Here is a 57671-nt window from a genome sequence, read left to right as displayed (position 1 = left end):
CAATTTGCGCAAAAAAACGCGCAAAAATCACGAACCCCGGAGCCTGTCGTTTCGGGTCCGTTTTCATACTGCTTTGATTTTATTGTGATTTTTGGTGCCCCCAGAGAGACTCGAACTCCCGACCTACTGATTACAAATCAGCCGCTCTACCAACTGAGCTATAAGGGCACTTTCCGCGCTGGGAGTTATCATATTCTGATTCCGTGTAAAGCAAAAATGCGACTTCTCCGAATTTTTCGGATGCGTTCACGGCAAGGCCGTGCCAGAAAATGGGTTCAGCAAGCCAATCGCCCTGCCCTCTCACGACGAACGGACTGAGTTTCATGGCCCGCAAGTTCAACTCACTCGCCTTCCTCGCCTCCTCGGCCGAAGAGGCGCAAAAAGCGGCGAAAGACCTCAGGGCCATCTATGGCGACCACGAAGCGGACGAGGCCGATGTGATCGTCGCGCTCGGCGGTGACGGTTTCATGTTGCACACACTGCACAAGACTATGAATACCGGCAAACTCGTCTATGGCATGAACCGCGGTTCGGTCGGCTTTCTGATGAACCGCTACAGCACGGAAAACCTGCATCAGCGCATCGAGAAGGCGGTCGAGAACGCCTTCCATCCACTGGAGATGCGGACAACAGACGTCAACGGCAACATATTTACGGCGCTGGCGATCAACGAAGTCTATCTGTTCCGCCAATCCTATCAGGCCGCCAAGCTCAAGGTCATCATCGATGGCAAGACGAGGCTCGAGGAACTGACCTGCGACGGACTTCTGCTGGCGACACCGGCGGGCTCGACGGCATACAATCTTTCCGCGCACGGCCCGATTCTGCCGCTGGAAGCGCCGCTGCTGGCGCTCACGCCCGTCAGCCCGTTCCGCCCGCGGCGCTGGCGCGGCGCGCTGTTGCCCAACCACGTGACCGTGGAGATAGAAATCCTTGAAGCGGACAAGCGGCCGGTCAACGCAGTCGCCGATCACCAGGAAGTCAAGTCGGTCGTCAAGGTGCGCATCGCCGAATCCGAAAAACTGACCGCCCGCATCCTCTCCGACCCGGACCACTCCTGGTCCGACCGCATTCTTGCCGAGCAATTCTCCAATTGAAATCACGCGTTGCACGGATGTGATATAGTTCAAAACGATAGGCGCTGGCCGTCAATCACGCATATCAGGAGGATGCGCCGACCGATGTACAAAGTGCTGTTTCTTGCGCTGTGCCTCTCCCTGCCACCGAGCAAATTGCTGGCGCAGGAATCCACCATCCTTCCTTCAAACGTCATCTTCGTGACAAGCACCGGTTTCTGGGAGGAGAGCGGTGCGCTGTCGCAGGGTCATGCGGAGGAAAAGGCGGGCGGCGCAACGCCCGGCTCGCAAGGGGCGCCGGAAAGTTCGCCTGACGGGAAGCGCGGCTACTACAAGCTCATTGCCCTCCGCCAGAGCGATGGCACCGCGCAGGTGCACCTTCAGCAGATTGCGTCGGCACCGACCGGCCCTGAAGTGGTTTCCTCGGCCGAACTGGAAGAATTCACCGCATTGAAGCCGTATATCACGGACATTCGTCCCGAAACGTCGACCGGCATCACCACGCAGCCGGGCATGTTCGCGACCGTCTATCTGAAGACCGATCCGTCTGCCAAGGAACCGGAATCCTGGACCGTGCTGATCGACGATCTCGGTGACATCAAGATCGAGCGCGCAACGAACTGAGATCAGTCAATATAAAAGGCCGGGCGCGAGACCCGGCCTTCGATAATCCTACGCAGTTCCGGACGAAAACCGTTACCTGTGCTCTAGCTTAGATCTTCGACAAGGGCATCCGCGCCACCCTGTACACGATGGGCAAGGGCAGCTTCCATGAAGTCGTTCAACTCGCCGTCGAGCACATCGCCGGGGCTCGTGCTTTCGACGCCCGTCCGCAAGTCCTTCACCAGCTGGTAGGGCTGGAGAACATAGGACCGGATCTGGTGACCCCATCCGATATCGGTCTTGGAAGCCGCCTCGGCGTTCGCTGCTTCCTCGCGCTTCTTGAGCTCGGCTTCATAAAGCCGCGCGCGCAACATGTCCCAGGCCTTGGCCCGGTTCTTGTGCTGTGAGCGCTCCTGCTGGCACTGCACGACGATGCCGCTCGGCATGTGCGTGATACGCACGGCGGAATCGGTCGTGTTGACGTGCTGGCCACCTGCACCCGAGGAACGGTAGGTATCGATGCGGCAGTCGCTCTCGTTGATATCGATCTGGATCGAATCGTCGACGACCGGATAGACCCAGATGGAGGAGAACGACGTATGCCGCCGGGCATTGCTGTCATAGGGCGAAATACGGACAAGCCGGTGCACGCCCGACTCCGTCTTCAGCCAGCCATAGGCATTATGACCCTTGACGAGAAGTGTGGCGGACTTGATGCCCGCTTCTTCGCCGTCCTGGATTTCCATGAGCTCCACCTTGTAGCCCTGGCGCTCGGCCCAGCGGGTATACATGCGCAGCAGCATGTTCGCCCAGTCCTGGCTTTCCGTGCCGCCGGCACCCGAATGGACTTCGAGATAGGTGTCGTTCTGATCCGCCTCGCCGGAAAGCATAGCCTCAACCTGCTTCTTCGCGGCCTCGTTGCGCAGCTGTTTCAGGGCTTCCTCGGCGTCCGCAACGATTGCTGCGTCGCCTTCTTCCTCGCCGAGTTCGATAAGCTCGATATTGTCACTGAGCTGCTGCTCGAACCGGCGCAGACCGTTTATGCCGTCGTCGAGCTGTTGGCGCTCGCGCATCAGCTTCTGCGCCTCAGCGGCATCGTTCCAGAGCGACGGGTCCTCCGCCTTGTTGTTCAACCAGTCCAGTCGTCTTACCGCCTGGTCCCAGTCAAAGATGCCTCCTCAGCAGGCTTATGGCCTGCTTGATTTCGTCGACAATGTTCTCGATTTCGCTACGCATGATCCTGCTTCTTGTGAACCCGTAAAAAACGTGAGGCTCAAATAACGACGCCCGCCGCCGATGTAAAGGCGACGCGCGGCGCATCGGACATAAAGGGTTAGAACAGGCCGTTCGAGCCGGAGGTTACCGCCTGGTTGGCCTGCGGGGAGTTCCGCAGGATCTCCTCCGGCGGCACATATTGGTCGAGGCCACCGATGACGGAGAAGCTATCGGCAGGGCCTGTGCCCGGCTTGAAGGCCTCGATGATCGTGTCCGGCTCGCCTTCGACAGCCGCCATGCCTGTCTTTCGGTTGACCGGAATGAGGCTCATGCCTTCCGGCACCACGAACTTGCCGGGACGCGTGCCCTTGACCGCCTCCTGGATAAAGGCGTTGAAGATCGGTGCCGAAAGACTGCCGCCGGTCGCCCCACGGCCGAGCGGCGCCGGATCGTCGAAGCCGAGATAGAGGCCTGCCACGAGATCGGGCGTATAGCCGACGAACCAGGCGTCCTTCTCGTCGTTGGTCGTCCCGGTTTTTCCGGCAATCGGACGATCGAGTTGGATCTTGCCGGCCGCCGTGCCACGCGCGATGACGCCTTCCATCATGGAAGTGATCTGATAGGAGGTCATCGGATCGAGGACCTGTTCGCGATTGTCCGTCAGTACAGGCTCTTCCTGCTTTTCCCAGTCGCCGGCATTGCAGTTGTCGCAGGTGCGATCCTCATGCCGGAAAATCGTCTTGCCGTAGCGGTCCTGAATCCGGTCGATCAGCGACGGCTTGATCTGCTTGCCGCCATTGGCGATGACGGCATAAGCCGAGACCATGCGCAGCACCGTGGTTTCGCCCGAGCCGAGCGACATCGAAAGCAGCGGCGGCATCTTGTCGTAGATTCCGAAACGCTCGGCATATTCGGCAACGATGTTCATGCCCATGTCGTTCGCAAGGCGCACCGTCATCAGGTTGCGCGACTTCTCGATGCCAAGACGCAGGGTGGAAGGACCGGCCGAACCGCCCCCGTAATTTTCCGGACGCCAGACCTGGCCGCCGGCAACGATCTCGATCGGCGCGTCGAGGATGACCGAGGCCGGCGTGTAGCCGTTGTCGAGCGCCGCCGCGTAGACGAACGGCTTGAACGACGAGCCGGGCTGGCGCATCGCCTGCGTCGCGCGGTTGAATTCAGACTGGGCATAAGAGAAACCGCCGACCATGGCCAGCACGCGGCCGGTATGCGGATCCATCGCAACCAGCCCGCCCTGCACCTTCGGTGGCTGACGCAGCCGATATTCGCCCTCTTCGCCGGTCGGTTCGACATAGACGACATCACCCGGGCCGAGCACGCCTTCCGGCGACTTGGCGGTCTTGCGCTGGCCACCGGCGGAACGGTAGGCCCACTGCATGTTCTTTGCCGAAATGTACCCTGTCAAACGTTCCGGCACGATCTTGCCGGAGGCTTCCTTCTCCGGCTGGATGCCGATCTCCGCGCCTTCCGCATCGACGGACAGCACGACCGCCAGCTTCCATTCAGGCACATCGCTCAGGGACGCAATCTTGCCGAGCGGTTCGCCCCAGTCGCCACCGATCTCGATCGTCTTGATCGGACCGTGAAACCCACGGCGCTCGTCATAGCTCAAAAGGCCGTCCTGCAGCGCCTTGCGCGCTACGATCTGCAGCTGCGGATCAAGCGACGTACGCACCGAAAGGCCGCCTTCGTAGAGAGCGTTGTCGCCATATTTCTGGATGATCTGCCGACGCACTTCCTCGGCGAAGAAGTCCGACGCGAAAAGATGGGCGCCGCCGCGGCGCGGCGTCACACCTAGCGGCTGCTTCTTCGCATCTTCACCGTCCGCCTTGGTCACGTAGCCATTTTCCACCATCCGGTCGATCACCCAGTTGCGGCGCTCGATCGCGGCCTCCGTCTTGCGGAAGGGATGATAGTTGGCCGGTCCCTTCGGCAGCGCGGCGAGATAGGCGGTTTCGGCAACAGTCAGTTCGGTCACCGACTTGTCGAAATAGGTCAGCGCCGCGCCGGCAATCCCGTAGGAGTTCAGGCCGAAAAAGATCTCGTTGAGATAAAGTTCGAGGATGCGGTCCTTGCTGTAGGCCTGCTCGATGCGGAAAGAAAGGATTGCTTCCTTGATCTTGCGATCAATCGTCTGGTCGGAGGTCAGCAGGAAGTTTTTCGCGACCTGCTGGGTGATCGTCGAAGCGCCGACCGGGCGACGGCCGGAGCCGAAGTTCTGCAGGTTGACGGCGATCGCGCGCACAAGACCGGTGATGTCGACGCCGGGATGCTGGTAGAAATTCTTGTCTTCGGCGGAAATGAAAGCCGCCTTGACGCGGTCGGGGATCGCCTGGATCGGCAGATAGAGGCGCCGCTCGCGGGCATATTCGGCCATCAGGGCGCCATTGCCGGCATGGAAGCGCGTGGTTACCGGCGGCGCATAGTTGGCCAGCACCTCATAATCCGGCAGGTCCTTGGTGATGGCACCAAGGTAGATCGCGACGGCTGCAGCGACGCCAAGCAGCAGAAACGCACCAACGCCGAAAAAATATCCAATCAGTCTGATCATCAGTCAGATACCGGTACCTAATTATCGTCCCATTGCCAGGTCGCCGCCGCATAACGCGAAAGCTCGAAGGCTCCGTGTTCTCGCCAACGAAATCGACCTCGCCAAACTATTCCGTCAGAAATCGTCTGGTATTACAGCTGCACGTTTCTGCCGCTCCCTCTTATGGCGAGGGAGCCCACGCATCAACATTGTTTCCCAACAAATCCGGGCGCCTTGTTCCTAAAGTGCCCGGATTGTGAGTAAAATAGGGCTTGTCGCTGATTATCCCGTGCGCATCCTGTTGAAAAGCATATCGCTGTTACCCGAGCGACACAAATCACTTCCCACACACCGCGGTGCCCCGTCGGACCTGGGTTTGACTAACCGCCGTTTGCAACGGCCGTCTCGCGATAGCGTCGAACGGCCACAGCGAGCAGACCCGACACCTTCTTGCGCCATTCCGGGTCGAGCAACTGCTTCTCGTCGTCCTTGTTCGAAAGAAAGCCGAGTTCGAGCAGGATCGAGGGCACATCCGGCGCCTGCAGGACGCGGAAACCGGCATGGCGATGGGGATTGTTGATCAGTTTGATCTGCCCCTCAAAGGAGGAAACGACCGTACGCGCGAGATTGACCGAGAAGGCCTGGGTTTCGCGCCGCGTGAGATCGATGAGGATGTCCGCCACCTCTGCCGGTTCGCTTTCCAAGGGCACGCCGGCGATCTCGTCGGACAGGTTTTCGCGCTCGGCCAGATTGGCTGCGAGGTGATCGGATGCCTTGTCGGAAATGGTGTAGACCGTGGCCCCGCGAATATCCTTCTGTTTCAGCGTGTCGGCGTGAACCGAGATGAACAGGTTGGCGCCTTTCTGCCGTGCGATCTGCACACGCTGCGGCAGCGACAGGAACTCGTCCCGATCGCGGGTCAGAAACGCCTCGACGCCGGCTTCGCGCTTGAGCGTCGCGACCAGTTCCTCGGCGAAAGCGAGGGTCACATGCTTTTCCTCGGTCTTGGTGACGGTGCCGATCGCGCCTGTATCGATGCCGCCATGGCCGGCGTCGACAGCAATCACGAAGGCGCTAGGGTTTTTCACTGCAGCGGCGACCGGCCGATCGGTCTTTGCCGCACGTACCGTTCCCGTCCACCGCTGGTCGCCGAGAAGCTCGTCGAAGCGGGCCTGGTCGATCTTTTCGGCATCAAGGACAAGCCGGAAGCTCTTGCCGTCCTCTTCGGCCTTCACTTCCGCATGGCTGACCTCCACCGGTCCCTTGGCGGACAGGACGAGGCGCGAGGTACCGACCCCCATCCCGCCGTAGCGGATGGCGTCGAACAGCCCGCGCGGCTCCAGGCTCTCCGGCTTCAGGCCGAAGGAGGTCTGCGGCAAATCGACGATGATGCGGACGGGATTTCCCACGTAATGGATGGAAAATTCCGGCTTTCGGTCGAATTCGACAACGATCCGCGTGCGGGCATCGTCGCCGGCGATGCGAGCACCGAAGGCAAGCAAGGGGGCCGGCTCCGCGGCCTGCACATCGACCATGTCCTGCACCACGGTCATCGCAGCAAATGCAAAGGCGATCACTCTCAGAGAACGACACCACGACGTCACCGATCGCAAAGGACGCAAACGTTTCGCCGAAGGCATCACCCTGGGCTCCCCACAAAATCCGTCGGATATCGGCGGCCGCCCTCCGGCGAGACCACTATCCCCTCAACCAATGAACCCTCATGGTTAACCAAACCTTGATAAACCTCATTATGGCGGCATGGCAACGCGACACGCTGGCGCGAACGGCTTCCTTACCGATCAATTTCACCGGGGCAAGCGAATCGATCAATATTGTGGCGTCAAAGGCTTTTCCCTTGCCAATGTGACATAGAAACCATAAAAGCGTCACAAGGAGAAAGTGTTGACGGGATAGAATCGTCGGCCGGGCAGCCGGAGCTTTTCCAGAGCTTGGCGCCAGGAATGATCGAGCCGGAAATGCCGGTTACAACCGTATCATGCCTTACGCGGCCGCAGGTGTTCATCCGCCGTCGCTGCATTTCCTCCCCGTATACTGGATCGCAAATTTCCGGCGGTGGCCGGAGTTCTTGATGGTGATTTTCACCAGATGCCCGCAAGCGGGCGCATTCATCGGGCCTCGCCTTCGAGGTCCAGGACATTGGCATTCTTGTTTGGTCTTTGATGTGACTCAGCAGTATCGGTCAGAAGTAAAGAGGCCCCGGGACGTGAACGTTCCGGCTGCCGTCTGGCTGCTGCACCTTCACCTGCACCAAACAGGACCTTTCACATCCGGCGCAGTTTTCGACGTGTCTGACGGCCTTCCCAAGGAAGCAGGTCTGTCTGCCGTTGCACCCTCGCGCCGAGGAGCACAACTTAGATGGCAGAGAAAATGCTTATCGATGCGTCTCACGCAGAGGAGACGCGCGTCGTTGTCGTACGCGGGAACCGCATAGAAGAATTCGACTTCGAATCGGAACACAAGAAGCAGATCCGCGGCAATATTTACCTGGCCAAGGTGACCAGGGTGGAGCCTTCGCTCCAGGCCGCTTTCGTTGACTATGGCGGCAATCGCCACGGGTTCCTGGCTTTCGCCGAAATCCATCCGGACTATTACCAGATCCCCCTCGCCGATCGTCAGGCGCTTTTGAAAGCGGAGGCCGAAGAGGCCCGCCGCGACGACGATGTCGAACCGGTCGAGACGGCGAGCGAGCAGAAGCCCGCCCCGGTCGAAGCCGAAGCGGAAACGGTGGCCGAGCTCGCCGAAGCCGTCGAAGCGGCCGCCGAGGAGCCCGCGGAAGTCGAAGCCGTCGCGGAGAAGCCGAAGACAAAGGCAAAGCCGAAGCGCACCCGCCGGACGAAGGCGAAGGTCGCCGAAGAAGCTTCCGAGACGACGGAGAGCCAGGACGGCGGCGAAGAGACTGGCAGCGGCGAGATGGCCGCCATCGTCGAAACCGATTCGATTTCCGAGGACGTCGATACGCGGCGGCGCCGCGACGACGATGATGACGACGACGACGCCCATGACGGCGAGAAGGAAATCATCGAATCCGTCGGCGCCGAAGATGCGATGGAAGAAGTTCCGGACCGTCAGGTGCGCAGACCCCGCAAGCAGTACCGCATTCAGGAAGTGATCAAGCGCCGGCAGATCCTGCTGGTCCAGGTTGCCAAGGAAGAGCGCGGCAACAAGGGTGCCGCACTCACCACCTATCTCTCGCTCGCGGGTCGCTACTCGGTTCTGATGCCGAACACTGCGCGCGGCGGCGGCATTTCCCGCAAGATCACCAACCTCCAAGACCGCAAGCGGCTGAAGGAAATCGCTCGCGGACTCGAAGTGCCGCAGGGCATGGGCGTGATCCTGCGCACGGCCGGCGCCAACCGTACCAAAGTCGAGGTCAAGCGCGACTTCGAATACCTGATGCGCCTCTGGGAAAACGTCCGTACGCTGACGTTGAACTCGACCGCGCCTTGCCTCGTCTACGAGGAAGGCAGCCTGATCAAGCGCTCGATCCGGGATCTCTACAACAAGGACATCAGCGAGATCATCGTCTCCGGCGAGGAAGGCTACAAGGAAGCCAAGGGCTTCATGAAGATGCTGATGCCGAGCCACGCGAAGGTCGTGCAGCCCTATCGCGACGTGCATCCGATCTTCTCGCGCTCCGGCATCGAGGCACAGCTTGATCGCATGCTGCAGCCGCAGGTAACGCTCAAGTCGGGCGGCTATATCATCATCAACCAGACGGAAGCGCTCGTTTCGATCGACGTCAACTCCGGCCGGTCGACCCGCGAGCACTCGATCGAGGACACCGCCCTCCAGACCAACCTGGAGGCGGCCGAGGAAGTGGCGCGGCAATTGCGCCTGCGCGACCTTGCCGGCCTCGTGGTGATCGACTTCATCGACATGGAGGAGAAGCGCAACAACCGCGCGGTCGAGAAGAAGCTCAAAGACTGCCTGAAGAACGACAGAGCACGCATTCAGGTCGGCCGTATCTCGCATTTCGGCCTGCTTGAAATGTCGCGCCAGCGCATCCGTGCCTCGGTTCTTGAAAGCACGATGCAGACTTGCCCGCACTGCAACGGCACGGGTCATGTGCGTTCGCAGTCCTCGGTCGCGCTGCATGTGCTGCGCGGCATCGAGGAGTATCTGCTCAAGAACACGACGCACGACATCACCGTACGCACGATCCCCGAAATCGCGCTTTACCTGCTCAACCAGAAGCGCGGTACGATCATGGATTACGAACAGCGCTTCGGAGTCTCGATCATCATTGAGGCCGACGCCCATGTCGGCGCGCAGCATTTCGCAATAGATCGCGGAGAGCCGGTCGAGAACCCGGTCAAGATCGAACAGCTTCTGCACTTCGAGCCGGAACCGGAAGAAGACGACGTCGTGATCGAGGAAGATCTGGACGAGGAAGAAGCCGCAGAAGCCGCGGCCGAGCGTCCGGAGCCAGCAAAGGCACAGCAGGCCGACGAACAGGGTGGCCGCAAGCGCAAGCGCCGTCGTCGTCGGCGCGGCAAGGGCGGCGGTCCGGCGACGGAAGCAGTGGCCGCTGAAGCTGACGAGACGCTGGAAAGTGTGGCCGACGAAGCTGAAGAGGCCGAGGACGAAGAAGACGCTCAGGAGGCTGGAGCAGCAGCGGAGGACGATGCCGAGCAGAAGCGCAAGCGTCGACGCCGCGGCAAGCGTGGCGGCCGCCGCAACAAGCTGGAATCGGCAGAAGGCGAGACCACTGGCGATGTTGCTGCTGAAGCCGCCGACGAAGATGCTGCAGCCGACGATGCCGTAGCCGAAGAGGCGGAAGCGGTGGAGCCCGTAGCCGAAGCGCCTGTTTTGGCCGAGGCCGCATCCGTGGAAACGGTGTCGGAAGAAACGAAGCCGGCCAAGCCGAAGCGTACTCGCAAGAAGGCGGTGAAAGTCGACGCCGACGTTGACGAGGCAGCCCAGACGGCAGTCGAAGCGCAGTCGGAGACTGTAGATCCGGCGGCGGAAGCCGTCGAGGAAGCCGGCGCCGATCTCGAAGGGGCAAAGCCCACGAGGGCTAATCGCGACCTCGCGACGATCGCGTCCGAACCCGTCATCACCTCGAATGTCTCAAACAAGAAGGAGACCAACGACGAGGAGCCTCCGAAGCCGAAAAAGGGCGGCTGGTGGCAACGCCGCGGTTTCTTCTGAGCCAGAGATAGAATGACTGAACAAAAAGCCCGGATTCGCTCCGGGCTTTTTTTTGGTTCCTGCCCGCTACGGTTGCCGCAGGCGGTGTATCGTAGCCGAGTGGTCGCGACCGAGGGTACATCGCGCGCTTGCGACGGAGATTCCAACAATCGCCATAACCGCCTGGGACGACGTGGCAATCAGGCCAGCCAGCGGGAGACGCGATCCATTGCCTCCGACATCTCCGCTGCGGATCCAGCGTAGGAGAACCGCATTGTGCGGTGCCCTTCCACAGGATCGAAGTCGAAACCGGGCGTCGCCGCCACATTGATCTCGGCCAGCATCCGGCGCGCAAAGGCCATGCTGTCATTGGTAAACCGGCTGACGTCGACATAGGCGTAGAAGGCCCCGTCCATCGGCGAGGCGATCGAGAGGCCGATCTGCGGCAGGCGCTTCATCAGGAGTTCGCGGTTGGCTGCATAGGCTGCCTTGTACCCGTCCAACTCTTCATGCGCGTCGAGCGCCGCTTCGGCGGCGATCTGGGACAGCTCCGGCGGCGAAATATAAAGGCTCTGGGCCAGGCGCTCGAAGCTGCGCACCTGCACCTCCGGCAGCACCATCCAGCCGATGCGCCAACCGGTCATGCAATAGTATTTCGAGAAGGAGTTGATCACGACTACATCGTCGGTCACTTCAAGCGCCGTGGCCTCTTCGCCAACGAATGTCAGACCGTGATAGATCTCGTCGGAAATGAAAGTGATGTGTTCGGCGCTGCAATAATCCGCAAGTGCCTTGAGACCCGCCCGGCCCGTCACAGTTCCGGTGGGATTGGCCGGGCTTGCAAGAAGCACGCCCTTGAGTGGCTTGCCGATGCGGTCGGCGGCGCGCGCGAGGCTTTCCGGCGTCAAGGTGAAGCCGGTTTCACTGCCAGCCTCAACCTCAACGACCGTAAGACCCAGGGCCTGCAATATGTTGCGATAGGCGGGATATCCCGGACGGGCGATGGCGACGCAATCACCTGGATCGAAGAGCGCGAGGAAGGCGAGATTGAAGGCGGCCGACGAGCCAGTCGTGACAGCAATCCGCTGCGGATCGAAGGCAAGGCCATGACGTCTGTGGTAGTGGCGAGCGATCGCCGTCTTCAAGGACAGCGTGCCAAGCGCGTCAGTGTAGCCGAGGCGGCCGTGCTCAAGGGCGCACCTTGCTGCTTCAAGCGCCGCCTTCGGGGCCGGATGGACCGGCTGACCGACTGCCATCGAAATGACCGGATGGCCGGCATCGCGCCGCCGTGTGGCTTCCGCCAACACATCCATGGCATGAAAGGGCTCGACGGCACTGCGTTTCGACATCTGTGTCAATGTAAATCCTCTGCTGCATGTCGATAAAATCGAAAGAGGAAAACATGCAGCAATTCAAATTGCTACAGCGTCATTTGCGCGTCTGACAAGACGCGGCGCTGTGGAAGCGGGCTAGTCTGCGCCCCTTTGCCTGATCATCTCGAGCTTCACAAGTGCGAGAGTGCCGCATTTCCGCCGATTTTGCCGTTTCGTTTCGCCGCGGCGCACCCTATGCTCGCATAAAAGGGTGCGAACCTTGGATAATTGTTGTCTTTCAAATACGCACATTGACGCAGCCGTGCGAAATGAACGACAGACAGAATACGGAAAGACAACGAGGAAAGAATGACCTTCAAGAAGATGATTGCCGCTGGGACGCTGCTCGCGCTTGTTGCGGGCGTAGCCTTGCCGCAGACGGCCGCCGCGCTCGATGCGAAACAGAAGGAAGAGTTCGGCGCCTTCATCAAGGAATATCTGCTCGCCAATCCCGAGGTCATGCTCGAGGTGCAGGAAGCCCTTGCAGCCAAGCAACGCGCCAAGCAGCAGGAAGCGGCCGAGGCGGCGATCGCCAAGAACAAGAAGGCGATCTTCCAATCCGATCACGATGTGACCCTCGGCAATCCTGACGGCGACGTGACGATCGTCGAGTTCTATGATTACAATTGCGGCTATTGCAAACGGGCACTCTCCGACATGGATGCGATCATCACGGCGGACAAGAACGTCCGTTTCGTGCTGAAGGAACTGCCGATCCTCGGGCCTGACTCCCTTGCCGCGCACAAGGTCAGCGCTGCCTTCCGCCTGATCGCTCCCGAAAAATACGGCGACTTCCACCGCGCTCTGCTTGGAGGCGAGGAGCGGGCGACTGAGGAAACGGCGATCGCCGTCGCGGCGAAACTCGGCGTAACCGAGGAACAACTGCGGGAGAAGATGGAAAAAGAACCGCATGATTCCGCCGTGCGCGAGGCTTATACGCTCGCAAACGAGCTCGGCATCACCGGCACACCATCCTATGTGATCGGCAATGAAGCGGTCTTCGGCGCCGTCGGGGCCAACGAGATCGTGACGAAGGTGGCGAACATGCGCAGCTGCGGCAAGACCGTCTGCTGAACCGACAGACACCACAAAGATGTCAAGCGGCCTTCCCCAGGTCGTGTTCCTCTCAAATCACCGTCACTTGTGGACAAATCCGGCGGGGGCCTAAGGGGCTTTTCCTCGCGAAACCATCAGTCTATAGGTAACCCTCCATCATCGGACCGGAATCCCTTATGCCCTCGACGATTTTTGTGCTGAACGGCCCTAACCTGAATGCGCTCGGCAAGCGCGAGCCAGGTATTTATGGCGGCCAGACGTTGGCCGACATCGAGGCGATGTGCAAGTCTGAGGGCAAGTTGCTTGGCTTCGACGTCGATTTCCGGCAGTCGAACCACGAAGGCACTCTGGTCGACTGGCTGCACGAAGCCGGCGAAAAGGCCGCAGGCGTCGCCATCAACCCGGGCGCCTACGGCCACACCTCGATTGCCATGCATGATGCCATTCGTGCAATTGCTGTTCCCGTCGTGGAACTGCATCTTTCCAACATCCATGCGCGCGAGGAATTCCGCCACAAGTCGATGATCGCACCGGCCGTCAAGGGCGTGATCTGCGGGTTCGGCGCGCAGAGTTACATTCTGGCGCTGCATGCGCTAAAGAACCTGACGGACAAATCGAAATAAGAAGAACACGAGGCTCATACTCCCATGGCTGAAAAGAAACCGGGTATCGATCAGGCGCTGATCCGCGATCTCGCCAATATCCTCAATGATACCGATCTGACCGAGATCGAGGTGGAGCAGGACGATCTGCGCATCCGCGTTTCGCGCAATGGCACGCCTGTCGCGATGTCGATGCCGGCAATGCCCACCTATCAGGCGCCGCCCCAGGTCGCCGCACCGCAGCCCGCCGCCGCCCCGGTTGCCGAAGGCGGCCGCAATTCCAAGAATGCCGTAACGGCCCCGATGGTCGGTACCGCCTATCTGTCGCCTGCGCCGGGTGCCCGCCCGTTCATCGAAGTCGGCGCGCTGGTCAAGGAAGGCCAGACGATCCTGATCATCGAGGCGATGAAGACGATGAACCAGATTCCGGCACCGCGCGCCGGCAAGGTCACCGAGATTCTCGTTCAGGACGCGGCCCCTGTAGAATATGGCGAACCCCTGATCGTGATCGAGTAACGCACGATGGCGATGATCTCGAAAATCCTCATTGCCAATCGCGGCGAAATCGCTCTGCGGGTGCTGCGCGCCTGCAAGGAGCTCGGCATCGCAACCGTTGCCGTGCATTCGACGGCCGACAGCGACGCGATGCATGTCCGGCTGGCGGACGAAAGCGTCTGCATTGGACCGCCGCCTTCACGCGAGAGCTATCTGAATATCCATCAGATCGTCGCCGCCTGTGAAATCACCGGCGCCGATGCCGTGCATCCGGGCTACGGCTTCCTCTCGGAAAATGCCAAGTTCGCGGACATCCTCGACGCGCACGACATAACCTTCATTGGTCCGACAGCCGAACATATTCGCCTCATGGGCGACAAGATCACTGCCAAGAAGACGGCGGAAGCGCTTGGCATTCCGGTCGTGCCTGGTTCCGAAGGCGAGGTGAAGCCCGAGAATGCGCTTGAAGTCGCCCGCAAGATCGGCTTCCCGGTGCTGATCAAGGCGACGGCCGGCGGCGGCGGCCGCGGCATGAAGGTCGCGAGAACCGAAGACGACCTCGAGCATGCCGTCGCAACGGCGCGCGCCGAAGCGGCAGCGGCTTTCGGCAACGAAGCCGTCTATATGGAAAAGTTTCTCGGCAGGCCGCGCCATATCGAAGTCCAGATCGTCGGCGACGGCGAAGGCAATGCCATCCATCTCGGTGAACGCGACTGCTCGCTGCAGCGCCGCCACCAGAAGGTCTGGGAAGAAGCCAACTCGCCTGCGCTCAACGTCGATCAGCGCATGAAGATCGGCCAGATCTGTGCCGATGCGATGAAGAAGATGAAGTATCGCGGCGCCGGGACGATCGAGTTCCTCTATGAGGACGGCGAGTTCTATTTCATCGAAATGAACACGCGCTTGCAGGTGGAGCACCCGATCACCGAGGCAATCACCGGCATCGACCTGGTGCACGAACAGATCCGCGTGGCATCGGGCGCCGGTCTCTCGGTCAAGCAGGAAGATATCGTTTTCTCGGGCCACGCCATCGAATGCCGCATCAATGCGGAAGACCCACGCACCTTCGTGCCCTCCCCGGGTACGATCACGCATTTCCACGCGCCGGGGGGCCTCGGCGTGCGTGTCGACAGCGGCGCCTATCAGGGCTATCGCATTCCGCCCTATTACGACAGCCTGATCGGCAAACTGATCGTCCACGGCCGGACGCGCGTCGAGTGCATGATGCGGCTTCGCCGCGTACTCGATGAATTCGTCATCGACGGTATCAAGACGACCTTGCCGCTGTTCCAGGAACTGATCAACAATCAGGACATCGCCAACGGCGACTATGACATCCACTGGCTGGAGCACCATCTGGCCACAACATCCGCATAGGACAAAGAGTTGAAAGGGACGCGCAGCAAACAACCGGACATTACGCCGGACATGTTGCTGCGCGCCTATTCGATCGGCCTCTTCCCAATGGCCGACTCGGCCGATGATCCGGAACTCTTCTGGGTCGAGCCGGAAATACGCGGCATCATTCCGCTTGACGCTTTCCATATCTCGCGCAGCCTGGCGAAGACAATTCGCCGCCGCCCGTTCGAGATTCGCTACAACACCGCTTTCGAAGCGGTGATCGAAGGATGCGCAAAGCCAGCGCCGGACCGGCCCACAACCTGGATCAACGACAAGATCCGCTCGCTCTATGCGGCCCTTCACCGGATGGGTTATGCCCACAGCGTCGAAGCCTGGCAGGATAACGCGCTTGTGGGCGGTCTCTATGGGGTCTCGCTCGGGGCCGCCTTCTTTGGCGAGAGCATGTTCTCGCTGCGCAGCGATGCCTCCAAGATCTGCCTCGTCCACCTGGTCGAGCGCCTGCGGGCGAGGGGATTCCAGCTCCTTGATACCCAGTTCACGACCGAGCACCTGAAATCGTTCGGCGCGATCGATGTGCCCAAGGCCGAGTACGAGGTTCTGCTGGCGAGAGCGATGGCCTCGTCGGACTTGCCGTTTTAGCTGCACGCTTGCCCAGCACGCGGCGGCCTGTCACTCATGCCTCGACGGCGCTGCGCCGCAGCGCGCGCTCCAAGATAAATCTTCTCGTTAAATCGGCTTCGGCTACTGCATCATTGCTTGCCGATTCACGGTCAGCCATGCAGCAATTCGACATCTTTGCGCGTGTGATAAGACGGGCGGCGCTGCAAGGTATGTCACAGCGACGGTTGCCGGCAATCTACTGCTTCGCTGCAGTGTCCGGCGGCGGCAGGTCGGACGTTGCCTTGCAGGACTGCAGCCAGACGTCATAGACGGGGTGCTCAACGGCATTCAGGCCCGGGCTGTCAGCGAACATCCAGCCGGTGAAGATGCGCCGGATCTTGCGATCGAGCGTGATCTCTTCGACTTCCACAAAGGTCGTGGTCTTCGGCGCTTCCGTGTCGTCGCGGCTGTAGCAGACGCGCGGCGTTACCTGCAGTGCGCCGAACTGCACGGTCTCGCCGATATAAACGTCGAACGTCGTGATGCGGCCGGTAATCTTGTCGATACCGGAGAAAACCGCGACGGGATTGGAAAGACGCGTTGCACGCGCGATATCGGTGGAGGACATCAACGGCAGCGCCATCAGCAGCGCAAGGCTCGCTTGACGGGCCGCCCGGCCGATCCAGTTCTGCAGACAGAAACCTGCCATTTACGCCAGTCTCCCCCGCGCTTTCCTATTCGTGCTTGGAGCGGTTCGTTCCAATTGAACCATGCGCCAACTCCTGTTTGCCGCATTTCCGGACGGCAACCGATTTCCGTATCACCTGGAATTGCTCCGGCCTTCAGGCGCTAAACCCGAAATGTGGCTGCGCCATGATCGAGGGGTTCGCTCATATCTTGTAAAGATGAACCGGGCTCAGGAGCGTGGCGTCCAGGCGTCGTAGTCGCCGGTCACGCGCGGGCGCTCGCCCACGCCCGCGATAGACCCTTTCGGGCGATAGGCGTTCGGCGTGCCCGTCTGGTTCGAACGATGCGGCTTCTGCCACTCGCGGGCTACGTATTTCTCGTCGGCGGGGGAAATGTCCGTACGGTGATGCATCCAGCCGTGCCAGCCGGGCGGGATGGCCGAAGCCTCGGCAGGTCCATTGTAGATCACCCAGCGCCGCGTACGACCTTCGGAATCCGTACCACCCTGATAGTAGACGTTGCCGAATTCGTCTTCACCCACGCGTTTGCCAAAGCGCCAGGTATGAAAACGCGTACCGATTGTCTGTTGGTTCCACCAAGTGAAAATCTGCAGCAGAAGCTTCATGGGTCTTCCTTCACCGGCCGTTGGGAAGGCAGCCGGACATCAATATCATGCTCCCGCTTATGCCCCGCCACTCATGCCTTGTCCAGTGATTCTGCTTTGCCGCCAGTCATTTCAGCCGCATCTTGAAGCCGATATGACTGCGCTCAAAACCAAGGCGCTCGTAAAATCGATGCGCATCGGCTCGCACGATGTTGGAGGTCAGTTGGACTTTCGAGGCTCCCTTCTCCCGAGCCTCGGCGACCGCGTGGCGAACCATGCGCTCGCCTATGCCGAGACCCCGCATGTCTTCGCGTGTCTGTACAGCCTCGATCACGAGGCTCGAACTGCCTCGCCCGGGAAGCGATGTCAGCAGCGCCGTCTGGAACGTGCCTACCACCTCGCCGCGGAGGATAGCCACATACAGGGTCTGGTGGGGCGACCCGCTGATCTCTTCAAACGCCGAGAGATAGTCGCGGAAGGCTTCCGGTTCAGTCGTGTCGCCGTGCCCGCCGAGCCGATCGTTGGCAAAAAGGGCAATGATCGCGGGCAAGTCCCCGCGCTCGGCTTGGCGGATTTCGAGGTCGATCGTCATTTCCCGTTTCTCCCGTGGCATCAACGCTGCGGCGCATCAATCACCAGGAGGCTACAATTTCATGACAACCGGCGCGTATTCGCATCGAAACTGACCGCGAGGGCTAGGGAAGCTGCTTCTCCAGGATAAGCGCCGGAACGCCCGACTGTTCGTCTCCGCAATTCGCCGTCCTTCCTACTTCGGAAAAGCCATGCGCCCGATAGAACCCCAGTGCGTGAAGGTTTTGCGGCTCGACTTCCAAGCGCATGCGCTCAGCATCCGGAAAACAGGTTTCGAGTTCGGCAAACATGTCGCGGCCGATGCCCTGTCCTTGATATTTCGGAAGAACGTAGAGTTGATGGAGGACGGCGGTTTTCGCAAGCGAGTCCGACATCGCCGCATAGCCCATGCCGGCAAGCTCTCTGCCGTTATCGGCAACGACGAATTCGGCATTCTTTCGCTGCAGGCGCTTTCTCAAGGCGTCGATCGAATGCCATCTGGCGGTGAGTTCGTCGACTTTGTCGGCTCCGTAAAGCGTGTCGTAGGTCGCATGCCACGTCTCGGCCAGCAAGGCGCGGACCTTTTCGAGGTCGCGCTCACTGGCCGTGCGGACGAAAAACATGGTCATTCCTCGATGCCGAGCTTGGCCTTGACAAGCGCCTGAACAGCCTGCGGGTTCGCCTTGCCGCCAGTTGCCTTCATGACCTGGCCGACGAACCAGCCGGCGAGCGAAGGCTTTGCCTTGGCCTTTTCCACCTGATCGGGATTGGCGGCAATGATTTCATCGACGGCATTCTCGATTGCACCGGTGTCGGTGACCTGCTTCATGCCGCGTGTCTCGACGATCTCGGCCGGATCGCCACCTTCGTTCCAGATAATTTCAAAGAGGTCCTTGGCGATCTTGCCGGAGATGGTTTCGGCCTTGATGAGGTCGATGATGCCGCCGAGCTGAGCGGGCGAAACCGGTGTCTCTTCAATGGTTTTGCCGGCTTTGTTCAAGGCGCCCAATAGGTCGTTGATGACCCAGTTGGCTGCCATCTTGCCGTCACGTCCGGCGGCCACCGCCTCGAAATAGTCGGCAATCGCCTTCTCCGACACGAGAACCGAGGCATCATAGACCGAAAGGCCCATGTCGCGGACGAAGCGCTCCTTCTTGTCGTCCGGCAGTTCCGGAAGATCGGCCTTCAAGGCCTCGACGAACGCGTCGTCGAATTCGAGCGGCAGCAGGTCCGGATCCGGGAAGTAACGATAGTCATGCGCCTCTTCCTTCGAGCGCATGGAACGCGTCTCGCCCTTGTTCGCGTCGAAGAGCCGCGTTTCCTGATCGACGACGCCGCCATCCTCAAGGATCGCGATCTGGCGGCGCGCCTCGTATTCGATCGCCTGGCCGACGAAGCGGATCGAGTTGACGTTCTTGATTTCGCAGCGCGTGCCGAAAGGCTCGCCGGGGCGGCGGACGGAAACGTTGACGTCCGCCCGCATCGAGCCTTCGTCCATGTTGCCGTCGCAGGTGCCGAGATAACGCACGATCGAGCGCAGCTTGGTGAGATACGCCTTCGCCTCGTCCGACGACCGCAGGTCGGGCTTCGAAACGATTTCCATCAACGCGACGCCCGAGCGATTGAGATCGACATAGGACATCGACGGATGCTGATCGTGCATGGACTTTCCGGCATCCTGCTCCAGATGCAGACGCTCGATGCCGATCTCGACATCCTCGAACTGTCCCTGCCGGTCCGGCCCGATCGAAATGATGATCTTGCCTTCGCCGACGATCGGATCCTTGTACTGCGAGATCTGATAGCCCTGCGGCAGGTCCGGATAGAAGTAGTTCTTCCGGTCGAAGATGGAGCGATTGTTGATCTTGGCCTTGAGGCCGAGACCGGTGCGAACCGCCTGCTTGACGCATTCCTCGTTGATGACCGGCAGCATGCCCGGCATAGCGGCATCGACCAGCGAGACATTGGCATTGGGCGCATTGCCGAATTCCGTCGACGCACCCGAGAACAGCTTCGAATTGCTGAGCACCTGGGCATGGACTTCCATGCCGATGATGACTTCCCAGTCGCCGGTAGCACCGGGAATGAAGCGTTTCGGATCGGGAGTGCGGACGTCGACAATGCTCATGTCATGCTCTTCTTTGAAGCCTGATTTTCGAGGTTTCTCGGTAGAGCAATTGGACCGCTGGTGCAAGGCTTGTGAGACCCGGGAAGACCGACCGCGCGGTCGGGAACCGCCTTTAATGAAGCATTGGACACCTTGTGCCTATTATCGCCTATGTCGCCAATGATGACCCTTGTTGTCCTCGCAAGTATCAACCTCGCCACTTACTGTTTGTTCTGGCTGGATAAACGAGCGGCGCAGCGCAACGCCTGGCGCGCGTCGGAGCGCATGTTGCTGACGTTTGCCATTGCCGGTGGCTCTCTCGGTGCGCTCGCCGCGTGTCATATTCATCGGCACAAGACACGCAAAGAACCGTTCCGGACGTTGCTTCTCTCCATCGTCACCTTCCATGTCGGCCTGGTTGTCGCCACTGCTTTTACAGATCCAGAACTGCCGTCACTTCTTGACGCCTGGGCGGCCATTTTTTAGAAGAATCATCGTTCGAATGGAGTCTTGATGTACTTTCAGTCTGAGTCCCGGTAAGGGCCCTGCCCGCGGTCACCACGACTTGCGCGCACGGGCCGGAAACGTGAACCCCGCTCATCCCAGGATTTGCGGAACGTTTTCCTGCGTTCTCACGAGCGCCATTCCGGAATACTCAAACCATGGACATCTCGCGCGCGGAACAGCGCATTCTTCACCATTTGGCCCAGGGCGGCCGCATTGAAATCACCCGCGAAGGCAAGGCGATCGCCGAAATCCGTTGTTTCACACGAGATGGCTGGGTCTATCCCGGCGTCGATCTCGAGCTATTTCGCAAGCTGAAACAAAAAAAGGCGATCAAGTCCTTGGGCGGAAAGCCCTACCGCATCACCGAGCGCGGTCTCTATCTCGTCAGATCGGAACTCAACAACCGCTGAGTGCTCCAACTCCGATCATCCCTGGAGATTTTGCGATCTCCGGGGAGTTGACGGGATCCGTCTGGATCGGCCTCACGTTTCAACGATCGCTTCCGGCGGTATCACCTTCTCGGCGGAAACCGGTCCAACGACGCGATCCCGCCCCGCCGCCTTGGCACCGTAGAGGGCGACATCGGCTTGCGACAGCAGGTGTGAGAGCCCCAGCTTCGGCGACGCCAGCGTTGCGACCCCCACGCTGGCCGTGACGCTCAACTTCCCGCCGTGCTCGAGATCGACGGTCGCAGAACGCACTGCGTGCGCGACGCGCTCTGCCACGTCGCTTGCGTCTTGCAGGGACTGGCGCGCGAGCACGATCGCGAACTCCTCGCCGCCGAGCCGGCCGAGGAGATCATCTGCCCGCAGCGTGCCGGAGATGGTTCGTGCCACGACCTGCAAGACACGGTCGCCGACGGCATGCCCGTAAGTATCGTTGATGGCCTTGAAATGGTCGATGTCGAGCATCATTGCGAAGGCGCGCTCGTTGCTCTTCTCCAGCCGCGTAATCAAGGCGCTCGCGCGCGCCATGAAGGCGCCGCGCGCCAGACATTGCGTAAGAGAGTCATAGTCGACCGCATGTGAAAGGCGGGCGATCAGGCTGCGGCGCGCCATGTCGATACTCGCCACCGTCAAAGGCCCGAGGGCAAGCAGCGTTATCCCAAGCCGGGTCGATGTCAGCGTCGCTTCGGCAACGCCGCTCACCCCAAGGCGCAAGGCGCCAGACGCAACCGCCATCTGCGTCAAGAGACAGACAATCATCGTCAGCGCCGTGGTCGCGAAGAGACCGTAGCTCAATGCGCACCAGATCAATGCGGGAACCGGAAAGGCTATGGCGCCCGGCCCGCCGACGAGCAGAGCGGCACCGCAGGAGAGCAGGAGGAGGATCAGAGGCAGCGGATGTGCCGCCAGGGCCAGCCCCTGCTTCAAGAACGCCGCCCTTCTCGATCTGCGAACAAGGGACGGCATAGTCTGGAACGCCGGCACCAGGACCGTGTAGTTGACCAGATCCGTCGTGAGCCATGAAAGATACGCAGTCCAGGCGGGTTCATCGAAAAATCGCACACTGGCAACGGCTCCGACCACGGACGCGCAGGCACCGGCGACTGCTGCGACGGCGAACATGTAGAGGACGGAGAGCGGCCGGCGCAGACGCCGGTCCTCCTCGCGAAGGCGCATGAAAAGGCTGTAGCCTAGGCCGGCGCTGACCAGGTTGGCGGCATTCAGCCCGATCGCCTGCCAAAGACCGGAGCCGGTAGCGACGTCGGCCATCACATAGCCGGTTGCCGCCGAGAACCATCCGGCCGGGGAAGCCAGCGATGGATTGCGCAGCATCAGACCAAGCAAAATCGCGTTTGCCGGCCAGATCGAAGCCAGCATCCCCACCGGTCGGCTGAAAATACCGAGCAGGCTCGCGATGAAGACGATCAGTCCAAGGCCGGCAATCAGGAGCGGATGAAAGGAAAACTTAACAAACGCCGGTCGTTCAATACTATTTTCAAATATCTGCAACGAGCGCCCCCACGTCGCCACGTAATTTCATAACCGCAACATTTCATGGAGTAAGTGAACGAGGTGTGAATAAAGCGAGGAAAACGCAGCATTCTCGAAACCGGGATTTCTTGAAGCGGCGCCGATTTAAGGAAATATGCTGCAGGTCTCGGCGTCAAACTTCCTGAAATTTATTCTGAGGAAACGCGTCGATCGAGTCTGAGATGAGCGGTTTGCTCAGCCCGATGAATTGGACGTCACGATCGAGCTTCTGCGAATAGGCCGTCGATAGCCAATTCACGCGATAACCGGACCTCTGGAAGAAGGCAATGGCGGAGGCGTTTTGCGCATGCGTCCTGGCGCTTGCCGTATCGAATCCGTCTGCCACGATGCGCTTCTCGATATGCGCAAGCAAAAAGCTACCGAGGCCCCTGCCCTGAGTCTCCGGTTCGATCCATAAGTCGGAGATCGTGCCGTCGAGATCTTCGCGCGCTACCCAACCGCGGACGCGCCCTCCTTCTTCGACCAACTGGACGGTGTGCCAATGACGAGCGAGGAAGGTGTCGAACGCCTGTTCCGCGAGCCGGCGCATTTTTGCTGCATCGGCAAGCGCGGCAATAGCCTGTTCCCAGGCCCTCAGGCCGATCGCGGCGAGAAGCCGAATTTCGCTTTGACGGGCATGGCGGACGATGAACATGGAGCGGTCCCTTTCCGCTCCACTACATCATTTCTTCCGCTGCGTGGCCAGCGATCGGCTGGGCCTCTTACCACCATTTGGGCGGTGTGAAGCGGCCAGCCGCCTGTTCGATGACATGCGCCGTCTTGAACAGCGTTTCCTCCTCGAACGGCTTGCCGATGAGCTGCAGGCCTAGCGGAAGGCCCTTGCGATCAAGCCCACCCGGCACCGCAATTCCCGGCAGCCCCGCCATGTTCACGGTAACGGTGAAGATGTCGTTCAAGTACATCTTCACCGGATCGGCTGCGAGATCCTCATCCGCTATTCCGAAGGCCGAGGACGGCGTCGCGGGCGTCAGGATCGCGTCGACGCCTGCATTGAAAACGACCTCAAAGTCGCGTTTGATCAGCGTCCGGACCTTCTGTGCGCGCAGATAATAGGCGTCGTAGTAGCCGGCGGAGAGCACGTAGGTCCCGATCATGATGCGGCGCTTGACTTCCTGGCCGAAGCCGGCAGCGCGCGTCTTCTCATACATGTCGATGATATCCTTGCCGTCGACGCGCAGGCCGTAGCGGACACCGTCATAGCGCGCGAGGTTCGACGACGCCTCGGCGGGCGCGACGATATAATAGGCCGGCAGCGCGTATTTCGTGTGCGGCAGCGAGATGTCGACGATCTCGGCACCGGCGTCCTTCAGCCAGGCAATGCCCTGCTGCCAGAGCGCCTCGATTTCCTCCGGCATGCCGTCGACGCGGTATTCCTTCGGGATGCCGATCCTCATGCCCTTGATCGACTGGCCGATCGACGCCTCATAATCCGGCACGGGCAAGTCGACGGAGGTCGTATCCTTCGGATCGATGCTGGCCATCGACTTCAAGAGGATCGCCGCATCGCGCACGTCGCGCGCGATCGGGCCGGCCTGGTCGAGCGAGGAGGCAAAGGCGACGACGCCCCAGCGCGAGCAGCGGCCATAGGTCGGTTTGATGCCGACAGTACCGGTGAAGGCGGCCGGCTGGCGGATCGAGCCGCCGGTATCCGTTGCCGTCGCACCGGCGCAGAGATGGGCCGCGACCGCAGCCGCCGAACCGCCGGAAGAACCGCCCGGCACGAGGTCAAGGTTGGAACCCTTGGCGCGCCACGGGTTCTTGACCGGTCCGTAGTAGGACGTCTCGTTGGAAGAGCCCATGGCGAACTCGTCCATGTTGAGCTTGCCGAGCATCACGGCGCCGTCGTTCCAGAGGTTCTGGGTGACCGTCGATTCGTAGCGCGGCTCGAAACCGTCAAGAATATGGCTACAGGCCTGCGTGTGAACGCCCTCGGTACCGAAGAGATCCTTGATGCCGAGCGGAATGCCTTCCAGGGCACCGGCTTTTCCGGCCGCGATACGGGCATCGGAAGCCTTCGCCATCTCGCGGGCCTTTTCCGGCGTCACGGCGACATAAGCGTTGATCGTGTCGTTGGCCGCCTCGATCGCGGCGATGTAAGCATCCGTCAATTCGACCGCCGTGATTTCCTTGGAGGAAAGCTTCGCGCGGGCTTCGGCAATCGTGAGGCTTGTAAGTTCGGTCATGATGTAATCGGGCTTTCGCAATCGGAAACGTCGGGGCGGGACGCGGTTTCTTACTCGACCACTTTCGGGACGACGAAGAAGTTGCGGTCCGAATTCGGTGCATTGGCGACAACGTCAGCCGCCTTGCCGCCGTCGGCGACGGTGTCTGCGCGCTTCTTCATGTTCATCGGCGTTACCGAAGTCATCGGCTCGACGCCGTCGACATTCACTTCGGACAGTTGCTCGACGAAGCCGAGAATGCCATTGAGCTCGCTCATCATCCGCGCGGCTTCCTCTTCGCTGACGGCGATGCGGGCAAGGCGCGCGACACGCTTCACGGTGGCAAGGTCTACGGACATGATCGTCTCCGGTATCTCAAAGTTTCCCCCGCTATAAAGACGAGTTGCACAACGTGCAACGGGCGAATGTCACCGACAGGCTTCGCGCCAGGCACCATTGCTCTTTAGAGAGTGACAATCCCACCGACTTCCGGCGTTGCCACCAGCGTCGAGGCGCCATCCATGCCGGCGACGAAGGTCTGCGGCGTCTGGTCGACGATCGGAAACGAACCATAGTGGCAGGGGATGGCAGTATTGAACTTGAAATAGCGCTGGCACGCGAGAGCGGCCACGGCGCCGCCCATCGTGAAGCGGTCGCCGATCGGCACGATGCCGATGTCCGGTTCGTGCAGTTCGTGGATCAGCGCCATATCCGAGAAAATATCCGTGTCGCCCATATGATAGAGCGTCGGTTCGTCCTCGAAGTGGAGCACGAGGCCGCCGGCGCTGCCGAGCGAATGGGAAACGCCATCTTCGGTGATCTGAGCCGAGGAATGAACCGCGTTGACGAATGTTGCGGAAAAGCCGTCAAGCTGGATCGTGCCGCCGGTATTGCCCGGCTCCATCTTCGACACGCCCTGCCGCCCGAGCCACATGCAAAGGTCGAAGTTGCCAAGCACCGTGGCCCCCGTTTCCTTGGCAATCGCGACGGTGTCGCCGACATGATCGCCGTGGCCATGCGTGAGCAGGATATGGGTGAGCCCCGCGGTTGCCGCCTTGCGTTCGCTTTCACGGAACGCCGGGTTTCCGGTGAAGAAGGGATCGATCAGGATTTTGGCTTTCGCCGTCTCGATGTGGAAGGCGGAATGGCCGAGCCATTTGATCTTCATGATGTTCTCCTTGGATCACGGTAAGTTTGAGCGAGCAACCGAACCTGACGGCGTTGTCGTGCTTAAAGAGTTAGGGCGAACCGCGTTGATGATTTATGTGTCGGAGCAGCATATGGATCAGACGACACAAGTGGAAAGATCGAATCGGGAAATCCCATGGCAATTCTTACGATCGAAGAACTGGCAGCGCGTTTGCCGCCCAACCAGGCGATTGCCGGGCTCGACCTCGGCACGAAGACGATCGGGCTGTCGGTCTCCGATCTCGGACGGCGCTTCGCGACACCGCGCGACGTGATCCGGCGCGTCAAGTTCGGCGTCGATGCGCAGGCGCTTCTCTCCGTGGCGGAAAAAGAAAAGGTCGCAGCCTTTATCATCGGCCTGCCCGTCAATATGGACGGGACCGAGGGGCCGCGCTGTCAGGCCACGCGCGCCTTCGCCAGAAATATGGGAGAGAAAACCGATATCCCCTTTGTCCTCTGGGACGAGCGGCTTTCGACGGTCGCCGCGGAGCGGGTGCTGATCGAGATGGACGTATCCCGGAAGAAGCGAGCCGGGCGCATCGACTCCGCCGCCGCTTCCTTCATTCTTCAGGGGGCGCTCGACAGGTTGGCGTCGCTCGCAAACGCCTCCCGCGATTGAGCTGCGCCGCGCGTGCCGAAACGACGTCGGTACCAGGCAAGGATCTCACGGCGTTTCCTGAGCGCGACCAGCGCAAATACGATGGCGCTATCCACCACCATTGCCCGCGCGACGAGCGGCGGAATGGTTTCGGGCGGAATTCCGAGCACGTGGCCGTAGACCTGGAAAACCAGGTCATGCGCCTGACGCGTCAACATGAAGACGCCGAAGCTCATGTCGTAATAGGAAAGACCATACCAGCCGGTCAGCAGTGTAACCGGGGCGCCCCAAAAGATCAGGAGCCACTTCATACGCTCGCCCTTTCCGGAATCCGCCGGCGGAGCAGCGGATAGAGCGCTCTCTCGACCAGCACGAACGCCAGAAGAGCGGCCGCAAGCACCCCGATGTCGAGCGCCAGGCCGGCAAAAAAAATCATCATGATGATCAACAAACCAGTTCTCATCGAACCGCTCCGTTCTCGATTTCCTGCCCCACTCTCCACCCTTGGGCACGCGCCTGCAACGTAAACCATTTGTTAAGGTTAACATTCACAAGCGAAGTTCGGCTTGCGACTAGCCATGGTGCGAACTATGCGTAGGCCCTCCCCTGTGCATGGACCCGTCATGACCGTCATCTTCGAGAGCATTCTGCCCATCTTCCTGCTCGTGCTTCTTGGAGTCTGGCTTCGACGGTCGAAGCTTATCGATCAGGGGCTGTGGATCGGGCTCGAGCAGTTCGGGTACTATCTTCTTTTCCCCGCGCTGCTTTTCTCGACCTTGGCCGAGGCGGACTTCACCGGAATGAAGGCAGACGCAACGGCGATTGCGACCATCGGCAGCGTTACAGCGATGTCGGCCGCACTCCTTCTGAGCTGGCCACTCCTGCGCAGCCGGCAGATCTCCGGCGCCGCCTTCACCTCGATCTTTCAGACCGCGACGCGTTGGAACGCCTTCATCGCGCTGGCCGTTGCGCAAAAGCTCTACGGTGCGATCGGTCTCAGCCTGACCGCGCTGGTGATGACACTGATCATCATCCCGATCAATTTCTACAATGTCGCCGTGCTCGTCTGGTTCGGCGGCGGCGGTCGCGGTCTAGGTTTCTTCTTCGTGAAGATCATCACCAATCCTTTGATCATTTCGTCGGCGCTTGGGATATTGTTCAACATCACCGGCATCGAACTCTACGCACCGGTGATGACGGCGATCGACATGCTGGCGACGGCCTCACTTAGTCTCGGCCTGATCATGGTTGGTGCCGGTCTCAAGATCGCCGACGCATTGAGGCCGAGCAGCGCCGCAATACTGGCGGTCGCGCTCAAGCTAATCGTCATGCCGGCTTTCATGGTCGGAGCCAGTGCGCTGCTCGGCATCCGCGGCGATGCGCTGCTGGTGATAGCGCTGGGAGCGGCCGTTCCGACAGCCATGAACGGCTATCTTCTCGCCAAGCAGATGGGGGGAGATGCAGAACTCTATGCTGCGGTCGCAACGGTTCAGACAGCGTTATCGTTTTTCACGATACCGCTCGTCCTTTCCGCCACCGGTTACGTCGCGGCCGGATAGAGCAGATCGAGCACATAGCCCGAATCGAAGCGCGAATCGAGCATGCCGTAAGTGGAGCGCCAACCCGCCGCGAGACGCGACTCGAGGAAGGCGTCGGCGATGCGCCCGGCACCGAGCCGATAAAGTTCGGCAGCAGCAGCGGCAAGCGCGAGCTGTTCGACCAGCATGCGGGCCGCACCTTCGTCGCGCTCGCAGAGCGACATGGCGGCGCGAAGGACATCGATCGTCTTTCGGCCGGCGGGACCGAGATCACGGTTGAAGACACCGAAGAGCTGTTCGAACAATTCCTTGCGGCGCCCGAGCACGCGCAGAACGTCAAGCGCCATGACGTTGCCGGATCCCTCCCAAATGGCATTGACCGGCGCCTCGCGATAGTGCCGGGCGAGTGCCCGCTCCTCGACGTAGCCGTTGCCGCCGAGACATTCCATCGCCTCGTAGATCAGGGCGGGCGCGATCTTGCAGCACCAGTATTTCGCGACCGGCGTCATGATGCGGGCATAGGCGGCATCCTCGGCGCTGCCGTGGGCCTTGTCAAAGGCATCGGCAAGACGGAACGACAGTGCGCTCGCCGCGGCGACGTCGAGCGCCATGTCGGCCAGAACACGCGTCATCATCGGCTGGCTGACCAGCGCCTTTCCAAAAACCTTGCGGCCGCGGGTATGGTGCACGGCTTCGGCGAGCGAAGCCCGCATCATGCCCGCCGAAGCAAGCGCACAGTCGAGCCGTGTCAATGTCACCATGTCGAGGATGGTGCGGATGCCGGCGTCGGGCGTTCCAAGGACGAAGCCGAACGTGTCGGAAAACTCCACCTCCGACGAAGCATTGGAGCGATTGCCGAGCTTGTCCTTCAGGCGCTGGAAGCGCAGACCGTTGGCGGAACCATCCTCGAGCAGCCTCGGTACCAGGAAGCAGCCGAGCCCGTCGCGCGTCTGCGCGAGCATCACGAAAGCATCGCTCATCGGCGCCGACATGAACCACTTGTGGCCGTTCAGACGGTAGATGCCCTCCCCGACGCGCTCGGCTGTCGAAGTGTTTGCGCGCACGTCGGTCCCGCCCTGCTTCTCCGTCATGCCCATGCCGATGGTAACGGCAGTCTTCTGCATCCATGGGCGGTTGGAGGAGTCATATTTGCGCGAGAGGATCTTCGGCGCCCATTCCTTCTGGACTGCCGGAGACGCGGTGATGGCCGCAACCGACGCGCTCGTCATCGTCAGCGGGCAGAGATGGCCGCATTCAAGCTGTGCCGTCAGATAGAAGCGGATCGCCCTCGCCTTGTGCGAGCGCCCTCTTTCATCCGCCAGGTTCTCCCATGCGGACGAATGCAGACCCGTCGTCATCGACCGGCGCATCAGCGCATGCCAGGCCGGATGGAAGTCGACGACATCGAGACGCTCGCCGCGAGGTCCGTGGGTCTTCAGTTTCGGCACGCCCTCATTGGCCATGCGCGCCAGTTCCTGCGCTTCCGGCGAGGTGACGTACCGTCCGAGCACGTCGAATTCGTCGCGCAACGTCTTCGGCATGCTCGACGTGATATCGACGACGAGAGGATCGGAGCGATAGGCGTTGACACCGGACCAGGGTTTTGGCTGGTTCAGCTCGGCGAGTTTCTGTTCAGTCCGGTTCATCTGATTCATGGGCCGGTTCTAGCGCAAGTTTCGTGGGTGCGAAACAGGCGCGCCCTGAGGCTCACGCAAGTTTTCTGCGGAAGGGGTAGTGCGCCGCTTGCCCGGCCCGGGACCACGCTTTATAGAGCGAGCCAAACTACAGCGCCGCGCGCCTCATCAGACGCGCAAAGGTCGCTGTAGCATTTTGAGTTGCTGCGTGTCTTTTTCCCTAAATCGATATCGATTTAAGGAGACATGCAGTAGAGAGTGCAAGGGCGGCTCATGATCACTTTCCCGCATCGCCACCTGCTCGGCATCAAAGGGCTCACGGAACAGGATATCACGCTCCTGCTCGATCGCGCCGACGAAGCCGTCAAGATCTCCCGGCAGAGGGAGAAGAAGACCTCCTCGCTGCGCGGGCTGACGCAGATCAATCTCTTCTTCGAAGCCTCCACCCGGACGCAATCTTCGTTCGAACTGGCGGGCAAGCGTCTCGGTGCCGACGTCATGAACATGTCGGTGGGCAATTCCTCGGTAAAGAAGGGCGAGACGCTGATCGACACGGCGATGACGCTGAACGCGATGCATCCCGACGTGCTGGTCGTGCGCCATTCATCGGCCGGCGCGGCGGCTCTGCTCGCTCAGAAAGTCTCCTGCTCGGTCGTCAACGCAGGCGACGGTCAGCACGAACATCCGACCCAAGCGCTCCTCGACGCGCTGACGATCCGCCGCGCCAAAGGCAAGCTCTCGCGGATCATCGTCGCAATCTGCGGCGATGTGCTGCATTCGCGTGTCGCCCGGTCCAACATTCTGCTGCTCAACGAGATGGGAGCGCGCGTGCGCGTCGTCGCGCCGGCAACACTGCTTCCCGCCGGCATCGCGCAGATGGGTGTCGAGGTCTATCATTCCATGGCGGAAGGCCTGAAGGACGCGGACGTAGTGATGATGCTGCGGCTCCAGCGCGAGCGCATGACCGGCTCTTTCGTGCCCTCGGTGCGCGAATATTTCCACTATTACGGCCTCGACGCTGAAAAGCTGAAGGGGGCCAAGGACGATGCGCTGGTGATGCACCCGGGGCCGATGAATCGCGGCGTCGAGATCGCTTCCGAGGTCGCCGACGGTCCGCAGAGCGTCATCGAGCAACAGGTCGAGATGGGTGTTGCCGTGCGCATGGCGGTGATGGAAACGCTACTCCTTTCGCAGAACCAGGGGCCGCGCCTATGACCAGACCACTCGTTCTGAAAAACCTGCGCGTTATCGACCCTTCGCGCAATCTCGACGAAACGGGCACGATCATCGTCGGCAGCGACGGCCGCATCCTTGCAGCCGGTAGCGACGCCCAGAACCAGGGCGCACCGGATGGTGCCTTCGTGAAGGATTGCGGGGGCCTTGCGGCTGTCCCGGGCCTCGTCGATGCGCGCGTCTTCGTCGGCGAGCCCGGAAGCGAGCATCGCGAGACGATCGAATCCGCCGCGCGGGCCGCGGCGACGGGTGGTGTTACGTCGTTCATCGCCATGCCGGACACCGATCCCGTCATCGACGAAATCGCCCTGGTGGAATTCGTACAGAAGACGGCGCGCGACAAGGCGCTCGTCAATGTCCACCCGGCTGCAGCCCTCACCAAGGGATTGCTCGGCGAAGAAATGACCGAAATCGGACTGCTTCGCGACGCGGGCGCTGTCTGCTTCACCAACGGCCGGCAACCGGTTCACGACACGCTCGTGTTGCGCCGCGCGATGACGTACGCGCGCGAATTCGGAGCGGTCATCGCGCTCGAGACCCGCGACAAATATCTTGGCGCCAACGGCGTCATGAACGAAGGCCTGCTCGCAAGCTGGCTCGGCCTCGCAGGGGTGCCGCGCGAAGCGGAAATCATTCCGCTCGAACGCGACCTTCGCATCGCCGGATTGACCAGGGCCGCTTACCACGCCGCCGAGATTTCCGTACCGGAATCGGCCGATGCCGTGCGCGTCGCGCGGGAGCGCGGCACCAACGTCACCTGCGGCATCTCGGTCAATCATCTGACGCTGAACGAGAACGATATCGGCGAATATCGGACCTTCTTCAAGTTGTCGCCTCCGTTGCGCGGCGAAGATGACCGCGTCGCAATGACAGAGGCGCTTGCCAACGGGACCATCGACATCATCGTATCGTCGCACGATCCGCAGGATGTCGACACCAAGCGCCTGCCCTTCTCCGACGCGGCTGACGGTGCGATCGGCCTCGAAACCCTCGCGGCGGCTGCCCTTCGGCTCTACCACAGCGGCCAGGTACCGCTGATGCGCCTGATCGATGCGATGTCGACGCGCCCGGCCGCGATCTTCGGCCTCGATGCAGGCACGCTGAAACCAGGCGCGAGAGCCGACATTACCGTTCTCGACCTGGAAGAGCCTTGGGTCCTCTACGAGAAGGCGCTGGTTTCCCGCTCGAAGAACACGCCTTTTGAAAATGCCCGCTTTACCGGACGGGTCGTCCAAACCTATGTTGCGGGCAAGCTAGTGCATTCGGCGTAAACCGGAACTGTTAGGCGGGGGAGGAACCGGTGGAGATATTTTCCTGGCAGCTGGGGCTGCCCGCGACACTCGCGTGTCTCGTCTTCGGCTATCTTCTGGGGTCGATCCCGTTCGGCCTCGTTCTCACCCGCATGGCAGGCGTCGGCGATGTTCGCAAGATCGGTTCGGGCAACATCGGCGCGACGAATGTGCTTCGGACCGGCAACAAGAAGCTCGCTGCGGCAACCCTGCTCCTCGATGCTCTCAAAGGCACTGCCGCCGCCGTCGTCGCCTCTCTTTGGGGTATTGAGGCCGGTATTGCCGCCGGCCTTGCGGCTTTCCTCGGGCATCTTTATCCAATCTGGCTATCGTTCAAGGGCGGCAAGGGCGTCGCAACCTACATCGGCGTGTTGCTGGGCCTTGCACCGGTCATGGTGGTCGTCTTTGGCGCAATATGGCTCACCATGGCCAAGGTCACGCGTTACTCGTCGCTCAGCGCCCTCACTGCGACCGCTATCGTGCCGCTCGTGCTTTATGCCACCGGATATGGAAAAGTGGCGCTGCTGTTCGCAATCATGACCGTCATCACCTGGATCAAACACCGTGCGAACATCCAGCGGTTGCTCAGCGGCACGGAAAGCCGGATCGGAGAAAAGGGGTGATGTTGAACGTCAGCGCCCAACAAAGAGGAATCGCGCTGACGGAACGGCAGAAAATCGCCTGGCTGCGGCTCATTCGCAGCGACAATGTCGGACCTGCCACCTTCCGAGACCTCATCAACCACTTCGGCACCGCAGAGGCCGCTCTTGAAGCACTGCCCGAACTTTCCCGGCGCGGCGGCTCGGAACGTGCATTTCGCATTGCGACGGCGGCAGATGCGGAACGCGAGCTCGAGGCGGCGCACCGGTTCGGCGCCGTTTTTGTCGGGATCGGCGAGCCGAACTATCCGCCAGCGTTGAGAGAGATCGACGGTGCTCCGCCGCTGCTTGCCATGAAGGGTCATATCCAAGCGGCAACGCGCCCCTCCCTCGGCATCGTCGGTTCGCGCAATGCCTCGGTGAGCGGAGCGAAGTTCGCCGCCATGATCGCACGCGATGTGGCGGCCGCAGGCTATGTCATCACCTCGGGGCTCGCCCGTGGCATCGACACGGCCGCCCACCGCGCAAGTCTCCAGACCGGCACGATCGCAGCGCTTGCCGGCGGCCTCGACCGGCCCTATCCGCCGGAGAATATCGGGCTGTTGCAGGAGATGACATCCGGCGAAGGACTGGCGATCAGCGAAATGCCATTCGGCTGGGAACCGCGCGCGCGTGATTTTCCGCGGCGAAACCGGCTCATCGCCGGCGTCAGCCTTGGCGTTACCATCGTCGAGGCGGCCAACCGCTCCGGCTCACTGATCACCGCCCGTTACGCGGCCGACTTCGGCAGGCTGGTCTTCGCGGTCCCCGGATCGCCACTCGATCCGCGCTGCCACGGCATGAACGACCTCTTGAAGCAGGGCGCAACCGTCACGACCTCTTCGGCGGACGTTCTGGAAGCGCTCGCGCCGCTCACGCGAGACGACCTCCTGACCCGCCTGGACATTAAGGAGCCGACGATCGAGAATACGCGCACGCCACCTGCGGCGCCCGATGACAGCGAGCGCAACCGCATCGTCGAAGCGCTTGGGCCAACGCCGGTCGAAATCGACGACATCATCCGCCACACCGCGCTCTCCGCCTCCCAGGTCCATCTCGTGCTGCTGGAACTGGATCTCGCAGGCCAGCTTTGCCGGCACGGCGCCAGCCTGGTGTCTCTTGCTCCCAAGGAGTGACGTGCCAGAAGGCAGGCCACGCGCCATCGGGGCATATGCAAACTTCCAGGGCGAAAACGACCTTCGGTTGCGGAATTTCGGATATTGCCGCTTGGTTGCAGTCCATGGCGATGTTGCTATTTTCAATGAAACCCCTTGACCGCGCCCGAATCCCTGTCCATTTCGTGGCGTCAACATCCGGCGCGCAGCATTTGCGCTTTGCCAAAAGAGATTGTCTCAGAGAATGACGATGAATGTTGTAGTGGTGGAATCGCCTTCCAAGGCCAAGACGATCAACAAGTACCTGGGCCCCGGCTACAAGGTGCTTGCTTCGTTCGGCCACGTGCGGGACCTGCCCGCCAAGGATGGCTCCGTCCGCCCGGATGAAGACTTCGAGATGTCCTGGGAGGTCGACGGCGCCTCGGCGAAACGCATGAAGGATATCGCCGATGCCGTGAAATCGTCCGATGGATTGATTCTCGCGACCGACCCGGATCGCGAGGGCGAGGCAATCTCCTGGCACGTGCTGGACCTTCTGAAGAAGAAGAAGGTCATCGGTGACAAGCCGGTGAAGCGCGTTGTCTTCAACGCGATCACGAAAAAGGCCGTGCTCGACGCCATGGCCGACCCTCGTGACATCGACATCTCGCTGGTCGACGCCTATCTCGCCAGAAGGGCGCTCGACTATCTCGTCGGTTTCAATCTCTCCCCCGTCCTCTGGCGCAAGTTGCCGGGCGCGCGCTCGGCCGGCCGGGTGCAATCGGTAGCGCTGCGTCTCGTCTGCGATCGCGAAGCCGAAATCGAGCGCTTCGTCACCGAGGAATACTGGAACCTCTCGGCGCTCCTGAAGACGCCGCGCGGCGATGAATTCGAGGCGCGGCTCGTTTCCGCCGATGGCAAGCGGCTGCAGCCGAGAGCGATCGGCAACGGCGACGAGGCCAACCGGCTGAAAGCGCTGCTCGATGGCGCGACCTATGTCGTCGACAGCGTCGAGGCAAAGCCGGTCAAGCGCAATCCGGCGCCACCCTTCACCACCTCGACACTGCAGCAGGCAGCCTCCTCCAAGCTCGGCTTCTCGGCCTCACGCACGATGCAGGTGGCGCAGAAACTCTACGAAGGCGTCGATATCGGCGGCGAGACCGTCGGTCTCATCACCTATATGCGTACCGATGGTGTACAGATGGCGCCGGAAGCGATCGACGCCGCGCGCCGGGCGATCGGCAGCCAGTTCGGTGAACGATATTTGCCGGAGAAACCCCGCTTCTATTCCACCAAGGCGAAGAACGCCCAGGAAGCGCACGAGGCCATCCGCCCGACGGATTTCAACCGCACGCCCGACCAGGTGCGCCGCTTCCTCGACGGCGATATGCTGAAGCTTTACGATCTCGTCTGGAAGCGTGGTATCGCGAGCCAGATGGCTTCGGCAGAAATCGAGCGGACCACCGCCGAGATCACTGCTGACAACGGCGGCAAGAAGGCCGGCCTCAGGGCCACCGGTTCGGTCATCCGTTTCGACGGCTTCATCGCCGCCTACACCGACATGAAGGAAGATGGTGAGCAGCCCGATGACGGCGACGAGGACGGTCGGCTGCCGGAGATAAACGCGCGAGAAAATCTCGCCAAGCAGAAGATCAACGCCACCCAGCACTTCACCGAGCCGCCGCCGCGCTACTCGGAAGCGACACTGATCAAGAAGATGGAAGAACTCGGCATCGGCCGCCCTTCGACCTATGCCGCAACGGTCACGACGCTCATTGACCGCGACTATGTGACGACCGACAAGCGCAAGCTGGTGCCTGAGGCCAAGGGCCGTCTCGTGACAGCGTTCCTGGAGAGCTTCTTCACGCGCTATGTGGAATATGATTTCACCGCGTCGCTGGAGGAAAAGCTCGACCAGATTTCCGCCGGCGAGCTCAACTGGAAGGACGTCCTTCGCGAGTTCTGGAGAGACTTCTTCTCGCAGGTCGAAGACACCAAGGAACTGCGCGTCACCAACGTGCTCGACGCCCTCAACGAGGAACTGGCGCCGCTCGTCTTCCCGAAACGCGAAGATGGCAGCGACCCGCGTATCTGCCAGGTCTGCGGAACGGGAAAACTTTCGCTGAAGCTCGGTAAATACGGCGCGTTCGTCGGCTGCTCCAACTATCCGGAGTGCAACTACACGCGCCAGCTTTCCTCCGAAACCAACGGCGACGCGGAAGCCTCGGTGTCGAACGAGCCGCTGAGCCTCGGCAAGGATCCGCATACCGGCGAGGAAATCACGCTCCGCAGCGGCCGTTTCGGACCCTACGTCCAGCGCGGTGATGGCAAGGAAGCAAAGCGCTCAAGCCTGCCGAAGGGCTGGACGCCGGCATCGATCGACCATGAAAAGGCCATTGCGCTGCTGTCGCTGCCGCGCGATATCGGCGCGCATCCGGAAACCGGCAAGATGATCTCCACCGGGCTCGGCCGCTATGGACCCTTCGTGCTTCACAACGGCACCTACGCCAATCTGGATTCGATTGAGGATGTTTTTGCGATCGGGCTCAACCGCGCGGTTTCGGTGCTCGCAGACAAGGAGTCGAAGGGCGCCAACGGCTCCCGTGGACGCACGGCCGCGACCGCGCTCAAGGAACTTGGAGAGCACCCAGACGGCGGCCCGATCACCGTGCGCGACGGGCGGTTTGGCCCCTATGTTAACTGGGGCAAGGTCAATGCGACGTTGCCGAAGGGCAAGGATCCGCAATCCGTGACCGTGGAAGAGGCACTGGCGCTCATTGCCGAACGCGCGGCCAAGGGCGGTCCAACGAAAGGCAAGGCGTCCAAAGCGAAATCAACGGCGGCAAGGGCCACCAAGACTGCCTCGAACGGCGCGGCAAAGGCCGCCAAGCCGAAGACCGCCGCGAAGGCGAAATCGAAAACGGCCGCGAAGGCCAAGAAGGACTGACGTTGACCAGAATCCCGCGCGACCCGACGCAACGGCCCGGAAAGGGCGCAGGCAAGAAGAACGGCCGCGCGGCCAAGACGGCACCTGCCGCCGAAAAGGAAACGATCATTCACGGCGCGGTTCCGCCTCGCGATGTGCTGATGCGTTTCATCGCCGAGAACCCGCAACAGGCGTCGAAGCGGGAAATCGCGAAGGCCTTCGGTTTGAAGGGGGAGGCACGCGTCGAGCTGAAGGCGCTGCTGCGCTCGCTCGAGGAAGACGGGCTGGTCGAAAAGAAGCGCAAATCGCTCGTCCGTCCGGGTGCCCTGCCCCCTGTCACAGTGCTCGACATCACGATACGCGACATTGATGGCGAATTGATCGGCCGGCCGGCGGAGTGGCTGGATGACGACGGCGTTGCGCCCGCGGTTCTTATCAAGCAATCCGCGGTCGGGAAGGCAAAGGGCAAGGCGCCGGTCGGCGGCCTCGGCGATCGCGTGCTTGCCAAGATATTCCCCTCGAAGGACCGCGGCGGCCCTGCCTATACGGCTCGCATCATCAAGATTCTCGACAAGCGCAAGGATGCCGTGCTCGGTGTCTTTCGATCCACGCCCGGCGGTGGTGGGCGGCTGATGCCGATCGACAAGCGCGGTGAAGAGGTTTTGGTCGACCCGGACTTCACCGGCGACGCTCAGGACGGCGATCTCGTGGAGGTGCACCTTGCCCGCCTCGGACGCTACGGCCTGCCGCGTGCCCAGGTGCAGAACGTCATCGGCTCCGTGGCGTCGGAGAAGGCGATCTCGATGATCGCCATCCATGCGCATGGAATACCCTACGTCTTTTCCGAGCGTGTGCTGAAAGAAGCCGAGGCAGCGCGCCCCGCGACGATGGAACACCGCGAGGACTGGCGGTCGCTGCCGCTGATCACCATCGACCCCGCCGATGCCAAGGACCACGACGACGCCGTTTACGCCGAGCCGGATCCCTCACCCGACAATCCGGGCGGTGTGATCGTCACCGTCGCGATTGCCGACGTCTCCTGGTATGTCCAGCCGAAGTCTGCGCTTGATCTAGAAGCATTGAAGCGCGGGAATTCGGTCTATTTTCCCGACCGTGTCGTACCGATGCTGCCCGAGCGCATTTCAAACGATCTTTGCTCGCTGAAGGAAGGCGTCGACCGCCCCGCAATCGCTGTCCGGATGCGCTTTTCGAAAGAGGGCCGCAAGGCCGGACACACATTCCACCGCATCATGATGCGCAGCGCAGCCAAGCTTTCCTACAACCAGGCTCAGGCTGCAATCGACGGGGCGCCGGACGAGAAGACCGGGCCGATCCTGGAAACGATCCTGAAGCCACTCTGGGAGGCCTATCGAATACTGACGCGCGGGCGCGACCGTCGCCAGCCGCTCGAGCTCAACATGCCGGAGCGCAAGATCATCCTGAAACCGGACGGCACCGTCGACCGCGTCTTCGTGCCGGAACGACTCGACGCGCACAAGCTGATCGAGGAAATGATGATCCAGGCCAATGTCGCGGCGGCAGAGACGTTGGAGCAGAAGCAGCAGGCACTCATCTATCGTGTTCACGATCAGCCGTCGCTCGCAAAGCAGGAGACGCTTCGCGAGTTCCTGGCGACGCTCGACATCTCGCTCGTCAAGGGCGGCAATATGCGTTCGAACCATTTCAACGGCGTGCTCTCGACGGCCGAGGGCAAACCCTACGAGACCATGGTCAATGAAATGGTGCTGCGCTCACAAAGCCAGGCGATCTACAGCCCGGAGAATATCGGCCATTTCGGCTTGAACCTGATGAAGTATGCCCACTTCACCTCTCCCATCCGGCGCTATGCGGATCTGGTCGTGCATCGCGCCTTGGTCACCGCGCTCGGCCTCGGCGCGGGCGGCACGACACCGCAGGAGGAAGGTACCCTTGACGACGTCGCCGCCGAGATTTCGACGTTCGAGCGGCGCGCAATGGCGGCCGAACGCGATACGATCGATCGGTTGATCGCGCATCACCTGAACGGACGCGTCGGTGAGGAATTCGACGGGCGCGTCTCCGGAGTCACGAGAGCGGGACTTTTTGTCACCCTCCCCGCCTATGGCGCCGACGGCTTTATCCCTATATCTACGCTCGGTCGCGACTACTACATCTATGACGAGGCCCATCAGGCCCTGTCCGGTGAAAAATCCGGACTTGGCTATCGCCTCGGTGATCCGGTGCGCGTCAAACTGGAAGAGGCCGTGCCGCTTGCCGGCGCGCTCCGCTTCGAGATGTTGAGCGAAGGGCGAAAGATGCCGACCGCAACACGCTCCTTCCACAAGGCCGGTCGCCGCGAGCGACCTGGCGCGGGCAAACGACCGGGAACGCGAGCACCGCGAGGCAGACGATAGCAGCCGACAGGAATGCGGTCGGACATGAAGGATATCGCTATGAAGGCAACGGCCACGGAAGAGCTACGGCTCGGGGGAATGCAGGACGGCGAACGTCCCGTCATGCGCTCGATCAAGCGCGGCTTTCTCAGCCGGTGCCCCGCCTGCGGCGAAGCGCGTCTTTTCCGCGCCTTCATCAAGTCGGTCGACGCCTGTGCCGTCTGCGGCGAGCGCATGGATCATCATCGCGCCGATGACTTCCCGCCTTACATCGTCGTCACGATCGTCGGTCACCTTGTGCTCGGGGGCTACATGATGACCGACCTCGTTTTTCCTCTTTCGACCTGGCAGCACCTGGCGATCTGGGCGCCGATCACGGTTGCCAGTTCTTTGGCACTGCTGCAGCCGGTCAAGGGTGCCGTCATCGGGCTGCAATGGGCCGTGAAGATGCATGGTTTCGGCGGCAAGGAGGATGCCCCGGAGGACGTTCTTCCGGCGCGAGACCCTTCGGCATGACGTCGGAGCGCATCAGCGGCAGGGCACCTTCGCCGCAATCCGAGGCTACAAAAAGCCGGCCCGTGAGGCCGCGAGACGCCGCTTCTATCATGCTCCTCGACCGCTCCGACGCGCGCGTGCGCGTGCTGATGGGCAGGCGGCACAGCGCCCATGCGTTCATGCCGAACCTCTATGTGTTTCCCGGCGGCAGACGCGACCCCTCCGACCACCGGCTGGCCTTTGCGGGCGATCTCCATCCGGCCGTTCTGCAGTCGCTGAAGTTGGCCGACGGGCGAGCGGTGACCGGTGCACGGGCGCGGGCGCTGGCGCTGGCGGGCCTGAGAGAACTCTACGAGGAGGCCGGCGTCCGTGTCGGCAAGCCGAGGCTTGAACCAAACGCCGAGCTTCCCTTCCTTCCCGATCTTGCAAACTTGCGCTATATGGCTCGGGCCATCACTCCTCCGGGATACCCGAGGCGGTTCGACACGCGTTTCTTCGCGGTTTTCGCGGATGAGGCTGACATCGATGCTTCGCTGATTCTGGAAAGCCGGGAGCTTCAGGATTTGCAGTGGATCGATGTGAACGATTTTCCGCCCCTCCAAATACCGGAGATCACCGCCATAATCCTTGCGGACCTGAGGAGCAGCCTCGAATCGGATCCCTCCCTTCCTCGTGAGAGGTCAGTGCCGTTCTACTTCACGCGCCGTGGGCGCTTCGTCCGCACGCTCCTCTAAGGGTTCTTTTCGAATGTCAAAGCCGCCGTCCGGTACGCCTGCACCGGTTGACGAAATTCACTGGCTTTCGCTGATTGCCGCCGTCGCCGCAATCACCGCGGTCGGCATTGCCATCGGCCTGGGGCTGCCGTTGCTCAGCATCATCATGGAGAAGCGCGGAATTCCGTCGACGCTGATCGGGTTCAATTCGGCAATGGCCGGCCTCGCCTCCATGGCAGCCGCCCCGTTCACGACGAAGTTCGCGCACCGCCATGGCGTCGCGCCAACAATGCTCCTGGCGATATTGTTTGCCGCCGCGAGCGCGCTCGGCTTTTACTACATCACCAATTTCTGGCTCTGGTTCCCCTTGCGCGTCGTCTTCCACGGCGCGATCACAGTCCTTTTCATCCTCTCTGAATTCTGGATCAATGCGACGGCGCCCCCCAACCGGCGGGGGTTCGTGCTCGGCATCTACGGCACCGTGCTGTCGCTCGGTTTCGCGAGCGGTCCCCTGCTCTTCTCGATTCTCGGTAGCGACGGGATATTGCCCTTCGCCGTTGGCGCCGGCGTGATTCTGCTCGCGGCCATACCGATCTTTCTGGCGCGCAATGAAAGTCCCGTGCTCGACGAGAAGCCCGAGCGCCATTTCATGCGCTATGTGTTCCTAGTACCCACGGCAACCGCCGCGGTGTTCATCTTCGGCGCCGTCGAATCGGGGGGCCTCTCGCTGTTTCCGATTTTCGGGACGCGGGCCGGCTTCACCGAATCGCAGGCAGCGCTGCTGTTGACGGTGATGGGCATCGGAAACTTCATTTTCCAGATTCCGCTCGGCATGCTGTCCGACCGAGTCAAGGATCGCCGCACGCTCCTTTCCGCGATGACGGTGATCGGCCTGATCGGCGCCCTGTGCCTGCCGATGCTGATCGAAAGCTGGATTCTGATGGCCCTTGTGCTGTTGTTCTGGGGCGGTTGCGTTTCAGGTCTCTACACAGTCGGCCTTAGCCATCTGGGTTCCCGGCTCCAGGGCGCTGACCTCGCCGCAGCGAATGCGGCCTTCGTTTTCTCCTACGCTGTCGGCACCGTTGCCGGCCCGCAGGTGATCGGAGCGGCAATGGATGTCACCGGCAACAGCGGTTTTGCCTGGGCGATCGCGGCGTTCTTCGGGCTTTATGTTGCGCTTTCAGTGGTCCGGATCGTTTTGAAACCAAAACGGCCTTGACTTTTCGGCCGCGATTTGTAGTTTCGCGCCAACCTTGACCGTGGCCCGCAACCGGTTGTCCACGGCTTTCATCTTTATAAAGGCAGGACGACCATGGCGAAAGCTACCACCATCAAGATCAAGCTTCTGTCGACAGCGGACACGGGTTTCTTCTACGTCACGACCAAGAACAGCCGTACGATGACGGAAAAGATGACGAAGACCAAGTACGATCCGGTCGCAAAGAAGCATGTCGAGTTCAAGGAAACGAAGATCAAGTAAGATCAGCGTTCCAGTCTGCTTTAAAGCGCCGGCCGCAAGGTCGGCGCTTTTTCTTTGATCTTGTTGTCTTCGACGAAGGCCTCAATGGTGCGCCTTTCCCGACGCTGGACAGCTCTATCTAGCTGAACCGAAACGAAAAACGCCGCCTCTTGCGAAGCGGCGTTTTGAAAGGGGGTCGGCTGACTTCCGACTGCGGCACGAGGAATCCGCGAACATCAGAGCCAGCCGACCGACCCCACGACCCAGGAGATGCGGCGGACCTGAGCATCATGGGGTAACCGATTGGTGACGGAAGTCATACTTCCATACGTATCAGCATTGCCTGAAAATAAAAAAAAATCAACGAATTCTTAATCGCCGAAACAAGGTTGCTCGGCGTTTGGTTAATTCTGTCTCATATTCGGACAACGCCGAATTTGCCGCTTATGGAAATGCTTTGCCCCAGCACCAGCGACCGAGCGGAGAATACAACTTTAAAGAAACTTAACAAGAGTCTGAAAAGAGCATTCTAATCGCGGTCGTGCGACCGTGTTACTTGCTGCATCAAGGTCAGGCGGCTGCCGCCACTACCCTGTTGCGGCCGTTGTTTTTTGCCTGATACAGCGCCATGTCGGCTCGCTTCAACAACGCTTCCGGGGTGTCGCCGTCCGCTCTCAGGCTGGAGATGCCAAGGGAGGCCGTGACGGAATGAAGCGTATCAGCCCGCGAAATGGGGAATGCACGGCTCTCAACCGCCAGACGAAGGCGCTCGGCGACGATTGCCGCCATTTCTGGCGTGGTGTCCGGCATGACGATCACGAACTCCTCGCCACCAAACCGGCACGCGAGATCGGCACCGCGGACGGTCGCTCGCACGCGGTTGGCAAACTCGCGCAACACTTCGTCGCCTGCGTCATGGCCGTAGGTATCGTTGACGTATTTGAAGCGATCGATATCGGTAATGCAGATGGAAAGCGGCCGACCGCGGGCAGCGGCGCGGTCCATCAACAGTTTCAGATGATTGTCCAGATAACGGCGATTGTGCAGACCCGTGAGATCGTCGGTGATCGCCAGTTCGATCGTCTGCTGGACGCTCGCCCGCAGCCGGTCATTGCAATGCTTGCGGCGAATCTGCGTCAGTGAGCGAGCCACGAGCTCATTGGGATCGACCGGGCGCATAACATAGTCCGTCACGCCAAGTTCGAGCGCCCGAACGACCATCTCGTCACGCCCCTGCTCGGTGACGAGCAGGATCGGGATGAAGCGTGTGCGCTCCAACGAGCGCAGCTGCGAGCACAAGCGCAACGGATCGTAGTCATCGAAGTTTGCGTTGACGATGACCAGATCGAAACTGCTTTCGGCCGCCTCGAACAAGGCAGCCTGGGGATCCGATATGACCGAAACGTCGGCGATTGGTTTCAGCGCGCGCACAAGCCGTTCCTGGGATGAGGCGCGTGCGTCCACCAGGAGGATGTTGCCCGGCTCGTCCGGGCGATCCGGCCGCGCAAGTTCCTGAAGGCCGATCGTGTGTGCCGTTTGCGCTCGCAGACGCAATTCATCGCTGACATTCTTCAGCCGCACCAGGCTTTTCACGCGCGACATCAGTTGCAGATCGTTGACTGGCTTTGTGAGGAAGTCGTCCGCTCCCGCCTTCAGCCCGCGCACGCGGTCGGACGGTTGATCGAGCGCGGTCACCATGACCACCGGAATATGCGCGGTACGGCTGTTTGCCTTCAACCTCTCGCAAACCTCGAATCCGTCCATGCCCGGCATCATGATGTCGAGCAGCACCAGGTCCACCGGCGTCCTTTCGCAGATCGCCAATGCCGATTGCCCGTCCCCGGCCGTCAAAACGTCGAAATACTCAGCCACCAGACGCGCCTCGAGGAGCTTCACATTGGCTGGTACGTCATCGACGACGAGGATACGTGCTGTCATCTCAATCTTCCCCGGCGCTCAGGCATCGCCCAAATAGGTCTTGATCGTTTCGATGAATTTCGGAACCGAAATCGGCTTGGAGACATAGGCTTCGCAACCGCCCTGACGTATACGCTCCTCATCGCCCTTCATTGCGAAGGCGGTCACCGCGATGACCGGAATGACATGGAGTTCATCGTCTTCCTTGAGCCATTTCGTGACTTCCAAGCCGGAAACCTCGGGCAACTGGATGTCCATCAGAATCAGATCGGGCCGGTGCTTGCGCGCAAGGTCGAGCGCCTCCATGCCGTTGCGCGTCTGGATCGTCTGGTAGCCAGAAGCCTCAATCAGGTCGCGGAAGAGCTTCATATTCAGCTCGTTGTCCTCAACAATCATCACCTGTTTGGGCATGTCGATACCTTGCTGTCCGCCGCCGCCTTGCAAGTCCATGAGATCACGTTGTGATCGATTCTCATAAGTGAGAGCGGGATGTGAGCGGAAAACCGCAAAAACTTTTCCTCAACCCGCTCTAGACATATAAGTTGCACAATCAACGACTCGGCCCATTTCCTCAGTCGCCAGGCTAGCGCTATTTGGTTGAAAAATAGGTAATTCCGGGGGCAACATGACGAGAGGTTCGACACCATGAAGAGTGCTGACGAAACGGCGATCGCCATCCTCGCCTGGCTCGCTGACGAACCGGAGCTTCTGTCCCGTTTCCTCGCCCTGACCGGCACCGACCCCGGTTCCCTGCGTAACGCAATCGGCGAGCCGGGTTTCATGGGCGGCTTGATCGCTTTCCTGATGGACCACGAACCGACGCTGATGGCCTTTTGCGCGGCGACGCAAACGCGGCCAGAAGAGGTGGTCCGGGCACACCACCTTCTCTCCGGTGGTTCGGATTTCGAGGATAGCTGAGCATGCCCGCCGACCGACCCGACGACGTCGTTCGTCTGGGGCACAGACCCCTGATCGTCAGCGATGTCGATGAGGTCGTCCTTGAATTCCTGACGCCCTTCAAGCTCTTCCTCGAAAGTCGTCGGCATAGGCTGCTGCCTCGTTCCTTCCGCTTGACAGGCAACATAGTCGACCTGCAAAACGGTGAGGCGGCGAGCGAAGCCGCTGTGAAGGCGCTGCTTGACGCCTTCTACGCCGCGCAGGAGCAGTGGCAGATACCGGCCGCGCTGGTGGTCAAGACGCTCGCGGAACTCTCCGCCGAGGCGGACATCGTGTTTCTGACGGCGATGCCACCACGCCACGCTGCCGTCCGGCGTGCGTTGCTCGACGCCCTCGGCCTCCCCTATCCGCTGTTCGCCTCCGAAGAGCCCAAAGGTCCGCTGGTCGAGCGACTGCACGGCGCCCGGAAGCTCCCGGTCGTCTTTATCGACGACATTCTGCGCAATCTCCACTCGGTGAGGGATTACGCACCTTCCTGCCTCCTCATAAACCTGATGGCAAACGCCGAGTTTCGCGCCCTCGCCCCGGTCCCGGATATTGGCATCCATACCGTTGCGGATTGGGCCGATGCAGCGCGCCTGATCCGCGCTCACTTCGGACGTTCGACGGCAAGCTGCTGAGTCAGCGCCGCGCCTTGAGCAGCCCTGTCGGCGCGCCGTTTTGCGGCGGAAGGCCACGCCCGCCGAATCCAATGCCCAGGTGATGCCCTCTGTTGCACTCATTGACTCAAATCCAGCCGCATCAGCGGTCTGCCGTCCTTGCGTCGCGCAACCGTCTCGAAACCGGCGAGTTCAAAGATCGCCGTGGAGCCGATGCAAAGGGTCGCCGATTTCGACTGCTTGGCGCGGTCGATCGGGCATGCGTCAAGAAAGCGCGCGCGCCCGGCTCGCGCGTAATCGATCGCCGCGCCAAGCAGGCGGTGGCTCAATCCATGGCCCCGCAACCGCGGCAGTAGAAAGAGACAGCTCAGCGCCCAGACACTCGCGTCCTCGGCCTCGCCCTCTGCGAGTGGTCGAGAAACCGTGCGCGGCGAATTGAATTGGGGCACGTCATAACGCGGGCCGACCTGCACCCAGGCGGTGGGCGCCCCTTCGCAATAGCCGAGGATTCCGGGTGGCGGTCCGGCGGCAATCCGATCCTTGATGAAGCCCTTGCGCTCATCGGCCGACATGCGGGTGCGGATCGCGTGCGGCAGTCGCAGGGCAACGCACCAGCAGCCGCAGAAGGCTCCTTGCCGGCCGAAGAGCTGTTCGAAATCCTGCCAGCGCTCTGCCGTGACCGGTTGAAATTCCAGGGCGATATCCAAACTCCCCTCCGATCTCCGCCTTGAGACTCAGTAGCGTAGAGCGTAAAGTCGCCGCGTTCAACATTTGTTCCGGATATGCCCGACAGCGCTGCATCGATTCCTGGCTTCTGCCGAGACTGCTTCAGGGAACAAACCGTCGCGGCGCGGCGGTGCCTTTCCTGTGGCAGCCCGCGACTTCTTCGCCATTCCGAACTCTACAAGCTGACCTTGGCGCATATCGACTGCGACGCATTCTATGCCTCGATTGAAAAGCGCGACGATCCGGAACTCGCCGACAAGCCGGTGATCATCGGAGGCGGTAAACGCGGCGTCGTCTCCACCGCGTGTTATATCGCCCGCATTCACGGCGTGCGCTCCGCCATGCCGATGTTCAAGGCGCTGGAAGCCTGTCCGCAGGCGGTCGTGGTCAAGCCGAACATGGAGAAATATTCCCGCGTCGGACGCGAAGTGCGGTCGCTGATGCTGGAATTGACGCCGCTTGTGCAGCCGCTTTCGATAGACGAAGCTTTTCTCGATCTCAGCGGCACCGAGCGGCTCCACCATGATCCTCCGGCCCGAACGCTCGCCCGGTTCGCCAAGCGGGTGGAGCAGGAAATCGGCATCACCGTCTCGGTCGGCCTGTCCTATTGCAAGTTCCTCGCCAAGGTCGCTTCCGACCTGCAGAAGCCGCGAGGTTTTTCCGTCATCGGACAGGCCGAGGCCGTCGACTTCCTCAAGGAGCGTTCCGTGACGCTGATCTGGGGAGTCGGCAAGGCCTTTGCCGCGACGCTCGAGCGGGATGGCATTCGCACGATCGGCCAATTGCAGATGATGGAGGAAGCCGACCTCATGCGCCGCTACGGCACGATGGGCCAAAGGCTTTACCGCCTCTCGCGCGGTCAGGACGAGCGGATCGTGGAAACGGACGGGGAAGCGAAAAGTGTGTCGTCGGAAACCACATTCAACGACGACCTCTCGCGTCCGGAAGAACTCATCCCTCATCTGAGGAGGCTCAGCGAGCAGGTGGCGCTGCGGCTGCGCAAGGCGGAGCTTGCCGGGCAAACCGTGGTGCTCAAGCTAAAGACCGCCGACTTCAAGACCCGCACGCGTAACCGGCGGCTCGACAGCCCGACGCGCCTGGCGGATCGTATCTTCCGCACCGGCCTTCAGCTTCTGGAAAAAGAAGCCGACGGCACCCGATACAGGCTGATCGGCATAAGCGTCAGCGACCTGTCCGATCCCGGTCTTGCCGATCCGCCGGATCTGGTGGACCCGGGAGCGACGAGACGCGCGGCTGCCGAAGATGCGATCAACAAGCTGCGCGACAAGTTCGGCAAAACAACCGTCGAGACGGGCTACACCTTCGGCCACCGGCGTCGCGATCAATAATGCTCTCGCGCGGGGACGGCCGCTGTGATCGAATTCCTTAAATATTGGCGGATAGGCTCATTCGACAGTTCTTGCGTTGGAATGAGCGGATGGTTTTGCGTTTCACTCTCGGAGGCGGGTTTGCCCTCCTGCTGGCGTCGGCCTCGTCCGTGTTTGCAGCCAGCGATACACCGCTGCAGGTGATCGTCTCGACGCAGCAGCAATCGGTCACCGTCTATGACGGCAATGCCGTCGTAGCCAAGTCAAAGGTATCGACCGGGAAGGCCGGTCACTCGACGCCGACGGGCATCTTCTCGATCCTCGAGAAACGCCGTCACCACAAGTCCAACATCTATTCGAACGCACCGATGCCGTTCATGCAGCGACTGACCTGGTCAGGAATTGCCCTGCATGGCTCCAGCCATGTGCCGAAACACCCGGCCTCTCACGGTTGCGTGCGGTTGCCCAGCAAATTTGCGGCGAAACTGTTCAAGATGACCAGGCACGGAATGCACGTTCTGATATCGGATCGTCCGGTGATCCCCGCCGAGGTTTCGAACGCCACGCTTTTCCAGCCGAACCAAGCGCATGAGGAAGAGCCGGCCCCGCTTTCCGACGTCCCTTTGCGTCCGGCGCTTAGTCAGAAAGAGACCGACACACTCAAAGTGGCAATGATAAAGACGGCTTCCGTGCCTGCCGTCTCCGGCCAATCCCAACCACCGATTCGCATTTTGATCACCCGACGCAGCACCCGCGACGTAGTTCGCGAGTTGCAGACGCTGCTGAGCAGCCTCGGCTTTGATGCCGGCGTCCCGGATGGCTGGGCCGGTCCCGCCACGTTTGACGCGGTTAGCGCTTTCCAGTCGGCTCAAGGTCTTCCAGCTGACGGCAAAATAACGCCGGAACTGATTGATGCGGTGTTCCGCAAAGCCGGTCGCGAGAAACCGTCGAACGGCATCTTGCGCGTGCGTCAACAGTTCCAGCCGCTCCTCTCGGCCGCCATCCGCATCGAGCAGCCGGAGGTGGCCTTGGGAACGCACTTCCTGCAGTTCCAGGATCTCGATACGGCAAGCGGCAGCGGCAAATGGTTTGGCGTTTCCCTGGAAAATCATCTTCCTGCATCGATGAAAAAACGACTCGGCATTTCCATCGACGCCGATCCGTTTGTTTCCAACGCGCTTCAAGCAACGCTGGATCGGCTCGCGGTACCCCCTGATGTGCGTACACGGATCGCAGGTCTTCTCGTCAACGGATCGTCCTTGTCGATATCCGATACGGAGAGCGGACAGGAAACTGGCGAGGGAACGGACTTCATCACCATCACACGCTCTGCCCCGCGCTGACGACTGTCCGCCTCTAAGCCTTTGGAATTATGCAATTCCGGCCGGACAACCGCTACACACACTCCTGGAAACACTTTAGACGAGTTCGACATCGACGACCCCTGGGGCCGAGCGAAGCGCCGCCGCGATCTCCGGCGAAATCCGGTATTTCTCGTTGAGCTCGACCTCGATTTCCCGCTGGCCGTTTTCCTTGATGACGACGAAAGAAACGAGACCGTCGCCCTTCGTGTTGAGATGGGAAGCTATGGAGCGTAGCGGGCCGGCGTCGCGCACGAAGACGCGCAGCGCCTTCTGCATCTGCAGCGACTCCTCTTCGAGAGAGCGCAAAGTCTGGATGCGAAGGCCGACTCCTTCCGGCCGCTCCTCGGCGGCGACCGTCATGACCAGCGATTTGCCCGGCTCCAGGAGATCGCGGTACTGGTTCAACATCTCCGAGAAGAGAACGGCTTCGAACTGACCCGACGCGTCGGAGAAGGCGACGATCCCCATCTTGTTGCCGGTACGCGTCTTGCGCTCCTGCTTCGAGGTCACCGTTCCCGCCAGCCGGCCGGCGGTCGCCCCCTGCTTCACCGCCGCCGCGAAATCCGCAAATGTCTGCACGCGCATCTTCGCCAGCAGCTTGTTGTAGGTATCGAGCGGATGGGCAGAAAGATAGAAGCCGAGCACCTGGAACTCCCGGTGCAGCTTCTCGGAGGCGAGCCAGGGCGTGTAGGCCGGCAGCGCGATCCGTTCCGGTCCGGTCGCTGCCCCGGCGCCGAACATATCGCTCTGGCCGCTCATCTTGTTTTCCTGCGCGCGCTGGGCGAAGCCCAGGATCCGGTCAAGCCCGCCAATGAGTTCGGCCCGGTCGTAGCCGAAGCAATCAAATGCGCCAGCCGCGATCAGACTTTCAAAGACGCGCCTGTTCAGAAGCTTCGGGTCGATCCGGAGGCAGAAATCCTCGAGGCTCGCAAACGGGCGGTCGCCGCGAACGGCGACGATATGCTCGACGGCCGAGTCGCCGACGCCCTTGATGGCGGCAAGCGAATAATAAATGCGGTTGTCGCCGGTCTCGAAATGGCGGAAGGACGTCTGCACCGACGGAGCGATCACCTCAATGCCGAGGCGCATGGCGTCCTGGCGAAAATCGTTGATCTTTTCCGTGTTCGACATATCGAGCGTCATCGATGCCGCGAGGAACTCGACCGGATGATGCGCCTTCATATAGGCGGTCTGGTAGGAGACGATGGCGTAAGCGGCCGCATGCGACTTGTTGAAGCCGTAGTTGGCGAATTTCGCGAGCAGGTCGAAGATCAGGTCGGCCTGCGGCTTCGACACGTCGTTCTTGACGGCGCCTTCGACGAAGCGGGCGCGCTGCTTGTCCATCTCCTCCTTGATCTTCTTGCCCATGGCGCGGCGCAGGAGATCGGCCTCGCCGAGCGAATAGCCCGAGAGCACCTGCGCGATCTGCATCACCTGCTCCTGGTAGACGATGACGCCCTGCGTCTCCTTCAGCAGATAGTCGATCTTCGGATGGATCGACTCGATCTCTTCCTCACCATGTTTGCGGGCGTTATAGACCGGGATGTTTTCCATCGGACCGGGACGGTAGAGCGCGACAAGCGCGATGATGTCCTCGATGCAGTCCGGGCGCATGCCGATCAGCGCCTTGCGCATGCCGGCGCTTTCCACCTGGAACACGCCGACCGTCTCGCCGCGGGAAAGCATCTCGTAGGTCTTCGTGTCGTCCAGCGGAATGCTCGCAAGATCGATGTCAACGCCGCGCTTGGCGACGAAATCGACCGCGGTCTTCAGTACCGTCAGCGTTTTCAGGCCGAGGAAGTCGAACTTGACGAGACCGGCCTGCTCCACCCATTTCATGTTGAACTGGGTGACCGGCATGTCCGAGCGCGGATCGCGGTACATCGGCACCAGTTTCGAGAGCGGCCGGTCGCCGATGACGATGCCGGCGGCGTGCGTCGAGGCATGGCGGTAGAGACCCTCGATCTTCTGGGCGATATCGAGAAGGCGAGCCACGACCGGCTCCTTTTCCGCCTCCTCCTGCAGCCGCGGCTCCTCCTCGATCGCTTTCGAAAGCGGAGTCGGATTGGCCGGGTTGTTCGGCACGAGCTTGCAGATCTTGTCGACCTGGCCATAGGGCATTTCGAGCACGCGGCCGACGTCGCGCAAAGCCGCACGCGCCTGCAGCGATCCGAAGGTGATAATCTGCGCCACCTGCTCGCGGCCGTATTTGCCCTGAACGTAACGGATGACCTCTTCACGCCGGTCCTGGCAGAAGTCGATATCGAAGTCGGGCATCGACACGCGCTCGGGGTTGAGGAAGCGTTCGAACAGCAGCGAGAAACGCATCGGATCGACATCGGTGATCGTGAGCGCATAGGCAACGAGCGACCCGGCACCCGAGCCGCGGCCCGGTCCGACGGGAATGCCATGCTGCTTGGCCCATTTGATGAAGTCCGAAACGATAAGGAAGTAGCCCGGAAACTTCATCCGCTCTATGACGCCGAGTTCGAACGCCAGCCGCTCGCGGTAATCCTCTTCCTTGTAGCCCGGCGCCATACCGAGCTTCGCCAGGCGACCTTCAAGCCCCTCCTCCGCCTGCCGGCGAAGCTCTGCCGCCTCCGCGCGCTCGGCCTCCTCCGGATCATCCGAAGCGCCGGTGAAGCGCGGCAGGATCGGCCCGCGGGTCTTCAGCATGAAGGAGCAGCGCCGGGCGATTTCGATCGTGTTCTGCAACGCTTCGGGGAGATCGGCGAAGAGCGCGGCCATTTCCTTGCGGCTCTTCAGATAATGATCCGGGGTCAGCCGGAAACGGCTGTCATCCGAAACCATTGCGTTGTGCGCGACCGCCATCAATGCGTCGTGCGCGTCATAGTCAGCCGGCGAAGGAAAGAACGCCTCGTTTGTCGCCACCAGCGGGACATCAAACCGATAGGCGAGTTCGACCAGGCGGCTCTCGTGGCGCCGGTCAAAGTTGCCGTGCCGCTGCAGTTCCAGATAGAGCCGGTCGCCGAAGAGCTCGATCAACGCCTTCAGGCGCGTCTCCGCCAGAGCCGACGAACCCGCCTTCAGCGCCATGTCAATCGGGCCGCTGGCCGCGCCCGTCAGCGCGATCAGACCATCGGTCCCGCCCTCAGCCAGCCATGACCGGGTAATTCGCGCGGCCTGGCTGCCCTCTCCATCCAGATAGGCGCGGCTGACGAGGTCGACGAGCCGGACATAGCCGTCATCGGTTGCGGCGATCAGCACGAGCGACGGCAGCTTAGCAAGCTGGTGATGGTGGCCGCGCCGCTCCCCTTCCGCCTCGTCCTCCATGTCGATCGACAATTGACAGCCGATGATCGGCTGCAAGCCGTCATCCGCTGCCTTCTGCGAAAATTCGAGGGCCGCGAAGAGATTGTTGGTGTCGGCAATGCCTATGGCCGGTTGCTCATCCGCGACAGCCTTGCCGATGATTTTCTTCAACGGCAGCGCACCCTCCAACAACGAAAAGGCCGAATGCACACGCAAGTGAACAAACTGCGGATCCGTCGCAGTTGCCCGCTGCCCAAGGCCTTCGTCATTCGCCATCGTCGTACTCCGATTCGCGCTACCGCATGTTGCTTAAATCGTAGCCGATTCAGGGACAAAACATGCAGCAATTCAAAGTGCTACAGCGTCCTTTTGCGCGTCTGACAAGACGCGCGGCGCTGCAGGAGCAGAGGATATCCCGTGTCCGGTCCCCCATGTCCAGCCTGACGACCGGAACCGCCGTCTTTTTCAACACTGCATCGGAGGAAAGCGCAAACCAGACGCTACCCCGCGAGACGACACCAAAGCAGGAGGGTTACAATCCGAGCGCAATCACGGAAATGCTGGCGATGAAGAGGCTCATCGAGGCGAAGGCGGCGAGATCACGAACGAAATCAGTCATAACATGGCTCCTTTTCCGCTATTGTTTTTCTTTTGTTCTTTTTTTGTTCCATAGTCAAGCAAGACCGCATAAAAGATCCCGCTATTCAGCTTTCATGGTTAATGCGCCCGCGCAGCCAGCGTGGCGCCACGACTATGCCGCTCCGGATTCGGTCAAGGAAGGCTAAACCAAGCGCACCAACGACTCACGGCTTCCCCGAGGTCGACACCAAGATAGGCAACTCGTAGCCACGCAATTCACACGTATGTTCCTGTTTTGTTCTTTACATGGGGGCAATGTTCCGGCATCCTCGGCGGCCGAATTGGGAGCACGCTCATGTTCAGCATACAGGAACTCACCGACTTCATCGTCGAAGCGAAATCGAAGACCTATGTCGGCAACGGCGCTGAGCTTCCCGCCTGCAGACCCGGGTCTCGCGATATCGGACATCGGCGCGGCGCGTGGAGCTATCTCGACAGCTATTTTGGCGGAACGGATTTTGCCGGCCAAGAGGCGGTCTGGCATGAGGGCAATCCGCGCTGGGCCATGAATTACTTCGGCCGCATCGTTCGTCCGGACCTGATCGATGCTGAACGAGCCGGCGCCGTTATCAAGGCCGCACTACAGGCGATGTATCGCGAGAAGCGCCATTTCCTCGGCGGTATGGAGTATCAGCACGCCTATGGTTGCTATGTCGATAGCAGCCGCGGCGCGACAGATCACTTTTCCGGCCGCGAAGTGATTTTCGTCGATGGCGAAGAAGCCTATGAGCTTGAATATCGCGGTGGCCTCATCGTTCCCTGACGCGACAGCGCTGCGCGTCTCCCCAGACGCGCAAAAGTGGCTGCAGACACTTTGAATTGCCGTATGGCTACTTCAGTTCGACGACCTTGCCATCCTCGATCGTTACGCGGCGATCCATCAGCGAGGCGAGTTCGTGGTTGTGCGTCGCGATCAGCGCGGCCAGCCCCGACTGTCGCGCCAAAGCCTCCAGCGCCTCGAACACATAGCCTGCGGTCTCGGGATCGAGATTGCCGGTCGGCTCATCGGCCAGGAGAACGAGCGGCGCATTGGCCACGGCGCGGGCGATCGCGACACGCTGCTGCTCGCCGCCGGAAAGTTCGGTCGGCCGATGACTGGCCCGGTGCCCGATGCGCATGTAATCGAGCAACGCCGTCGCTCTCTCCGCCGCTTCCGCTTTGGAAAGGCCGGCGATCAGTTGCGGCATCATGATGTTTTCCAGCGCGGAAAATTCGGGCAGAAGGTGATGGAACTGGTAGACGAAGCCGATCTCCTTGCGGCGGATCGCCGTGCGTCGGTCATCGCTAAGCCCGTTACAGGCCAACCCGCTTACGACGACTTCACCCGCGTCCGGATGCTCAAGCAGGCCGGCTATATGCAGGAGCGTCGATTTTCCGGTTCCGGAGGGTGCCACGAGCGCGACCGTCTCGCCGGCCCGCAGCGTGAGATCGACGCCCTTGAGAATCGGGAGGTAGGTGTCGCCCTCGCCATAGTGCCGCTCGATGCCAGAGAGCTGCAGTGCCACTCGCGCATTCATTTGCGTTATTGTCCTTGTTATTCGTATCGCAGGGCCTGCACCGGATCGAGGCGCGAGGCGCGCCAGGCTGGAAAGATCGTGGCAAGGAAGGAAAGGGCAATCGCCATGATGACGACGGCGACGGTCTCGTCGGCATTCATATCCGCAGGAAGCTGGCTCAGGAAATAAAGTTCCGGATTGAAGAGCGTCGTTCCCGAAATCCAGGAGAAGAACTGACGGATCGATTCGATATTGAGACAGACAACGACGCCAAGGAGCACCCCGGCGATGGTGCCGGTGACGCCGATGGCAGCCCCGGTCATGAAGAAGATGCGCATCACCGACCCGGATGTCGCGCCCATCGTTCTTAGAATCGCGATGTCGCTGCCCTTGTCCTTCACCAGCATGATGAGGCCGGAAATAATGTTCAAGGCCGCCACCAGTACGATCAGCGTCAGGATCATGAACATGACGTTCCGCTCGACCTCGAGCGCAGAGAAGAAGGTCTTGTTGCGGTCGCGCCAGTCGCTGATGAAGATCTGCCGGCCGGCCGCGTCTTCAAGGGGCTTGCGCAAGGCATCGACGGCGTCCGGATGCTCGGCAAAAATCTCGATCGATTGGACGAGACCTTCCGCATTGAAATAAAGCTGCGCCTCCTCGAGCGGCATGAAGACGATCGTTGCGTCGTACTCCGACATTCCGATCTCGAAGATCGCCGAGACGGTATAGGCCTTGACGCGCGGATTCATGCCCATGGGCGTCACATCGCCATTCGGCGAAGTCAGCGTGATCGTGCCACCGACACGGATGCCCAGTTGTTCGGCCATGCGCGAACCGATGGCGACGCCGCTGCCCGACGCAAAGCCGACTAGATCGCCGGATTGAATGTGCTCCGAGATGGATTTCATCTTCGAGAGGTCGTCGGCACGAACACCGCGAACGAGGGCTCCTGTTGACGCGTCACCCAGCCCTTGGGCGAGAACCTGCCCTTCGACCATAGGGATCGCCATGGTGACGCCGGGGACCGCGGAAAACTTGGTGGCGAGATCAGCATAGTTGGTGAGCGGTCCATCGAGCGGCTGAACGATGATATGGCCGTTCATGCCGAGGATGCGCGAAATAAGCTCGGTACGGAATCCGTTCATCACCGCCATGACGATGATCAGCGTCCCCACACCCAGCATGATGCCGATGAAGGAAAAGCCGGCGATGACCGAGATGAAGGCTTCCTTCCGTCGCGAGCGCAGATAGCGCCAGGCTACCATGCGCTCGAACGCGGAAAAGGGACGACTGGAAGGCGCCCCAGACGGAGCGGCAGCCTGCACCTGGTCTTCCGTCGCCGCGGTCATCTTCGCTTCCTTCGTCTCTATCTGGTCGCAACCAGCTTGTTGATCGCGGCTTCGATCGTCATCGTCTCGCGTTCGCCGGTCTTGCGGTCCTTGACCTCGATCTCGCCATTCGCGACTGAACGCGGGCCGACGATGATCTGAACCGGAACGCCAATGAGATCGGCGGTCGCGAATTTCGCGCCGGCGCGATCATCGGTATCGTCCAGAAGCACGTCGAATCCAGCCTTGCCGAGATCCGAGTAGAGCGTGCCGCAGGCCGCATCGCAAGCGGCATCACCCGCTTTCATGTTGATTACCACCACATCGAACGGGGCGACCGACTTCGGCCAGATGATGCCGTTTTCGTCATGCGACGCTTCGATGATCGCCGGCACGAGACGCGTCGGACCGATGCCGTAGGAGCCCATATGCACGACGTGCTCCTTGCCGTCCGGCCCGAGCACCTTCGCGCCCATCGCCTCGGAGTATTTTGTGCCGAAATAGAAGATATGGCCAACCTCGATGCCGCGCGCGGAAAGACGCTCTCCCTCGGGGATCGCGTTGAAAGCCGGCTCGTCATGCATTTCCGACGTCGCCGCATAGCGCGACGTCCATTTCTCGAAGATCGTCTTGAGGCCGGCGACGTCATCGAAATTGGTTTCCTCACCCGGAATATCGAAACCGAGGAAATCCTTGTGGCAGAAGACTTCGGACTCACCGGTGTCGGCGAGAATGATGAACTCGTGGCTGAGATTACCGCCAATGGGGCCGGTATCGGCGCGCATCGGAATGGCGCGCAGGCCCATGCGGGCGAAAGTGCGCAAATAGGCGGCAAACATCCTGTTATAGGCATGTTCCGCCCCTTCGCGGTTAAGATCGAAGGAATAGGCGTCCTTCATCAGAAACTCGCGCGAACGCATCGTGCCGAAGCGCGGACGGATCTCGTCGCGGAACTTCAACTGAATATGATAGAGGTTCAGCGGCAAATCGCGGTAGGACCTCACATAGGAGCGGAACACGTCCGTGATCATCTCCTCGTTCGTCGGACCATAGAGCATCGGCCGGTCCTGCCGGTCCTTGATGCGCAGCATTTCCTTGCCATAGGCATCGTAGCGCCCGCTCTCCTGCCACAACTCTGCCGACTGCAGCGTCGGCATCAGGAGCTCGATCGCGCCGGAGCGGTTCTGCTCTTCGCGAATGATCGCGTTGACCTTGTCGAGCACGCGCTTGCCGAGCGGCAACCAGGTGTAGATGCCGGCGGACTGCTGGCGGATCATGCCCGTCCGCAGCATCAGGCGATGGGAAACGATTTCCGCTTCCTTCGGATTTTCCTTCAAGATGGGCATGAAATAGCGGGACAGGCGCATGACGGGTTCCAGAACTTGGTGGACTTCGCACTATCGGCGGATTCGGGCGAAATGACGTTGTGCTTCGGCCGCCGTCCACCTGCAAGCTAGGAGAAGCGGCTTTGCCTTACTGCGATCGTACTCTTGAATTTCTCCTCCGGCACCGCCGGTGTGGAAAGCATTCGAGTTCAGCGTTCATAACCGCTTCGCGAGCGGATGAAAACCCTGCCGCGGCGGGAAGAAAGCCACATAATAGATGGGATTTGACAGGAAATGCGCCGCGCTCGCCTGCGTCAAAAGAGCACGGTAGTAACAGGACAACGACGGCTCCTGTCAACGGGAAAATTTTGTCAGACTGTAGCAAAAATGCAAAAAAAGCAGATGACAGCGCCCAATGTTTGAGCTAATTTCGGCTCACAAAACAGGCAAGAAGACCAAATTCTTGCCGAAATTCGCGGTCAAGTCTTGGGAGGATAAGATCTTAGGCGCGCTCGTCCGCTGCCGCCGGAAACGGATTAAAGATCACGCGAAACTTAAAAACAAGGCTTTACGCCTTGTTTTTTTTTGCTTTTTCCCAGCCCCCCAAAACCGAAGCACTTTTCAAAAATGTCAATTCTTCGGTTGTCAAGCCCGCGGATTTCCCGTTGGCGCCGAGAGGCTTGCGGGAATGCTACCCGCACCTCCTGCTCATGTTTCCTTAGTCGTGTTCGATTTAGCGCCGAAAACATGCAGCAATTCAACGTGCTACAGGCTCCTTTGGTGCGTCTGATGAGACGCGCGGCCCTGTAGGAGCCGTCACG

At 60.9% G+C, this 57671-nt stretch carries 52 protein-coding genes and 1 tRNA gene; 28 read left to right on the top strand and 25 right to left on the bottom strand.

Annotated features, from left to right (window positions below):
* Positions 1-92 precede the first annotated feature (92 nt).
* Positions 93-168 (bottom strand) — tRNA-Thr (locus QN224_RS06780).
* 155 nt (positions 169-323) lie between these two features.
* On the opposite strand from QN224_RS06780, the gene QN224_RS06775 reads away from it, so the two are divergent.
* Together QN224_RS06775 and QN224_RS06770 are read left to right on the top strand one after the other, a co-directional pair.
* The gene (locus QN224_RS06775; RefSeq protein WP_283976009.1) at positions 324-1097 is read left to right on the top strand and encodes an NAD kinase; all 774 of its coding nucleotides are present in this window, start codon (positions 324-326) and stop codon (positions 1095-1097) included.
* A gap of 84 nt (positions 1098-1181) precedes the next feature.
* Complete coding sequence (locus QN224_RS06770; RefSeq protein ID WP_283976008.1) at positions 1182-1700, top strand: hypothetical protein; 519 nt, start codon at positions 1182-1184, stop codon at positions 1698-1700.
* A gap of 83 nt (positions 1701-1783) precedes the next feature.
* On the opposite strand, the gene prfB is transcribed toward QN224_RS06770, so the two are convergent.
* From prfB to QN224_RS06755, 3 genes are all read right to left on the bottom strand, one after another.
* A protein-coding gene (gene prfB / locus QN224_RS06765; RefSeq protein WP_283976007.1) for a peptide chain release factor 2 occupies positions 1784-2915 on the bottom strand; the annotation gives its coding sequence in 2 pieces (ribosomal slippage) (positions 1784-2845 and positions 2847-2915; 1131 coding nt in all).
* 97 nt (positions 2916-3012) lie between these two features.
* Positions 3013-5466, bottom strand: a complete 2454-nt coding sequence (locus QN224_RS06760; RefSeq protein WP_283976006.1) for a penicillin-binding protein 1A — start codon at positions 5464-5466, stop codon at positions 3013-3015.
* A 359-nt stretch (positions 5467-5825) separates the two neighbouring features.
* Positions 5826-7085, bottom strand: coding sequence for an N-acetylmuramoyl-L-alanine amidase (locus tag QN224_RS06755; RefSeq protein ID WP_283976005.1), 1260 nt, complete (start codon positions 7083-7085; stop codon positions 5826-5828).
* A gap of 739 nt (positions 7086-7824) precedes the next feature.
* On the opposite strand from QN224_RS06755, the gene QN224_RS06750 reads away from it, so the two are divergent.
* Positions 7825-10620 carry a ribonuclease E/G gene (locus QN224_RS06750; protein WP_283976004.1) on the top strand — a complete coding sequence of 932 codons (2796 nt, stop codon included), beginning with the start codon at positions 7825-7827 and terminating at the stop codon, positions 10618-10620.
* A gap of 179 nt (positions 10621-10799) precedes the next feature.
* Here the strand turns inward: QN224_RS06750 and QN224_RS06745 are convergent, their stop codons facing one another.
* Positions 10800-11957 (bottom strand): pyridoxal phosphate-dependent aminotransferase, encoded by a 1158-nt coding sequence (locus QN224_RS06745; protein WP_283976003.1) that lies wholly within the window; start codon positions 11955-11957, stop codon positions 10800-10802.
* Positions 11958-12281: 324 nt separating this feature from the next.
* On the opposite strand from QN224_RS06745, the gene QN224_RS06740 reads away from it, so the two are divergent.
* The 5 genes from QN224_RS06740 to aat all read left to right on the top strand — a co-directional run bounded on the left by QN224_RS06740 (position 12282) and on the right by aat (position 16126).
* Positions 12282-13046, top strand: coding sequence for a DsbA family protein (locus QN224_RS06740; protein WP_283976002.1), 765 nt, complete (start codon positions 12282-12284; stop codon positions 13044-13046).
* 158 nt (positions 13047-13204) lie between these two features.
* The gene (gene aroQ, locus QN224_RS06735) at positions 13205-13651 is read left to right on the top strand and encodes a type II 3-dehydroquinate dehydratase (protein WP_269276494.1); all 447 of its coding nucleotides are present in this window, start codon (positions 13205-13207) and stop codon (positions 13649-13651) included.
* Between the two features lie 24 nt (positions 13652-13675).
* On the top strand, positions 13676-14146 hold the full coding sequence (accB, locus tag QN224_RS06730; protein WP_283976001.1) for an acetyl-CoA carboxylase biotin carboxyl carrier protein: 471 nt from the start codon (positions 13676-13678) through the stop codon (positions 14144-14146).
* A 12-nt stretch (positions 14147-14158) separates the two neighbouring features.
* The gene (accC, locus tag QN224_RS06725) at positions 14159-15502 is read left to right on the top strand and encodes an acetyl-CoA carboxylase biotin carboxylase subunit (RefSeq protein WP_173513312.1); all 1344 of its coding nucleotides are present in this window, start codon (positions 14159-14161) and stop codon (positions 15500-15502) included.
* 9 nt (positions 15503-15511) lie between these two features.
* Positions 15512-16126, top strand: coding sequence for a leucyl/phenylalanyl-tRNA--protein transferase (gene aat / locus QN224_RS06720; protein WP_283976000.1), 615 nt, complete (start codon positions 15512-15514; stop codon positions 16124-16126).
* Positions 16127-16343: 217 nt separating this feature from the next.
* Here the strand turns inward: aat and QN224_RS06715 are convergent, their stop codons facing one another.
* From QN224_RS06715 to gatB, 5 genes are all read right to left on the bottom strand, one after another.
* On the bottom strand, positions 16344-16730 hold the full coding sequence (locus QN224_RS06715; protein WP_246299756.1) for a DUF2155 domain-containing protein: 387 nt from the start codon (positions 16728-16730) through the stop codon (positions 16344-16346).
* Between the two features lie 273 nt (positions 16731-17003).
* Positions 17004-17399: an NADH:ubiquinone oxidoreductase subunit NDUFA12 gene (locus QN224_RS06710; RefSeq protein ID WP_173512579.1), complete on the bottom strand. Its 396-nt coding sequence runs from the start codon at positions 17397-17399 to the stop codon at positions 17004-17006.
* 106 nt (positions 17400-17505) lie between these two features.
* Positions 17506-17970 (bottom strand): GNAT family N-acetyltransferase, encoded by a 465-nt coding sequence (locus QN224_RS06705; protein ID WP_283975999.1) that lies wholly within the window; start codon positions 17968-17970, stop codon positions 17506-17508.
* 103 nt (positions 17971-18073) lie between these two features.
* Positions 18074-18571 carry a GNAT family N-acetyltransferase gene (locus QN224_RS06700; protein ID WP_173512577.1) on the bottom strand — a complete coding sequence of 166 codons (498 nt, stop codon included), beginning with the start codon at positions 18569-18571 and terminating at the stop codon, positions 18074-18076.
* A 2-nt stretch (positions 18572-18573) separates the two neighbouring features.
* Positions 18574-20076, bottom strand: coding sequence for an Asp-tRNA(Asn)/Glu-tRNA(Gln) amidotransferase subunit GatB (gene gatB, locus QN224_RS06695; RefSeq protein WP_283975998.1), 1503 nt, complete (start codon positions 20074-20076; stop codon positions 18574-18576).
* Positions 20077-20238: 162 nt separating this feature from the next.
* On the opposite strand from gatB, the gene QN224_RS06690 reads away from it, so the two are divergent.
* A complete protein-coding gene (locus QN224_RS06690) occupies positions 20239-20541 on the top strand; it encodes a DUF1294 domain-containing protein (RefSeq protein ID WP_283975997.1) in 303 nt (100 codons plus the stop codon).
* A gap of 176 nt (positions 20542-20717) precedes the next feature.
* Positions 20718-20972: a YjhX family toxin gene (locus QN224_RS06685; protein WP_283975996.1), complete on the top strand. Its 255-nt coding sequence runs from the start codon at positions 20718-20720 to the stop codon at positions 20970-20972.
* Between the two features lie 72 nt (positions 20973-21044).
* Here the strand turns inward: QN224_RS06685 and QN224_RS06680 are convergent, their stop codons facing one another.
* The 5 genes from QN224_RS06680 to QN224_RS06660 form a co-directional block, all read right to left on the bottom strand.
* Positions 21045-22517: a diguanylate cyclase gene (locus QN224_RS06680; RefSeq protein WP_283975995.1), complete on the bottom strand. Its 1473-nt coding sequence runs from the start codon at positions 22515-22517 to the stop codon at positions 21045-21047.
* Between the two features lie 154 nt (positions 22518-22671).
* Positions 22672-23193 (bottom strand): GNAT family N-acetyltransferase, encoded by a 522-nt coding sequence (locus tag QN224_RS06675; protein WP_283975994.1) that lies wholly within the window; start codon positions 23191-23193, stop codon positions 22672-22674.
* Positions 23194-23260: 67 nt separating this feature from the next.
* Positions 23261-24742 (bottom strand): Asp-tRNA(Asn)/Glu-tRNA(Gln) amidotransferase subunit GatA, encoded by a 1482-nt coding sequence (gene gatA / locus QN224_RS06670; protein ID WP_283975993.1) that lies wholly within the window; start codon positions 24740-24742, stop codon positions 23261-23263.
* A gap of 50 nt (positions 24743-24792) precedes the next feature.
* Positions 24793-25080: an Asp-tRNA(Asn)/Glu-tRNA(Gln) amidotransferase subunit GatC gene (gatC, locus tag QN224_RS06665; protein ID WP_173512571.1), complete on the bottom strand. Its 288-nt coding sequence runs from the start codon at positions 25078-25080 to the stop codon at positions 24793-24795.
* 104 nt (positions 25081-25184) lie between these two features.
* A complete protein-coding gene (locus tag QN224_RS06660) occupies positions 25185-25889 on the bottom strand; it encodes a metal-dependent hydrolase (RefSeq protein WP_283975992.1) in 705 nt (234 codons plus the stop codon).
* 156 nt (positions 25890-26045) lie between these two features.
* On the opposite strand from QN224_RS06660, the gene ruvX reads away from it, so the two are divergent.
* Positions 26046-26528, top strand: a complete 483-nt coding sequence (gene ruvX, locus QN224_RS06655; protein ID WP_283975991.1) for a Holliday junction resolvase RuvX — start codon at positions 26046-26048, stop codon at positions 26526-26528.
* Here ruvX and QN224_RS06650 read toward each other — a convergent pair.
* Positions 26477-26818, bottom strand: a complete 342-nt coding sequence (locus QN224_RS06650; protein WP_283975990.1) for a DUF6105 family protein — start codon at positions 26816-26818, stop codon at positions 26477-26479. The two genes, ruvX and QN224_RS06650, sit on opposite strands and share 52 nt — an antisense overlap.
* A complete protein-coding gene (locus QN224_RS06645) occupies positions 26815-26970 on the bottom strand; it encodes a hypothetical protein (RefSeq protein WP_283975989.1) in 156 nt (51 codons plus the stop codon). Before QN224_RS06645 ends, QN224_RS06650 begins: the two co-directional genes overlap by 4 nt.
* A 160-nt stretch (positions 26971-27130) precedes the next feature.
* Here QN224_RS06645 and QN224_RS06640 point away from each other — a divergent pair, with 160 nt between their 5' ends.
* The gene (locus QN224_RS06640) at positions 27131-28066 is read left to right on the top strand and encodes an AEC family transporter (RefSeq protein WP_173512566.1); all 936 of its coding nucleotides are present in this window, start codon (positions 27131-27133) and stop codon (positions 28064-28066) included.
* Here the strand turns inward: QN224_RS06640 and QN224_RS06635 are convergent.
* A complete protein-coding gene (locus QN224_RS06635; protein ID WP_173512565.1) occupies positions 28048-29700 on the bottom strand; it encodes an acyl-CoA dehydrogenase family protein in 1653 nt (550 codons plus the stop codon). The genes QN224_RS06640 and QN224_RS06635 overlap by 19 nt on opposite strands.
* Positions 29701-29952: 252 nt before the next feature.
* On the opposite strand from QN224_RS06635, the gene QN224_RS06630 reads away from it, so the two are divergent.
* The 10 genes from QN224_RS06630 (at position 29953) to rpmG (ending at position 41919) form a co-directional block, all read left to right on the top strand.
* Positions 29953-30894 carry an aspartate carbamoyltransferase catalytic subunit gene (locus tag QN224_RS06630; RefSeq protein ID WP_283975988.1) on the top strand — a complete coding sequence of 314 codons (942 nt, stop codon included), beginning with the start codon at positions 29953-29955 and terminating at the stop codon, positions 30892-30894.
* Positions 30891-32183 carry a dihydroorotase gene (locus tag QN224_RS06625; protein ID WP_283975987.1) on the top strand — a complete coding sequence of 431 codons (1293 nt, stop codon included), beginning with the start codon at positions 30891-30893 and terminating at the stop codon, positions 32181-32183. The genes QN224_RS06630 and QN224_RS06625 overlap by 4 nt, the downstream gene beginning before the upstream one ends.
* 29 nt (positions 32184-32212) lie before the next feature.
* Positions 32213-32824, top strand: a complete 612-nt coding sequence (gene plsY / locus QN224_RS06620; protein ID WP_283975986.1) for a glycerol-3-phosphate 1-O-acyltransferase PlsY — start codon at positions 32213-32215, stop codon at positions 32822-32824.
* Positions 32824-33975 (top strand): DNA-processing protein DprA, encoded by a 1152-nt coding sequence (gene dprA / locus QN224_RS06615; RefSeq protein WP_283975985.1) that lies wholly within the window; start codon positions 32824-32826, stop codon positions 33973-33975. Before plsY ends, dprA begins: the two co-directional genes overlap by 1 nt.
* Positions 33976-34204: 229 nt before the next feature.
* Positions 34205-36880, top strand: a complete 2676-nt coding sequence (topA, locus tag QN224_RS06610) for a type I DNA topoisomerase (protein WP_283976110.1) — start codon at positions 34205-34207, stop codon at positions 36878-36880.
* Positions 36881-36882: 2 nt separating this feature from the next.
* Positions 36883-39252: a ribonuclease R gene (gene rnr, locus QN224_RS06605; protein WP_283975984.1), complete on the top strand. Its 2370-nt coding sequence runs from the start codon at positions 36883-36885 to the stop codon at positions 39250-39252.
* Positions 39253-39291: 39 nt separating this feature from the next.
* Positions 39292-39747 (top strand): DUF983 domain-containing protein, encoded by a 456-nt coding sequence (locus tag QN224_RS06600; RefSeq protein WP_269284272.1) that lies wholly within the window; start codon positions 39292-39294, stop codon positions 39745-39747.
* Positions 39744-40460 carry an NUDIX hydrolase gene (locus QN224_RS06595; RefSeq protein ID WP_283975983.1) on the top strand — a complete coding sequence of 239 codons (717 nt, stop codon included), beginning with the start codon at positions 39744-39746 and terminating at the stop codon, positions 40458-40460. The genes QN224_RS06600 and QN224_RS06595 overlap by 4 nt, the downstream gene beginning before the upstream one ends.
* 13 nt (positions 40461-40473) lie before the next feature.
* Positions 40474-41658: an MFS transporter gene (locus QN224_RS06590; protein ID WP_173512558.1), complete on the top strand. Its 1185-nt coding sequence runs from the start codon at positions 40474-40476 to the stop codon at positions 41656-41658.
* Between the two features lie 93 nt (positions 41659-41751).
* Positions 41752-41919, top strand: a complete 168-nt coding sequence (gene rpmG, locus QN224_RS06585; RefSeq protein WP_006727600.1) for a 50S ribosomal protein L33 — start codon at positions 41752-41754, stop codon at positions 41917-41919.
* A 549-nt stretch (positions 41920-42468) separates the two neighbouring features.
* Here rpmG and QN224_RS06580 read toward each other — a convergent pair.
* Together QN224_RS06580 and QN224_RS06575 are read right to left on the bottom strand one after the other, a co-directional pair.
* Entirely contained in the window at positions 42469-43836 is a 1368-nt protein-coding gene (locus tag QN224_RS06580) for a PleD family two-component system response regulator (RefSeq protein ID WP_283975982.1), read from the bottom strand.
* Between the two features lie 18 nt (positions 43837-43854).
* The gene (locus QN224_RS06575; protein ID WP_283976109.1) at positions 43855-44226 is read right to left on the bottom strand and encodes a response regulator; all 372 of its coding nucleotides are present in this window, start codon (positions 44224-44226) and stop codon (positions 43855-43857) included.
* A gap of 234 nt (positions 44227-44460) precedes the next feature.
* On the opposite strand from QN224_RS06575, the gene QN224_RS06570 reads away from it, so the two are divergent.
* Positions 44461-44733 (top strand): DUF3572 domain-containing protein, encoded by a 273-nt coding sequence (locus tag QN224_RS06570; protein WP_283975981.1) that lies wholly within the window; start codon positions 44461-44463, stop codon positions 44731-44733.
* A gap of 2 nt (positions 44734-44735) precedes the next feature.
* Positions 44736-45392 (top strand): hypothetical protein, encoded by a 657-nt coding sequence (locus QN224_RS06565; RefSeq protein WP_283975980.1) that lies wholly within the window; start codon positions 44736-44738, stop codon positions 45390-45392.
* 98 nt (positions 45393-45490) lie between these two features.
* On the opposite strand, the gene QN224_RS06560 is transcribed toward QN224_RS06565, so the two are convergent.
* Entirely contained in the window at positions 45491-46078 is a 588-nt protein-coding gene (locus tag QN224_RS06560) for a GNAT family N-acetyltransferase (RefSeq protein ID WP_283975979.1), read from the bottom strand.
* A 75-nt stretch (positions 46079-46153) separates the two neighbouring features.
* Between QN224_RS06560 and QN224_RS06555 the strand changes: the two genes are divergently transcribed.
* Entirely contained in the window at positions 46154-47446 is a 1293-nt protein-coding gene (locus tag QN224_RS06555; RefSeq protein WP_283975978.1) for a DNA polymerase IV, read from the top strand.
* A 95-nt stretch (positions 47447-47541) separates the two neighbouring features.
* Complete coding sequence (locus tag QN224_RS06550; RefSeq protein WP_283976108.1) at positions 47542-48768, top strand: L,D-transpeptidase family protein; 1227 nt, start codon at positions 47542-47544, stop codon at positions 48766-48768.
* 75 nt (positions 48769-48843) lie between these two features.
* Here QN224_RS06550 and dnaE read toward each other — a convergent pair whose 3' ends face one another.
* A complete protein-coding gene (gene dnaE / locus QN224_RS06545) occupies positions 48844-52338 on the bottom strand; it encodes a DNA polymerase III subunit alpha (RefSeq protein ID WP_283975977.1) in 3495 nt (1164 codons plus the stop codon).
* A gap of 62 nt (positions 52339-52400) precedes the next feature.
* Between dnaE and QN224_RS06540 the strand changes: the two genes are divergently transcribed.
* Both QN224_RS06540 and QN224_RS06535 read left to right on the top strand, forming a co-directional pair.
* Positions 52401-52847: a hypothetical protein gene (locus tag QN224_RS06540; protein ID WP_283975976.1), complete on the top strand. Its 447-nt coding sequence runs from the start codon at positions 52401-52403 to the stop codon at positions 52845-52847.
* 149 nt (positions 52848-52996) lie between these two features.
* Positions 52997-53464 (top strand): DUF5680 domain-containing protein, encoded by a 468-nt coding sequence (locus QN224_RS06535; protein WP_283975975.1) that lies wholly within the window; start codon positions 52997-52999, stop codon positions 53462-53464.
* Between the two features lie 67 nt (positions 53465-53531).
* On the opposite strand, the gene QN224_RS06530 is transcribed toward QN224_RS06535, so the two are convergent.
* Genes QN224_RS06530 through proS form a run of 3 tightly spaced genes read right to left on the bottom strand, consistent with a single transcriptional unit; the run spans position 53532 to position 56892 of the window.
* Positions 53532-54218, bottom strand: coding sequence for an ABC transporter ATP-binding protein (locus QN224_RS06530; RefSeq protein WP_173512551.1), 687 nt, complete (start codon positions 54216-54218; stop codon positions 53532-53534).
* Between the two features lie 17 nt (positions 54219-54235).
* Complete coding sequence (locus QN224_RS06525; protein WP_283975974.1) at positions 54236-55546, bottom strand: lipoprotein-releasing ABC transporter permease subunit; 1311 nt, start codon at positions 55544-55546, stop codon at positions 54236-54238.
* Between the two features lie 17 nt (positions 55547-55563).
* Positions 55564-56892: a proline--tRNA ligase gene (proS, locus tag QN224_RS06520; protein ID WP_173512549.1), complete on the bottom strand. Its 1329-nt coding sequence runs from the start codon at positions 56890-56892 to the stop codon at positions 55564-55566.
* Between the last annotated feature and the right edge of the window lie 779 nt (positions 56893-57671).

It is taken from the genome of Sinorhizobium sp. 7-81 (genome assembly GCF_030124405.1).
Taxonomy (GTDB): domain Bacteria; phylum Pseudomonadota; class Alphaproteobacteria; order Rhizobiales; family Rhizobiaceae; genus Sinorhizobium; species Sinorhizobium psoraleae.
Note: the sequence above shows the minus strand (reverse complement) of the source record. Positions and strands in the feature narration are given on the sequence as shown.

Excerpts from the sequence above, each read along its gene's own strand:
- QN224_RS06775 (WP_283976009.1), top strand. The coding sequence starts at position 324 with ATGGCCCGCAAGTTCAACTCACTCGCCTTCCTCGCCTCCTCGGCCGAA.
- QN224_RS06770 (WP_283976008.1), top strand. The coding sequence starts at position 1,182 with ATGTACAAAGTGCTGTTTCTTGCGCTGTGCCTCTCCCTGCCACCGAGC.
- QN224_RS06760 (WP_283976006.1), bottom strand. The coding sequence starts at position 5,466 with ATGATCAGACTGATTGGATATTTTTTCGGCGTTGGTGCGTTTCTGCTG.
- QN224_RS06755 (WP_283976005.1), bottom strand. The coding sequence starts at position 7,085 with ATGCCTTCGGCGAAACGTTTGCGTCCTTTGCGATCGGTGACGTCGTGG.
- QN224_RS06750 (WP_283976004.1), top strand. The coding sequence starts at position 7,825 with ATGGCAGAGAAAATGCTTATCGATGCGTCTCACGCAGAGGAGACGCGC.
- QN224_RS06740 (WP_283976002.1), top strand. The coding sequence starts at position 12,282 with ATGACCTTCAAGAAGATGATTGCCGCTGGGACGCTGCTCGCGCTTGTT.
- aroQ (WP_269276494.1), top strand. The coding sequence starts at position 13,205 with ATGCCCTCGACGATTTTTGTGCTGAACGGCCCTAACCTGAATGCGCTC.
- accB (WP_283976001.1), top strand. The coding sequence starts at position 13,676 with ATGGCTGAAAAGAAACCGGGTATCGATCAGGCGCTGATCCGCGATCTC.
- accC (WP_173513312.1), top strand. The coding sequence starts at position 14,159 with ATGATCTCGAAAATCCTCATTGCCAATCGCGGCGAAATCGCTCTGCGG.
- QN224_RS06715 (WP_246299756.1), bottom strand. The coding sequence starts at position 16,730 with ATGGCGCTGCCGTTGATGTCCTCCACCGATATCGCGCGTGCAACGCGT.
- QN224_RS06710 (WP_173512579.1), bottom strand. The coding sequence starts at position 17,399 with ATGAAGCTTCTGCTGCAGATTTTCACTTGGTGGAACCAACAGACAATC.
- QN224_RS06705 (WP_283975999.1), bottom strand. The coding sequence starts at position 17,970 with ATGACGATCGACCTCGAAATCCGCCAAGCCGAGCGCGGGGACTTGCCC.
- QN224_RS06700 (WP_173512577.1), bottom strand. The coding sequence starts at position 18,571 with ATGTTTTTCGTCCGCACGGCCAGTGAGCGCGACCTCGAAAAGGTCCGC.
- gatB (WP_283975998.1), bottom strand. The coding sequence starts at position 20,076 with ATGAGCATTGTCGACGTCCGCACTCCCGATCCGAAACGCTTCATTCCC.
- QN224_RS06690 (WP_283975997.1), top strand. The coding sequence starts at position 20,239 with ATGACCCTTGTTGTCCTCGCAAGTATCAACCTCGCCACTTACTGTTTG.
- QN224_RS06685 (WP_283975996.1), top strand. The coding sequence starts at position 20,718 with ATGGACATCTCGCGCGCGGAACAGCGCATTCTTCACCATTTGGCCCAG.
- QN224_RS06675 (WP_283975994.1), bottom strand. The coding sequence starts at position 23,193 with ATGTTCATCGTCCGCCATGCCCGTCAAAGCGAAATTCGGCTTCTCGCC.
- gatA (WP_283975993.1), bottom strand. The coding sequence starts at position 24,742 with ATGACCGAACTTACAAGCCTCACGATTGCCGAAGCCCGCGCGAAGCTT.
- gatC (WP_173512571.1), bottom strand. The coding sequence starts at position 25,080 with ATGTCCGTAGACCTTGCCACCGTGAAGCGTGTCGCGCGCCTTGCCCGC.
- QN224_RS06660 (WP_283975992.1), bottom strand. The coding sequence starts at position 25,889 with ATGAAGATCAAATGGCTCGGCCATTCCGCCTTCCACATCGAGACGGCG.
- ruvX (WP_283975991.1), top strand. The coding sequence starts at position 26,046 with ATGGCAATTCTTACGATCGAAGAACTGGCAGCGCGTTTGCCGCCCAAC.
- QN224_RS06650 (WP_283975990.1), bottom strand. The coding sequence starts at position 26,818 with ATGAAGTGGCTCCTGATCTTTTGGGGCGCCCCGGTTACACTGCTGACC.
- QN224_RS06645 (WP_283975989.1), bottom strand. The coding sequence starts at position 26,970 with ATGAGAACTGGTTTGTTGATCATCATGATGATTTTTTTTGCCGGCCTG.
- QN224_RS06640 (WP_173512566.1), top strand. The coding sequence starts at position 27,131 with ATGACCGTCATCTTCGAGAGCATTCTGCCCATCTTCCTGCTCGTGCTT.
- QN224_RS06635 (WP_173512565.1), bottom strand. The coding sequence starts at position 29,700 with ATGAATCAGATGAACCGGACTGAACAGAAACTCGCCGAGCTGAACCAG.
- QN224_RS06630 (WP_283975988.1), top strand. The coding sequence starts at position 29,953 with ATGATCACTTTCCCGCATCGCCACCTGCTCGGCATCAAAGGGCTCACG.
- QN224_RS06625 (WP_283975987.1), top strand. The coding sequence starts at position 30,891 with ATGACCAGACCACTCGTTCTGAAAAACCTGCGCGTTATCGACCCTTCG.
- dprA (WP_283975985.1), top strand. The coding sequence starts at position 32,824 with ATGTTGAACGTCAGCGCCCAACAAAGAGGAATCGCGCTGACGGAACGG.
- topA (WP_283976110.1), top strand. The coding sequence starts at position 34,205 with ATGAATGTTGTAGTGGTGGAATCGCCTTCCAAGGCCAAGACGATCAAC.
- QN224_RS06600 (WP_269284272.1), top strand. The coding sequence starts at position 39,292 with ATGAAGGCAACGGCCACGGAAGAGCTACGGCTCGGGGGAATGCAGGAC.
- QN224_RS06595 (WP_283975983.1), top strand. The coding sequence starts at position 39,744 with ATGACGTCGGAGCGCATCAGCGGCAGGGCACCTTCGCCGCAATCCGAG.
- QN224_RS06590 (WP_173512558.1), top strand. The coding sequence starts at position 40,474 with ATGTCAAAGCCGCCGTCCGGTACGCCTGCACCGGTTGACGAAATTCAC.
- rpmG (WP_006727600.1), top strand. The coding sequence starts at position 41,752 with ATGGCGAAAGCTACCACCATCAAGATCAAGCTTCTGTCGACAGCGGAC.
- QN224_RS06580 (WP_283975982.1), bottom strand. The coding sequence starts at position 43,836 with ATGACAGCACGTATCCTCGTCGTCGATGACGTACCAGCCAATGTGAAG.
- QN224_RS06575 (WP_283976109.1), bottom strand. The coding sequence starts at position 44,226 with ATGCCCAAACAGGTGATGATTGTTGAGGACAACGAGCTGAATATGAAG.
- QN224_RS06570 (WP_283975981.1), top strand. The coding sequence starts at position 44,461 with ATGAAGAGTGCTGACGAAACGGCGATCGCCATCCTCGCCTGGCTCGCT.
- QN224_RS06565 (WP_283975980.1), top strand. The coding sequence starts at position 44,736 with ATGCCCGCCGACCGACCCGACGACGTCGTTCGTCTGGGGCACAGACCC.
- QN224_RS06555 (WP_283975978.1), top strand. The coding sequence starts at position 46,154 with ATGCCCGACAGCGCTGCATCGATTCCTGGCTTCTGCCGAGACTGCTTC.
- dnaE (WP_283975977.1), bottom strand. The coding sequence starts at position 52,338 with ATGGCGAATGACGAAGGCCTTGGGCAGCGGGCAACTGCGACGGATCCG.
- QN224_RS06540 (WP_283975976.1), top strand. The coding sequence starts at position 52,401 with ATGCAGCAATTCAAAGTGCTACAGCGTCCTTTTGCGCGTCTGACAAGA.
- QN224_RS06535 (WP_283975975.1), top strand. The coding sequence starts at position 52,997 with ATGTTCAGCATACAGGAACTCACCGACTTCATCGTCGAAGCGAAATCG.
- QN224_RS06530 (WP_173512551.1), bottom strand. The coding sequence starts at position 54,218 with ATGAATGCGCGAGTGGCACTGCAGCTCTCTGGCATCGAGCGGCACTAT.
- QN224_RS06525 (WP_283975974.1), bottom strand. The coding sequence starts at position 55,546 with ATGACCGCGGCGACGGAAGACCAGGTGCAGGCTGCCGCTCCGTCTGGG.
- proS (WP_173512549.1), bottom strand. The coding sequence starts at position 56,892 with ATGCGCCTGTCCCGCTATTTCATGCCCATCTTGAAGGAAAATCCGAAG.